Source organism: Streptomyces sp. NPDC003300 (genome assembly GCF_040610915.1).
In the GTDB taxonomy this organism is placed as follows: domain Bacteria; phylum Actinomycetota; class Actinomycetes; order Streptomycetales; family Streptomycetaceae; genus Actinacidiphila.
Map to the genome: position 1 here is coordinate 1 of NZ_JBEXNE010000037.1, position 57,671 is coordinate 57,671.

General features: G+C 72.6%; 50 protein-coding genes (1 of these 50 running past the window's edge). 43 read left to right on the forward strand and 7 right to left on the reverse strand.

Annotated elements, in window-relative coordinates; genetic code table 11:
- Window positions 1-342 precede the first annotated feature (342 nt).
- Together ABZX65_RS33260 and ABZX65_RS33265 are read left to right on the forward strand one after the other, a co-directional pair.
- Window positions 343-1,062: a gamma-glutamyl-gamma-aminobutyrate hydrolase family protein gene (locus tag ABZX65_RS33260; RefSeq protein ID WP_355348714.1), complete on the forward strand. Its 720-nt coding sequence runs from the start codon at window positions 343-345 to the stop codon at window positions 1,060-1,062.
- Window positions 1,063-1,071: 9 nt separating this feature from the next.
- On the forward strand, window positions 1,072-2,433 hold the full coding sequence (locus ABZX65_RS33265; RefSeq protein WP_355348717.1) for a replication-associated recombination protein A: 1,362 nt from the start codon (window positions 1,072-1,074) through the stop codon (window positions 2,431-2,433).
- A 12-nt stretch (window positions 2,434-2,445) separates the two neighbouring features.
- Here the strand turns inward: ABZX65_RS33265 and ABZX65_RS33270 are convergent, their stop codons facing one another.
- Complete coding sequence (locus ABZX65_RS33270; protein WP_355348848.1) at window positions 2,446-3,165, reverse strand: DUF2470 domain-containing protein; 720 nt, start codon at window positions 3,163-3,165, stop codon at window positions 2,446-2,448.
- Between the two features lie 133 nt (window positions 3,166-3,298).
- On the opposite strand from ABZX65_RS33270, the gene rpsD reads away from it, so the two are divergent.
- Window positions 3,299-3,913, forward strand: coding sequence for a 30S ribosomal protein S4 (gene rpsD / locus ABZX65_RS33275; RefSeq protein ID WP_188285197.1), 615 nt, complete (start codon window positions 3,299-3,301; stop codon window positions 3,911-3,913).
- 180 nt (window positions 3,914-4,093) lie between these two features.
- Here the strand turns inward: rpsD and ABZX65_RS33280 are convergent, their stop codons facing one another.
- Complete coding sequence (locus tag ABZX65_RS33280) at window positions 4,094-6,256, reverse strand: regulator (protein ID WP_355348721.1); 2,163 nt, start codon at window positions 6,254-6,256, stop codon at window positions 4,094-4,096.
- Between the two features lie 291 nt (window positions 6,257-6,547).
- Between ABZX65_RS33280 and ABZX65_RS33285 the strand changes: the two genes are divergently transcribed.
- From ABZX65_RS33285 to fusA, 16 genes are all read left to right on the forward strand, one after another.
- On the forward strand, window positions 6,548-7,027 hold the full coding sequence (locus tag ABZX65_RS33285; RefSeq protein WP_355348725.1) for a DUF948 domain-containing protein: 480 nt from the start codon (window positions 6,548-6,550) through the stop codon (window positions 7,025-7,027).
- Between the two features lie 6 nt (window positions 7,028-7,033).
- Window positions 7,034-7,339, forward strand: coding sequence for a DUF6167 family protein (locus tag ABZX65_RS33290; RefSeq protein ID WP_188285194.1), 306 nt, complete (start codon window positions 7,034-7,036; stop codon window positions 7,337-7,339).
- The gene (gene alaS, locus ABZX65_RS33295; protein ID WP_355348728.1) at window positions 7,339-10,008 is read left to right on the forward strand and encodes an alanine--tRNA ligase; all 2,670 of its coding nucleotides are present in this window, start codon (window positions 7,339-7,341) and stop codon (window positions 10,006-10,008) included. Before ABZX65_RS33290 ends, alaS begins: the two co-directional genes overlap by 1 nt.
- A 44-nt stretch (window positions 10,009-10,052) precedes the next feature.
- Window positions 10,053-10,517 carry a Holliday junction resolvase RuvX gene (gene ruvX / locus ABZX65_RS33300; protein ID WP_355348851.1) on the forward strand — a complete coding sequence of 155 codons (465 nt, stop codon included), beginning with the start codon at window positions 10,053-10,055 and terminating at the stop codon, window positions 10,515-10,517.
- A 102-nt stretch (window positions 10,518-10,619) separates the two neighbouring features.
- The gene (mltG, locus tag ABZX65_RS33305) at window positions 10,620-12,551 is read left to right on the forward strand and encodes an endolytic transglycosylase MltG (protein WP_355348731.1); all 1,932 of its coding nucleotides are present in this window, start codon (window positions 10,620-10,622) and stop codon (window positions 12,549-12,551) included.
- 18 nt (window positions 12,552-12,569) lie between these two features.
- A complete protein-coding gene (locus tag ABZX65_RS33310) occupies window positions 12,570-13,418 on the forward strand; it encodes a shikimate dehydrogenase (protein ID WP_355348734.1) in 849 nt (282 codons plus the stop codon).
- A gap of 136 nt (window positions 13,419-13,554) precedes the next feature.
- Window positions 13,555-14,739 (forward strand): chorismate synthase, encoded by a 1,185-nt coding sequence (gene aroC, locus ABZX65_RS33315; protein WP_355348737.1) that lies wholly within the window; start codon window positions 13,555-13,557, stop codon window positions 14,737-14,739.
- A complete protein-coding gene (locus ABZX65_RS33320) occupies window positions 14,736-15,251 on the forward strand; it encodes a shikimate kinase (RefSeq protein ID WP_355348740.1) in 516 nt (171 codons plus the stop codon). The genes aroC and ABZX65_RS33320 overlap by 4 nt, the downstream gene beginning before the upstream one ends.
- Complete coding sequence (gene aroB, locus ABZX65_RS33325; protein WP_355348743.1) at window positions 15,248-16,354, forward strand: 3-dehydroquinate synthase; 1,107 nt, start codon at window positions 15,248-15,250, stop codon at window positions 16,352-16,354. The genes ABZX65_RS33320 and aroB overlap by 4 nt, the downstream gene beginning before the upstream one ends.
- On the forward strand, window positions 16,351-16,791 hold the full coding sequence (gene aroQ / locus ABZX65_RS33330; RefSeq protein ID WP_355348746.1) for a type II 3-dehydroquinate dehydratase: 441 nt from the start codon (window positions 16,351-16,353) through the stop codon (window positions 16,789-16,791). The genes aroB and aroQ overlap by 4 nt, the downstream gene beginning before the upstream one ends.
- Before the next feature lie 129 nt (window positions 16,792-16,920).
- Window positions 16,921-17,625, forward strand: a complete 705-nt coding sequence (locus ABZX65_RS33335; RefSeq protein WP_188285186.1) for an AAA family ATPase — start codon at window positions 16,921-16,923, stop codon at window positions 17,623-17,625.
- Window positions 17,626-17,793: 168 nt separating this feature from the next.
- Complete coding sequence (locus ABZX65_RS33340; protein WP_355348750.1) at window positions 17,794-18,897, forward strand: M24 family metallopeptidase; 1,104 nt, start codon at window positions 17,794-17,796, stop codon at window positions 18,895-18,897.
- Between the two features lie 55 nt (window positions 18,898-18,952).
- A complete protein-coding gene (gene efp / locus ABZX65_RS33345) occupies window positions 18,953-19,519 on the forward strand; it encodes an elongation factor P (RefSeq protein WP_188285184.1) in 567 nt (188 codons plus the stop codon).
- Window positions 19,520-19,521: 2 nt separating this feature from the next.
- Window positions 19,522-19,947, forward strand: coding sequence for a transcription antitermination factor NusB (gene nusB, locus ABZX65_RS33350; RefSeq protein WP_355348754.1), 426 nt, complete (start codon window positions 19,522-19,524; stop codon window positions 19,945-19,947).
- Between the two features lie 108 nt (window positions 19,948-20,055).
- Window positions 20,056-21,519, forward strand: coding sequence for an aminotransferase class V-fold PLP-dependent enzyme (locus ABZX65_RS33355; protein ID WP_355348757.1), 1,464 nt, complete (start codon window positions 20,056-20,058; stop codon window positions 21,517-21,519).
- Window positions 21,520-21,989: 470 nt separating this feature from the next.
- The gene (fusA, locus tag ABZX65_RS33360) at window positions 21,990-24,050 is read left to right on the forward strand and encodes an elongation factor G (protein ID WP_355348760.1); all 2,061 of its coding nucleotides are present in this window, start codon (window positions 21,990-21,992) and stop codon (window positions 24,048-24,050) included.
- Window positions 24,051-24,348: 298 nt separating this feature from the next.
- Here the strand turns inward: fusA and bldD are convergent, their stop codons facing one another.
- Window positions 24,349-24,849 carry a transcriptional regulator BldD gene (gene bldD / locus ABZX65_RS33365; protein WP_033174517.1) on the reverse strand — a complete coding sequence of 167 codons (501 nt, stop codon included), beginning with the start codon at window positions 24,847-24,849 and terminating at the stop codon, window positions 24,349-24,351.
- 185 nt (window positions 24,850-25,034) lie between these two features.
- On the opposite strand from bldD, the gene pyrR reads away from it, so the two are divergent.
- The 14 genes from pyrR (at window position 25,035) to ABZX65_RS33435 (ending at window position 41,942) form a co-directional block, all read left to right on the forward strand.
- Window positions 25,035-25,700, forward strand: coding sequence for a bifunctional pyr operon transcriptional regulator/uracil phosphoribosyltransferase PyrR (gene pyrR / locus ABZX65_RS33370; RefSeq protein ID WP_355348764.1), 666 nt, complete (start codon window positions 25,035-25,037; stop codon window positions 25,698-25,700).
- 80 nt (window positions 25,701-25,780) lie between these two features.
- Window positions 25,781-26,791 (forward strand): aspartate carbamoyltransferase catalytic subunit, encoded by a 1,011-nt coding sequence (locus ABZX65_RS33375; RefSeq protein WP_355348767.1) that lies wholly within the window; start codon window positions 25,781-25,783, stop codon window positions 26,789-26,791.
- Between the two features lie 2 nt (window positions 26,792-26,793).
- Window positions 26,794-28,092 (forward strand): dihydroorotase, encoded by a 1,299-nt coding sequence (locus ABZX65_RS33380; protein ID WP_355348770.1) that lies wholly within the window; start codon window positions 26,794-26,796, stop codon window positions 28,090-28,092.
- Complete coding sequence (locus ABZX65_RS33385) at window positions 28,089-28,751, forward strand: hypothetical protein (RefSeq protein ID WP_355348773.1); 663 nt, start codon at window positions 28,089-28,091, stop codon at window positions 28,749-28,751. The genes ABZX65_RS33380 and ABZX65_RS33385 overlap by 4 nt, the downstream gene beginning before the upstream one ends.
- Window positions 28,748-29,881 carry a glutamine-hydrolyzing carbamoyl-phosphate synthase small subunit gene (carA, locus tag ABZX65_RS33390; protein WP_355348776.1) on the forward strand — a complete coding sequence of 378 codons (1,134 nt, stop codon included), beginning with the start codon at window positions 28,748-28,750 and terminating at the stop codon, window positions 29,879-29,881. Before ABZX65_RS33385 ends, carA begins: the two co-directional genes overlap by 4 nt.
- Window positions 29,874-33,191 carry a carbamoyl-phosphate synthase large subunit gene (gene carB, locus ABZX65_RS33395; protein WP_355348779.1) on the forward strand — a complete coding sequence of 1,106 codons (3,318 nt, stop codon included), beginning with the start codon at window positions 29,874-29,876 and terminating at the stop codon, window positions 33,189-33,191. The genes carA and carB overlap by 8 nt, the downstream gene beginning before the upstream one ends.
- 84 nt (window positions 33,192-33,275) lie before the next feature.
- Window positions 33,276-34,385 (forward strand): quinone-dependent dihydroorotate dehydrogenase, encoded by a 1,110-nt coding sequence (locus ABZX65_RS33400; protein ID WP_355348782.1) that lies wholly within the window; start codon window positions 33,276-33,278, stop codon window positions 34,383-34,385.
- Complete coding sequence (gene pyrF / locus ABZX65_RS33405) at window positions 34,382-35,242, forward strand: orotidine-5'-phosphate decarboxylase (protein ID WP_355348785.1); 861 nt, start codon at window positions 34,382-34,384, stop codon at window positions 35,240-35,242. Before ABZX65_RS33400 ends, pyrF begins: the two co-directional genes overlap by 4 nt.
- A 388-nt stretch (window positions 35,243-35,630) precedes the next feature.
- A complete protein-coding gene (locus ABZX65_RS33410) occupies window positions 35,631-35,954 on the forward strand; it encodes an integration host factor (protein WP_093712873.1) in 324 nt (107 codons plus the stop codon).
- Window positions 35,955-36,027: 73 nt separating this feature from the next.
- A complete protein-coding gene (gene gmk, locus ABZX65_RS33415; protein WP_355348790.1) occupies window positions 36,028-36,651 on the forward strand; it encodes a guanylate kinase in 624 nt (207 codons plus the stop codon).
- A gap of 49 nt (window positions 36,652-36,700) precedes the next feature.
- Window positions 36,701-36,973: a DNA-directed RNA polymerase subunit omega gene (gene rpoZ, locus ABZX65_RS33420; protein WP_033174507.1), complete on the forward strand. Its 273-nt coding sequence runs from the start codon at window positions 36,701-36,703 to the stop codon at window positions 36,971-36,973.
- Window positions 36,974-37,129: 156 nt separating this feature from the next.
- On the forward strand, window positions 37,130-38,356 hold the full coding sequence (gene coaBC / locus ABZX65_RS33425) for a bifunctional phosphopantothenoylcysteine decarboxylase/phosphopantothenate--cysteine ligase CoaBC (protein WP_355348794.1): 1,227 nt from the start codon (window positions 37,130-37,132) through the stop codon (window positions 38,354-38,356).
- A 145-nt stretch (window positions 38,357-38,501) separates the two neighbouring features.
- Window positions 38,502-39,719, forward strand: coding sequence for a methionine adenosyltransferase (gene metK / locus ABZX65_RS33430; protein WP_355348797.1), 1,218 nt, complete (start codon window positions 38,502-38,504; stop codon window positions 39,717-39,719).
- 84 nt (window positions 39,720-39,803) lie between these two features.
- On the forward strand, window positions 39,804-41,942 hold the full coding sequence (locus ABZX65_RS33435; protein ID WP_355348800.1) for a primosomal protein N': 2,139 nt from the start codon (window positions 39,804-39,806) through the stop codon (window positions 41,940-41,942).
- A 560-nt stretch (window positions 41,943-42,502) separates the two neighbouring features.
- Here the strand turns inward: ABZX65_RS33435 and ABZX65_RS33440 are convergent.
- Window positions 42,503-43,057, reverse strand: coding sequence for a hypothetical protein (locus ABZX65_RS33440; RefSeq protein WP_355348803.1), 555 nt, complete (start codon window positions 43,055-43,057; stop codon window positions 42,503-42,505).
- A gap of 280 nt (window positions 43,058-43,337) precedes the next feature.
- On the opposite strand from ABZX65_RS33440, the gene def reads away from it, so the two are divergent.
- The 5 genes from def (at window position 43,338) to ABZX65_RS33465 (ending at window position 48,191) form a co-directional block, all read left to right on the forward strand.
- On the forward strand, window positions 43,338-43,910 hold the full coding sequence (gene def, locus ABZX65_RS33445; RefSeq protein WP_355348806.1) for a peptide deformylase: 573 nt from the start codon (window positions 43,338-43,340) through the stop codon (window positions 43,908-43,910).
- 95 nt (window positions 43,911-44,005) lie between these two features.
- Window positions 44,006-44,938: a methionyl-tRNA formyltransferase gene (gene fmt / locus ABZX65_RS33450; RefSeq protein ID WP_355348809.1), complete on the forward strand. Its 933-nt coding sequence runs from the start codon at window positions 44,006-44,008 to the stop codon at window positions 44,936-44,938.
- 107 nt (window positions 44,939-45,045) lie between these two features.
- Window positions 45,046-46,491, forward strand: coding sequence for a transcription antitermination factor NusB (locus ABZX65_RS33455; protein WP_355348812.1), 1,446 nt, complete (start codon window positions 45,046-45,048; stop codon window positions 46,489-46,491).
- Between the two features lie 138 nt (window positions 46,492-46,629).
- On the forward strand, window positions 46,630-47,046 hold the full coding sequence (locus ABZX65_RS33460; RefSeq protein WP_355348815.1) for a YciI family protein: 417 nt from the start codon (window positions 46,630-46,632) through the stop codon (window positions 47,044-47,046).
- Window positions 47,046-48,191: a DUF6596 domain-containing protein gene (locus ABZX65_RS33465; protein ID WP_355348818.1), complete on the forward strand. Its 1,146-nt coding sequence runs from the start codon at window positions 47,046-47,048 to the stop codon at window positions 48,189-48,191. Before ABZX65_RS33460 ends, ABZX65_RS33465 begins: the two co-directional genes overlap by 1 nt.
- 26 nt (window positions 48,192-48,217) lie before the next feature.
- On the opposite strand, the gene ABZX65_RS33470 is transcribed toward ABZX65_RS33465, so the two are convergent.
- A complete protein-coding gene (locus ABZX65_RS33470) occupies window positions 48,218-50,368 on the reverse strand; it encodes an MMPL family transporter (protein WP_355348821.1) in 2,151 nt (716 codons plus the stop codon).
- Window positions 50,369-50,550: 182 nt separating this feature from the next.
- Between ABZX65_RS33470 and rpe the strand changes: the two genes are divergently transcribed.
- The 4 genes from rpe (at window position 50,551) to ABZX65_RS33490 (ending at window position 53,493) form a co-directional block, all read left to right on the forward strand.
- Window positions 50,551-51,225 (forward strand): ribulose-phosphate 3-epimerase, encoded by a 675-nt coding sequence (gene rpe, locus ABZX65_RS33475; RefSeq protein ID WP_355348824.1) that lies wholly within the window; start codon window positions 50,551-50,553, stop codon window positions 51,223-51,225.
- Between the two features lie 138 nt (window positions 51,226-51,363).
- Window positions 51,364-52,377: a sugar-binding domain-containing protein gene (locus ABZX65_RS33480; RefSeq protein ID WP_355348827.1), complete on the forward strand. Its 1,014-nt coding sequence runs from the start codon at window positions 51,364-51,366 to the stop codon at window positions 52,375-52,377.
- 313 nt (window positions 52,378-52,690) lie between these two features.
- Window positions 52,691-53,134: a ribonuclease domain-containing protein gene (locus ABZX65_RS33485; RefSeq protein WP_355348830.1), complete on the forward strand. Its 444-nt coding sequence runs from the start codon at window positions 52,691-52,693 to the stop codon at window positions 53,132-53,134.
- Entirely contained in the window at window positions 53,131-53,493 is a 363-nt protein-coding gene (locus ABZX65_RS33490) for a barstar family protein (RefSeq protein ID WP_355348833.1), read from the forward strand. Before ABZX65_RS33485 ends, ABZX65_RS33490 begins: the two co-directional genes overlap by 4 nt.
- A gap of 125 nt (window positions 53,494-53,618) precedes the next feature.
- Here ABZX65_RS33490 and ABZX65_RS33495 read toward each other — a convergent pair whose 3' ends face one another.
- Window positions 53,619-54,767: a lytic polysaccharide monooxygenase gene (locus ABZX65_RS33495; RefSeq protein ID WP_355348836.1), complete on the reverse strand. Its 1,149-nt coding sequence runs from the start codon at window positions 54,765-54,767 to the stop codon at window positions 53,619-53,621.
- Between the two features lie 278 nt (window positions 54,768-55,045).
- Between ABZX65_RS33495 and ABZX65_RS33500 the strand changes: the two genes are divergently transcribed.
- Window positions 55,046-56,257: a cellulose-binding domain-containing protein gene (locus ABZX65_RS33500; RefSeq protein WP_355348839.1), complete on the forward strand. Its 1,212-nt coding sequence runs from the start codon at window positions 55,046-55,048 to the stop codon at window positions 56,255-56,257.
- Window positions 56,258-56,351: 94 nt separating this feature from the next.
- On the opposite strand, the gene ABZX65_RS33505 is transcribed toward ABZX65_RS33500, so the two are convergent.
- Window positions 56,352-57,671: the end of a ricin-type beta-trefoil lectin domain protein gene (locus tag ABZX65_RS33505; RefSeq protein WP_355348842.1), read on the reverse strand. Its footprint extends 2,181 nt past the window's final position; the window shows 1,320 of its 3,501 coding nt (coding positions 2,182-3,501); its start codon lies beyond the right edge, outside the window; it ends in the stop codon at window positions 56,352-56,354.

Consider the following 57,671-nt stretch of genomic DNA (forward strand, 5'->3'; position numbering starts at 1 on the left):
CCAGTGAATGTCTCCACCCACAATGGCTCAGCCCGCAACACCCCACCCATACAGAAGGAATGCCCCATCACGGACGTTCTGCAACAACCTTTAGGGCGTGTCCGTAAAGTCTCGTCTGGCTGGCGGCGCCTGGCACGCACGCTCGCTGCGTTGTCGGGCTCATCCGAATAGGCCCACTATGAGGACGGCCCTACGCCTTGCGATCGCACGCACCAGACACCGCCAGCCCCGCCCTCCGGGCGGACGACGAGACTTTACGGACACGCCCTAGCACCGGGGCGGACGATCGCGCCGGTTAAGGTACGAGTCCGGACCATTGGCCGACGCGGGAGGACGGGGACGGTGCCGAGGACGCTGCTGGTGGGGGTCACCACCTATCTGGAGCGGGCGCGCTGGGGGCTGTGGGACACCTCCGCCGTCCTGCTGCCCGCCGTCTACCCGCGCCTGGTGCAGGCCGCGGGCGCCGTCGCCGTCCTGCTGCCGCCCGACGCGGCCGAGCGCGCACCGGCGGCCGTCGCGCGGATGGACGCGGTGATCGTGGCGGGCGGCCCCGACATCGCGCCCGAGCACTACGGCGCACCACGGCACCCGCGCACCGGGCCGCCCGCACCGGAGCGCGACGGCTGGGAGTCGGCCGTCCTGCGCGCCGCCCTGGACGCGGCCGTCCCCGTCCTCGGGATCTGCCGCGGCATGCAACTCATGAACGTGCTGTACGGCGGCACGCTCGTCCAGCACCTGCCGGACCGCGTCGGCCACGACGCCCACGCCCCCGCGCCCGGCGTCTTCGGCGAGCACCGCGTCACGCCCGTGCCCGGCACCCTGCTGGCCCGCGTACTGCCGGGCCCCCAGGACGTGCCCACCTACCACCACCAGGCCGTCGACCGCCTCGGCGACGGCCTCACCGCCGCCGCGCACTCCGACGACGGCACCGTCGAGGCCGTCGAGGCGCCCGGCGAACGCTTCGCCCTCGGCGTGCAGTGGCACCCCGAGAACGGCACCGACCCGCGCCTGGTCCACGCCCTGCTCGCCGCCGCCGACCGGGCTGTCACACCCAGCGCATAGGCTGCCGGAGTGGAGCCAGATCTGTTCACCGCAGCCGCAGAGGACCGTCACGAGCGGGATCCGGGCAGCAGCCCGCTCGCCGTACGGATGCGGCCCCGTACCCTCGACGAGGTCGTCGGCCAGCAGCACCTGCTGCGCCCCGGCTCCCCGCTGCGCCGCCTGGTGGCCGACGGCGGGGGACCGGCGGGCGCGTCCTCGGTGATCCTGTGGGGGCCGCCGGGCACCGGGAAGACCACGCTGGCGTACGTGGTCAGCAAGGCCACCGACAAGCGCTTCGTCGAACTCTCGGCGATCACCGCGGGCGTCAAGGAGGTCCGCGCGGTCATCGAGAGCGCCAAGCGCCAGGCGGGCGGGTACCAGCGCGAGACCGTGCTGTTCCTGGACGAGATCCACCGCTTCAGCAAGGCCCAGCAGGACTCCCTGCTGCCCGCCGTCGAGAACCGCTGGGTCACCCTGATCGCGGCCACCACGGAGAACCCGTACTTCTCGATCATCTCGCCGCTGCTGTCCCGCTCCCTGCTGCTCACCCTCGAACCGCTCACCGACGACGACCTCCGCGGTGTGCTGCGCCGCGCGGTGACCGACGAGCGCGGTCTGGGCGGCGCGGTGACGCTGCCGGACGACGCGGAGGAGCACCTGCTGCGGATCGCCGGCGGCGACGCGCGGCGCGCCCTGACCGCCCTGGAGGCGGGTGCGGGCTCCGCCCTGGACAAGGGCGAGGACACGCTCACCCTGGCCACCCTCGAAGAGTCCGTCGACCGGGCCGCCGTGCGCTACGACCGCGACGGCGACCAGCACTACGACGTGGCCAGCGCCCTCATCAAGTCCATCCGCGGCTCCGACGTGGACGCCGCCCTGCACTACCTCGCCCGCATGATCGACGCGGGCGAGGACCCGCGTTTCATCGCGCGGCGCCTGATGATCTCCGCCAGCGAGGACATCGGCCTCGCCGACCCCACCGCCCTGCCCACCGCCGTCGCCGCCGCCCAGGCCGTCGCCATGATCGGCTTCCCCGAGGCCGCGCTGACCCTCAGCCACGCCACCATCGCGCTGGCGCTCGCGCCGAAGTCCAACGCGGCCACCACCGCGATCGGCGCGGCGCTGGCGGACGTACGGGCGGGCAAGGCGGGACCCGTGCCCGCGCACCTGCGCGACGGCCACTACAAGGGCGCCGCCAAGCTCGGCCACGCCCAGGGGTACGTCTACCCGCACGACGTGCCCGGCGGCATCGCCGCGCAGCAGTACGCGCCGGACGAACTGCGCGACCGCCGCTACTACGAGCCGACCCGGCACGGCACGGAGGCCCGTTACGCGGACGTCCTGGACCGGGTCCGCGCCCGGCTCGCGGGCGAGGCCCCGGCCTCGGACTGACACACCCCCGGATCAGCAGTCGCGGGCCGCGTCGAAGAGGGCGTGCATCGAGCGGCGCAGCCCGTCGCGGTCGCGGACGGGTTCGGGGAAGTCGAAGCGGGCGTCGAAGACGCTGTTGTCGCCGGTGAAGCGCACGCGCAGCCCGAAGCGGTCGAGCGCCAGCGGCACGGCGCTCAGCGTCGGGCGCGAGCCCGCGAAGGCGCCGTCGCAGGACGCCTCGCGGCGGCCGACGAGGGCGCACAGCAGACCCACCTGGGCGCTGTGGGCGGCGGCGAGGTGCTGGAGCAGTTCGCTCTCGTACTCCGCGAGCGGGTCGGCGGCGGCGTCGGCGAACTCGTCGGGCTCGACCAGGGCGGCGCCCCACAGGTCGTCCAGTGAGATCTCGCCGGTCTCCAGGCGGAGCAGCGTCGTACCGGACTCCATCGCGCCGCCGGGGACGGGTGTCAGCCAGCCCGCGACCCAGGCCCTGCCGCGGATCCGGTGCGGCACCGCGACCGGCGCCACATCCGTGATCTCCAGCACAGCCTCGATCTCCTCGCCGCCCGCGGCCCGCACCACGCGCACGGCGGGGGATTCGTCGGGGAACAGCAGGAACACGTCGCCGGTGGGCCCCACGGAGCGGCGCACCGGGGTCATGACGTCGGATCCGGCCGTGGCCAGGCCGGGAATCGTCACGACGGCGGACGAGTTATTCTCGACGAGAGTTCGCGCGCGTTCGGCTGCCGAGGGCAGCCGGGGCGCTTCTTCCACTTCGGGACGCGGCTGACCATGTGCTGGTACGCCAGGCATGGGGTTCCCGGGTCGAAACATGCGTTCTCCTCAGCTAAGGTAAGCCTTACCTAATTTACACGGAGGTTCCACGCACGTGAATCAGTCGCGTCCCAAGGTCAAGAAGTCCCGGGCGCTGGGCATCGCGCTCACCCCCAAGGCGGTCAAGTACTTCGAGGCCCGCCCCTACCCGCCCGGTGAGCACGGTCGCGGTCGCAAGCAGAACAGCGACTACAAGACCCGGCTGCTGGAGAAGCAGCGGCTGCGCGCGCAGTACGACATCAGCGAGCGGCAGATGCAGCGCGCGTACGACCGCGCCAAGAAGGTCTCCGGCAAGCGGACCGGCGAGGCCCTGATCATCGAGCTGGAGCGGCGTCTGGACGCCCTCGTGCTCCGTGCCGGTCTGGCCCGGACGATCTACCAGTCCCGCCAGATGGTCGTGCACGGCCACATCGAGGTCAACGGCCGCAAGGTCGACAAGCCGTCCTTCCGGGTCAGCCCGGACGACGTCGTGACCGTCCGCGAGCGCTCCCGCGAGAAGACGCCGTTCATCGTCGCCCGCGAAGGCGGCTGGGCCGGTGAGGGCGAGGCCCCTCGCTACCTCCAGACCAACCTCCAGGCCCTCGCCTTCCGCCTGGACCGGGACCCCAACCGCAACGAGATCCCCGTCATCTGCGACGAGCAGCTCGTCGTCGAGTACTACGCCCGCTGACCCCCTCCGGGGAGGTCGCCGAGGTGGGGCGCCGCGCTCCGTACGGGAGGCGGTCGCCCCCCGGGGCGCGGTCAACCGGCCGGTGGCAAGCGGCCCCGGGGTAGGCGGTGACGTCGCCGCCGTCGTGGTCGGTCGTGTAGCGCGTCCTCCAGCCGCCGCTGGGAAGCACCCCCGTCCCCCTCACTCGGGGGCGACCACCTCCGCGGGGGCCGCGCTCCTGGCGGGGGCCTTCCGGGCGGGACGCTCGCGGGTGGCGGCGGCGGGCGACGGGCGGTGGAGGGCGCGGTGGACCGCCGCGTCCAGCCCGAACCGCTCGCCTTCGCTCAGGGCGGCGGCGTAGGCGTCGTCACCCAGCGCCGCCCGCACCCGCGCCTCGCACAGCACGTGCGGGGCGTTGAAGAAGCGGGAGCCGAACAGGCGCAGGCCGACCGAGGCCCACAGGCGCCCCGCGGCGCCCTGGAGGACCGCGGCCTCGTGCGGGGCGCCCTCGTCCTCGGTGATGAGGGCCAGCAGTTCCAGGGCGAGCACCGCGCCGACCAGGTCGCGGAAGGCGTGGTCGATGGCCAGCGCCTCCTCGGCCAGCCGCCGCGCCTCCGCGCGGTCGCCGCCGAGCCAGGCGGCGTAACCGAGGACGTAGAGCGCGTAGGCCAGCGTCCAGCGCTCCCCGTGATCGTGGCAGATGTCGCGGGCCTCCGCGGCGAGGGTCACCGCCTGGTCCAGGTCGCCCTGGAAGGCCACCGCCATCGCCAACTCGACCTGCGCCATGAGGACGTTGCTGTTGAGTTCGCCGATCCGGCGGTAGCGCAGCAGCGCGTCCCCGATGAACCGCTCGGCCCGCGGCATGTCGTCGGAGACCAGCGCGAGGCAGCCCAGCCGGTGGACCGCGTACGCCATCGCCGTACCGTTGTCGGCCGCCTCGGCCTCGCTGCGGCACTGCTGGAGCACGTCGAGCGCGGTGACCGAGTCGCCCTGGAGCAGCGTCACATAGCCGTACACCCACATCGCCTTGGCGCGCGCCTCCGAGCGCCCCGCGGCGAGGTCGAGGGCCCGCTCCAGCCAGTGCCTGCCCTCCGCGAGCCGCCCGCAGCCGACCCAGCAGAACCACAAGGTGCCCGCCAGATACTGGCCGACGGCCGGGTCCTCCGGCGGCCGGTCCGCGGCGCCGTCCAGGCTGAACTCCAACGCCAGCCGGAGATTGGGCAGTTCGGCCTCGACCCGCGCGGCCACCTCCGACTGCCGGGGGCTGAACCAGTCCAGCTCGCACCAGGTGGCCAGACCCAGGTACCAGTCGCGGTGCCGCCGCCGCATCCGTACGTCGTCGCCGAGCGCGGCCAGCCAGCCCGCGCCGTACTCGCGGACCGTGTCCAGCATCCGGTAGCGCACCAGACCGTCGGCGCCCTCCTCGCGGCTGAGCACCGACTGGTCGACCAGCGCGGACACCGTCTCCACGATGTCCTCCTCGGCCAGGTCGGGACCCGCGCACACGTACTCCACCGCGTCCAGGTCGAACCGTCCGGCGAAGACCGACAGCCGCGCCCACAGCAGCCGCTGGCCCGGCGTGCACAATTCGTGGCTCCAGCCGATCGCCGTACGCAGCGCGCGGTGCCGGGCGGGCGCGGTGGGGTCGCCGCCGGTCAGCAGCCGGAAGCGGTCGTCGAGCCGTTCGAGCACCTGCTCCACCGACAGCGCCCGCAGCCGGACCGCCGCCAGTTCGAGGGCGAGCGGAAGGCCGTCGAGCCGGGCGCACAGCTCCAGGACGGGACCGCTGTTGGCCGGTGTCACGGTGAAGCCCGGCAGCACGGCCGCGGCGCGCTCGGCGAACAGCCGCACGGCGTCGCTGCGGGCGTCCGGCGCGGGCAGCGGCGCCAACGGCAGCAGCCGCTCCCCGGTGATGCCCAGCGGCCTGCGGCCGGCCGCCAGCACCCGCAGCCCCGGCGCGCGGCGCAGCAACTCCGCGGCGAGGGAGGCCACTTCGGCGTGCACCCGGTCGTAGCCGTCGAAGACCAGCAGCAGCTCGCGGCCGGCCAGCCGCTCGGTCAGCACCGAACGCGTCGAGCGGGTGGTGTGGTCCGCCAGCCGCAGCGCCTCCGCGACCGCGTGGTCCAGCAGCGACGCGTCGCCGAGCCCGGACAGGTCGACCAGCCAGACGCCGCCGAGGAAACGGTCCTGCGCGTGCCTGGCGGCCCGCAGCGCCAGCCGCGTCTTGCCCACCCCGCCGACCCCGGTCACGGTGCTCAGCCGGGACTCCGCCGCCGGCGACAACAGCGCGTCGAGCGCCGCGAGTTCGGACGTCCTGCCGACGAAGCCGGTCAGCTCGGCGGGGAGGTTACCCACAGTCTCCATGGTGTACGGAGCGTACTTGACTGTGCGCGGACCGTACAATCCCGTCGCCGAGTAGTGGTATAACGCCCGCGCTTGCCCGGTTGTGGGACAGCCCCGGCGCGCGCGTAATGCGGTACGGACGCGCAGGCCCGGCGCGATAGGGTCGGAGGCCGATGTCGTGGTGAAAACCAGCCGCGGACCGCGGTCGTGAGAAGCGGCCGTGGAAGCGGTCGCGGGAAGCAGCCGTGAGAAGCGGCCGAAACAGCGCGGCGAAGTGTCCGTGAGATGCCGACGGTGAGGGAGCGGAGCAACGTGTCCGGTGCAGAGGTGGCTGGCCTCATCGTGGCGGTCTTCTGGGCGATCCTGGTGTCGTTCCTGGCCGTTGCGCTGGCCAGGCTCGCCCAGACGCTCAAGCGGACCAGCGAACTCGTGGCAGGCATCACCGAGCAGGCCGTACCGCTGCTCGGCGACGCCTCCGACGCGCTGCGCACCGCCCACAGCCAGCTCGACCGGGTCGACACCATCACCGCGGAGGTCGCCGAGGTGACGGCCAACGCCTCCGCGCTCTCCTCCACCGTCGCGTCGGCCTTCGGCGGACCCCTGGTGAAGGTCGCCGCCTTCAGCTACGGCGTACGGCGCGCGGTCGGCCTGCGGACCTCCGGCGGAGCGGGCGCGGGCGCGGCGGCCAACGGCGCGGCGGGCACCGACCGCTCCCGTGCCAGGACCGTCAAGGCAGGCAAGGTGCTCCCCGCCGCCCGGCGCGGCGGCCGTCGCAACCGCTCGAAGGACTGAGGCCACATGTTCCGCCGTATGTTCTGGTTCGTCACCGGCGCCGCCACCGGCGTCTGGGCCACCACCAAGGTCAACCGGGCGCTGCGCCGCCTCACGCCCGAGAGCCTCGCGGCGACCGCGGCCGACCGCGCGCTGGAGACCGGCGCGCGGCTGCGGGTGTTCGCCCAGGACGTACGGGCGGGCATGACGCAGCGCGAGAGCGAGCTCCAGGACGCGCTCGGCCTCACCGGCAGCGCCCCGCAATCCGAAATCCCGTCCGAACTCCCGGCACCGCGCCGGAGCATTGCGTACAACCGGAAGGACGAACACTGATGGAGTCGGCAGAAATCCGCCGCCGCTGGCTGCGCTTCTTCGAGGAGCGCGGGCACACCGTTGTCCCTTCGGCGTCGCTCATCGCGGACGACCCGACTCTGCTGCTGGTCCCGGCGGGCATGGTCCCGTTCAAGCCGTACTTCCTCGGTGAGGTCAAGCCGCCCTTCGACCGCGCCACCAGCGTGCAGAAGTGCGTCCGCACCCCGGACATCGAAGAGGTCGGCAAGACCACCAGGCACGGCACGTTCTTCCAGATGTGCGGCAACTTCTCCTTCGGCGACTACTTCAAGGAAGGCGCCATCAAGTACGCCTGGGAGCTGCTCACCGGCTCCCTGGAGGACGGTGGCTACGGCCTGGAGGCCGACCGGCTCTGGATCACCGTCTACCAGGAGGACGACGAGGCCGAGCAGATCTGGCGCGACGTCATCGGCGTCCCCGCCGAGCGCATCCAGCGCCTCGGCATGGGCCCCAACTTCTGGTCCATGGGCGTCCCCGGACCCTGCGGCCCCTGCTCCGAGATCAACTACGACCGCGGCCCCGAGTTCGGCGTCGAGGGCGGTCCCGCCGTCAACGACGAGCGGTACGTGGAGATCTGGAACCTGGTCTTCATGCAGTACGTGCGCGGCGCCGGTGAGGGCAAGGAGAGCTTCCCGATCCTCGGCGACCTGCCCAGCAAGAACATCGACACCGGCCTCGGCCTCGAACGCCTCGCGATGATCCTGCAGGGCGTGCAGAACATGTACGAGACCGACACCCTGCGCGTCGTCATGGACCGCGCCACCGAACTGACCGGCGTGCGCTACGGCCAGGCCCACGACACCGACGTGTCGCTGCGCGTGGTCGCCGACCACATCCGCACCTCCGTGATGCTGATCGGCGACGGCGTCACCCCCGGCAACGAGGGCCGCGGCTACGTCCTGCGCCGCATCATGCGCCGCGCCATCCGCAATATGCGGCTGATGGGCGCCACCGGACCGGTCGTCGCCGAACTGGCCGACGTCGTCATCAAGACCATGGGCGAGCAGTACCCGGAGCTGATCTCGGACCGCAAGCGGATCGAGACGGTCGCCATCGCCGAGGAGACCGCCTTCCTCAAGGCCCTCAGCGGCGGCACCAACATCCTCGACACCGCCATCACCGAGACCAAGTCGGCCGGCGGCAGCGTGCTCCCCGGCGACAAGGCGTTCCTGCTCCACGACACCTGGGGCTTCCCGATCGACCTCACCCTCGAAATGGCCTCGGAACAGGGCCTGTCGGTGGACGAGGAGGGCTTCCGCCGCCTGATGAAGGAGCAGCGGGACCGCGCCAAGGCCGACGCCCGCGCCAAGAAGACCGGCCACGCCGACCTGTCCGCCTACCGCGAGGTCGCCGACCGCTCCGGCAGCACCGAGTTCACCGGCTACACCCAGAACCACAACGAGGCCACCGTCGTCGGCCTGCTGGTCGACGGCGTCCCGTCGCCCGCCGCCACCGAGGGCGACGAGATCGAAGTGGTGCTCGACCGCACCCCGTTCTACGCCGAGGGCGGCGGCCAGCTCGCCGACACCGGCCGCATCCGCGCCGACAACGGCGCGGTGATCGAGATCCGCGACGTCCAGCAGCCGGTGCCCGGCGTCAGCGTGCACAAGGGCGTCGTCCAGGTCGGCGAGGTCACCGTCGGGGCCGGGGTGCTGGCCCAGATCGACCTCGTACGCCGCCGCGCCATCGCCCGCGCCCACAGCGCCACCCACCTGACCCACCAGGCGCTGCGCGACGCCCTCGGCCCGACGGCCGCCCAGGCCGGTTCCGAGAACGCCCCCGGCCGCTTCCGCTTCGACTTCGGCTCCCCGGCCGCCGTCCCCGGCACCGTCCTCACCGACGTCGAGCAGAAGATCAACGAGGTGCTCGCCCGCGAACTGGACGTCACCGCCGAGGTCCTGCCGATCGCCGAGGCCAAGAGGCAGGGCGCCATCGCCGAATTCGGCGAGAAGTACGGCGAGCGGGTCCGGGTCGTCACCATCGGCGACTTCTCCAAGGAGCTGTGCGGCGGCACCCATGTGCACAACACCGCGCAGCTCGGCCTGGTGAAGCTGCTCGGCGAGTCCTCGATCGGCTCCGGCGTGCGCCGGGTCGAAGCCCTGGTCGGCGTGGACGCCTACCACTTCCTCGCCCGCGAGCACACGGTCGTCGCCCAGCTCACCGAGCTGGTCAAGGGCCGCCCCGAGGAGCTGCCCGACAAGATCTCCGGGATGCTCGCCAAGCTCAAGGACGCCGAGAAGGAGATCGAGCGCTTCCGCGCGGAGAAGGTCCTCCAGGCCGCCGCCGGGCTCGCCGAGAGCGCCGCCGACATCAAGGGCGTCGCCCTGGTCGCCGGTACGGTCCCCGAGGGCACCGGCGCCGACGACCTGCGCAAGCTCGTCCTCGACGTCCGCCAGCGGATCGGCGGCGGACGCCCCGGCGTCGTCGCCCTCTTCACCGTCGCCAACGGCCGCCCGCTGACCGTCATCGCCACCAACGATGCCGCCCGCGAGCGCGGCATCAAGGCCGGCGAGCTGGTCCGCACCGCCGCCAAGACCCTCGGCGGCGGAGGCGGCGGCAAGGACGACGTGGCCCAGGGCGGCGGCCAGAACCCGGCCGCGGTCCAGGACGCCGTCGAGGCCGTCCAGCGCCTGGTGGGCGAGAAGGCGTGACGGACGGTTCGCCGGATCCGAGCCGCCCGGGGCGGGAAGGCGGCATGAGGAGGGGCCGGAGGATCGCGGTGGATGTCGGGGACGCCCGCATCGGGGTCGCCTCGTGCGACCCCGACGGAATCCTCGCCACGCCGGTCGAGACGGTGCCCGGCCGCGACGTGCCCGCGGCGCTGCGGCGGCTCGCCGCGATCGTGGCGGAGTACGAGCCGATCGAGGTCGTCGTCGGGCTGCCGCGCTCCCTCAACGGGGGCGAGGGCCCGGCGGCGGCCAAGGTCCGCGGCTTCGCCCAGCATGTGGCGAAAGTCATCTCGCCGGTTCCGGTGCGCCTGGTGGACGAACGCATGAGTACGGTCACGGCCACGCAAGGGCTCCGCGCCTCCGGAGTGAAGGCGAAAAAGGGACGCTCCGTAGTGGATCAGGCTGCCGCGGTCATTATTTTGCAAAGTGCGCTGGAGACCGAACGGGTGTCGGGTAAAGCTCCGGGCGAGAGCGTCGAAGTGGTCATCTGATCGCGATACGGTAACGTCTCGCGCGACACGGCGGCGCCCCTCGGGCGCCGCCCGTTTCACAGGGTCGGCAAGCCGGTTGCAGACCGCGTACCAAGGGGACCGATGACTGACTATGGCCGGGGCGCCGGCTCCGAACCGTGGCATCCCGAGGACCCGCTCTTCGGTGACGGCTACGACCAGGCGCAGCAGCCCTACCCGCCGCAGCAGCAGGTGCAGTACCCGCAGGCGGAGTACGACCTCTACGCCACCGGTCAGCACCAGCAGCAGTACCCGCAGCAGCAGGGCGGCCAGCAGTACCCCCAGACCCCGCAGCAGTACGAGCAGCAGGGGTACCCGCAGCAGCAGCCGCAGCACCCGCAGGGGCAGTACCAGCCTCAGCAGCACCCCCAGCAGCACCCTCAACAGCAGCAGTACCCGCAGGCGCAGTACGACGGCTACGACACCGGCTCCCACTCGGTCGGCGGATACGGCCACCAGGACCCGTATGGCGGGCACCAGCCGCAGGATCCGTACGCGGGCGGCCCGCAGCCCGACTTCTACGGGCAGAACGGCTACCCGCCGCCGCAGCAGCCCCAGTACCGGCAGCAGCCGCAGGCGCCGTTCCAGGGCCAGGGGCCCGGGCAGGGGCCGGGCGGTCCGGGACAGGGCGGTCCGAATCAGGGCGCTCCGGGGCAGGGCCAGCCGCAGGCGCCGCTGCACGGCCAGGGCCAGCCACAGGGCCAGGGCCCGGCGCAGGGCACGCAAGGCGTCCAGGGGGCGCAGGACGGTCACCCGCAGGAACCGGGCGCGCGCCCGCTGCGGACGGCTCCGGGCAACACCGGCGACTGGGACGCGGGGGAGGACGACGACCCGCGCGAGCACGCCTTCTTCTCCGGCCGTGACGACGACGATGACGACGCCCCCGCGACCACCAGCACGAGCGGCGGCGGCAGGCGCGCGGGCAAGTCGGCCCCCGCCAAGGGCGGCAAGAAGCGCCGCAGCGGCTGCGCGTGCCTGGTCGTCCTGGTCGTCCTGGGCGGCGGCCTCGGCGGCGTCGGTTACTTCGGCTACAACTTCTACCAGGACCGCTTCGGCCCGGCCCCCGACTACTCGGGCAACGGGGCGGGCGAGGTCCAGGTCGAGATCCCCAAGGGCTCGACGATCACCACCATGGGCAACATCCTCAAGTCCGACGGTGTGGTCAAGAGCGTCGACGCCTTCACCGCCGCGGCCCGCAAGAACCCCAAGGGCCAGTTCATCCAGGCGGGCGTCTACGTCCTCAACAAGCAGATGTCGGCGGCCTCGGCCGTCACGATGATGCTCGACCCCAAGTCCCAGAACGCGATGATCATCGCCGAGGGCATGCGCGACGCGCAGATCTACGACGCCATCGACAAGCGTCTCGGCCTCTCCGCGGGCAGCACGAAGAAGGTCGCGCACGACCAGGCCAAGAACCTCGGACTGCCGGACTGGGCGGACACCAGCTCCAAGGTGAAGGACCCGCTGGAAGGTTTCCTCTTCCCGTCCCGCTACGGCGTCGCCAAGGGCATGAAGCCCGAAGCGCTGCTGCGCGAGATGGTCGGCGAGGCGAAGAAGCAGTACGCCCAGTTCGACATGGTCGCCGAGGCGAAGAAGCAGAATCTCAGCTCGCCGCTGCAACTGCTCACCGTCGCCAGCCTGGTGCAGGCCGAGGGCAAGACCGACGACGACTTCCGCAAGATGGCCAAGGTCGTCTACAACCGGATGGTCCCCACCAACAAGGAGACTTTCGGACTGCTCCAGTTCGACTCGACGTACAACTACATCAAGAACACCAGCGCCACGAACATCAGCCTCGCCAAGATCAAGTCCCTGGACGACCCGTACAACACGTACAAGTACAAGGGCCTGCCCCCGGGGCCGATCGGCAACCCGGGCGTCGACGCGCTGAAGGCGGCGATGAACCCCGACAGCGGGAACTGGTACTACTTCATCTCGCTGGACGGCAAGACGACCAAGTTCACCTCGACGCACGCCGAGTTCCAGAAGCTCTACGACCAGTACAACAGCCAGTAGGACCGGGGCACTTCTTCCGTGGACACGACCGGACACCCGGGCACCCGCCGTGCGGCGGTGCTCGGGTCACCCATCGCGCACTCGCTCTCCCCGGTGCTGCACCGGGCCGCGTTCGAGGCGATGGGCCTCGCCGACGCGTGGCGCTACGACCGCTTCGAGGTCGACGAGGCCGCGCTGCCCGGCTTCATCGGCGGCCTCGACCCCGCCGTCTGGCGCGGTCTGTCGCTGACGATGCCGCTCAAGCGGGCCGTGATCCCGCTGCTGGACGAGATCACCGAGACGGCCGCGTCCGTGGAGGCCGTCAACACGGTCGTGCTCGGCCCCGACGGCCGCCGCAGGGGCGACAACACCGATATCCCCGGCATGCTCGCCGCCCTGCGGGAGCGCGGCATCACCTCCGCGCCGTCCGCGGCGGTCCTCGGCGCCGGGGCCACCGCCTCCTCCGCGCTGGCCGCGCTCGCGCGGCTCGGCACGGCCGAGGTCACCGCGTACGTGCGCGGCCCGGCGCGCGCCGCCGAGATGCGGCAGTGGGGCGACCGCCTCGGTGTCGCCGTGCGCGTCGCCGACTGGGCCGACGCCGCCAAGGCCCTCGACGAGCCGCTGGTCATCGCCACCACCCCGGCCGGCGCCGCCGACCACCTCGCCGCCGCCGTCCCGCCCGCCCCCGGCGCCCTCTTCGACGTCCTCTACGCCCCCTGGCCCACCCCGCTGGCCGCCGCCTGGTCCCGCCGCGACGCCCCGGTCGTCGGCGGCCTCGACCTCCTGGTCCACCAGGCCGTCCTCCAGATCGAGCAGTACACCGGCCACGCCCCCGCCCCCCTCGCGGCCATGCGCGCGGCGGGCGAGGCCGCGCTGCCGCGGGGGTGACGGTTCCGGCCGGTCGCTGTCCGCACGGTGGACCGTGTCGGGGCACGGCACGTCGGCGTGGGAGGATCGGGGGACAGGACGGCACGCCGTTGCTCGGGGGCGGCCGGACCGGGACGCGCACATCGAGGGAGCACCGTTGAGCAGGTTGCGCTGGCTGACCGCGGGGGAGTCGCACGGACCCGCACTCGTCGCGACGTTGGAGGGGCTGCCGTCCGGGGTGCCGGTCACCACGGAGTTGGTGGCGGACGCGCTGGCGCGGCGGCGGCTGGGATACGGGCGCGGGGCGCGGATGAAGTTCGAGCGCGACGAGGTGACCTTCCTGGGCGGCGTACGGCACGGCCTCACCATGGGCAGCCCGGTGGCCGTGATGGTGGGCAACACCGAGTGGCCCAAGTGGGAACAGGTCATGTCGGCCGACCCGGTGGACCCGGAGATCCTGGCGGGCCTGGCGCGCAACGCGCCGCTGACCCGGCCGCGACCCGGCCACGCGGACCTGGCGGGAATGCAGAAGTACGACCTGGACGAGGCACGGCCGGTGCTGGAGCGGGCCAGCGCGCGGGAGACCGCGGCGCGGGTGGCGCTGGGCGCGGTCGCGCGGTCCTACCTGAAGGAGACCGCGGGCATCGAGATCGTCTCGCACGTGGTGGAACTGGCCGGGGCGAAGGCGCCCTACGGCGTGGTGCCGGTGCCCGGCGACGAGGAGCGGCTTGACGCGGACCCGGTGCGCTGCCTGGACGCGGACGCGAGCAAGGCGATGGTCGCGGAGATCGACCAGGCCCACAAGGACGGCGACACGCTCGGCGGCGTCGTGGAAGTGCTGGCGTACGGAGTGCCGGTCGGCCTCGGTTCGCACGTGCACTGGGACCGCAGGCTCGACGCACGGCTGGCCGCCGCGCTGATGGGCATCCAGGCGATCAAGGGCGTCGAGGTCGGCGACGGCTTCGACCTGGCCCGGGTGCCCGGCTCCAAGGCGCACGACGAGATCGTGCCGGGCCCCGACGGCGTCCGGCGCGCCTCCGGCAGGTCCGGCGGCACCGAGGGCGGCATGAGCACCGGAGAGGTGCTGCGGGTCCGCGCCGCGATGAAGCCGATCGCCACCGTGCCCCGCGCGCTCGCCACCATCGACGTCACCACCGGCGAGGTCGCCCAGGCCCACCACCAGCGCTCCGACGTGTGCGCGGTGCCCGCGGCGGGCATCGTCGCCGAGGCGATGGTCGCCCTGGTGCTGGCCGACGCGGTCGCCGAGAAGTTCGGCGGCGACTCGGTCGTACAGACCCGGCGCAGCGTCCGCGGCTTCCTCGACAACCTGGCGATCAAGTGACCGGCCCGGCGATCGTCCTCGTCGGCCCGCCCGGAGCGGGCAAGACCACCGTCGGCCGCGCGCTCGCCGACCGGCTGGGCACCACGTACCGCGACACCGACGCCGATGTGGAGGCCGTCGCGGGCAAGCCGATCCCCGAGATCTTCATCGACGACGGCGAGCCGCGTTTCCGCGAGCTGGAGCGCGCCGCGGTCCGCACCGCCGTCGCCGAGCACGAGGGAGTGCTGTCGCTGGGCGGCGGCGCCGTCATGGACGGCCCCACCCGCGACCTGCTGGCCGGTCTGCCGGTGGTCTTCCTCGACGTCGGCCTGCACCAGGCCGTCCGCCGCGTCGGCCTGGACGCGCCGCGCCCGCTGCTCGCGGTCAACCCGCGCCAGCAGTGGCGCGAGCTGATGGACGTACGCCGCCCGCTGTACACGGAGATCGCCCGCGCCGTGGTCAGCACCGACGACCGCACCCCCGAGGACGTGGCCGAGGCCGTCCTCGACGCACTCCAACTGAAGGACGCATGAGCGAGAACGACGCGGTGGCGCCCCCCACCCGTATCCAGGTCGGTGCCACGGCGGGCACCGAGGCGTACGAGGTGCTGGTCGGTCACCAGCTCCTCGGCGAACTGCCGGGACTGATCGGGCCCAAGGCGCGCCGGGTGGCCGTCCTGCACCCCGAGGCGCTGGCCGGGACCGGCGAGGCGATCCGTGAGGACCTCGCGGAGCAGGGCTTCGAGGCCATCGCCATCCAGCTCCCGAACGCCGAGGAGGCCAAGACCGCCGAGGTCGCCGCCTACTGCTGGAAGGCGCTCGGCCAGACCGGCTTCACCCGCACCGACGTGATCGTCGGCGTCGGCGGCGGCGCCACCACCGACCTGGCCGGTTTCGTGGCCGCGACCTGGCTGCGCGGAGTGCGCTGGATCGCCGTGCCCACCACCGTGCTCGGCATGGTCGACGCTGCCGTCGGCGGCAAGACCGGCATCAACACCGCGGAGGGCAAGAATCTCGTCGGCGCCTTCCACCCGCCCGCCGGAGTCCTCTGCGACCTCGCCGCGCTCGCCTCGCTGCCGGTCAACGACTACGTCAGCGGCCTCGCCGAGATCATCAAGGCCGGGTTCATCGCCGACCCCGGCATCCTCGACCTGATCGAGTCCGACCCGGCCGCCGCCCGCGGCCCGGAGGGCCCGCACACCGGCGAGCTGATCGAACGCGCCATCCGGGTCAAGGCCGAGGTCGTCTCCGCCGACCTCAAGGAGTCCGGCCTCCGCGAGATCCTCAACTACGGCCACACGCTGGCGCACGCGATCGAGAAGAACGAGCGCTACAACTGGCGGCACGGCGCCGCCGTCTCCGTCGGCATGGTCTTCGCCGCCGAACTCGGCCGCCTGGCCGGGCGGTTGGACGACGCGACCGCCGACCGGCACCGCGCCGTACTGGAGTCCGTCGGACTGCCGCTGACCTACCGCGGCGACCAGTGGCCGAAGCTGGTGGAGACCATGAAGGTCGACAAGAAGTCCCGCGGCGACATGCTGCGCTTCATCGTCCTCGACGGACTCGCCAAGCCGACCGTGCTGGAGGGCCCCGACCCGGCCGTCCTGCTCGCCGCCTACGGGGAGGTCTCCGCGTGACCACCCGCGTCCTGGTGCTCAACGGCCCCAACCTCGGGCGCCTCGGCTCCCGCGAGCCCGACGTCTACGGCGCGACCTCGTACGCCGGTCTGGTCGAGGAGTGCACCAAGCTCGGCGCCGAGCTGGGCTTCGACGTCGAGGTCCGCGAGACCAACGACGAGGCGGAGCTGATCGGCTGGCTGCACGAGGCGGCCGACGGCCGGATTCCCGTCGTCCTCAACCCCGGCGCCTTCACGCACTACTCCTACGCGATGCGCGACGCCGCCGCGCAGCGGACCGCGCCGCTGATCGAGGTGCACATCTCCAACCCGTACGCGCGCGAGGCGTTCCGGCACAACTCCGTCGTGGCCGCCGTCGCCTCCGGTACGGTCGCCGGATTCGGCATCGGCTCGTACCGGCTGGCGCTGCGCGCCCTCGCGGAGGACGGCGGCTCCTAGCGGGGCACCCTGGAGGAGCGCGGCTCGTTCACACAACGGCCGTCAGGGGCTGTACCGTTCCGTGTCGAACGGGTTCGTTACCAGCCGGTTCAAGAAGCTGGTCCTCCGTACGGGATGGAGTGGGGCGAGATGCAGCACGCTGTGGGGGCGCCGCAGCCCGGTGGCCCCACCCCGCCCCAGGGGACGGGCGTCAGTACGGGGCACTTCCCGTTGTCGTCGCCCGCGCCCGTGCAGGTCCCGGCGCCGCACGGCAACGGCTCGCTGTCCGGCGCCTCGCACGGCCCGATAGCCGTGCTGCTGATCGGCGCGGCGGGGGCGGGCAAGACGACGATCGCGCGGCACTGGGCCGACCACCGCGGCGCGCCGACCGCGCACATCAGCCTGGACGACGTACGCGAATGGGTGCGGGCCGGTTTCGCCGACCCGCAGGCGGGGTGGAACGAGCACTCCGAGGCGCAGTACCGGCTGGCCCGCCGCACCTGCGGCTTCGCCGCCCGTAATTTCCTGGCCAACGGCGTCTCCTGCATCATCGACGACGCCGTCTTCCCCGACCGCCCCGCCGTCGGCCTCGGCGGCTGGAAGCGGCACGTCGGGCCCGGCCTGCTCCCCGTCGTCCTGCTCCCGGGACTGGACGTCGTCCTGACCCGCAACGCGGAGCGCACCGGCAACCGCCGCCTGTCGGACGAGGAAGTCGCCCGGATCCACGGCCGTATGGCGGGCTGGTACGGCTCGGGCCTGCCCATCATCGACAACTCCCAGCTCGACGTGGTCTCCGCCGCCGCCGCCCTCGACCGCGTCGTGGCCCGCAGCGCCCAGGGCCCGCCCATCTGGTAGCCCGCCCGCACGATCCGGCGGCGGCGGGCGAGCGGCCCGCGTACGGGCTCACGCGGCAGGCGAGCCTTCGGCGGCACGGGCACGGGCGCGGGCGGCGGCCGACGGCCCGGCGCCACGGGTGGACGCGCTCAGGAAGCCGGGCCGCCGACGCGCCCATACGCTCGCCACATGTCCGAGGTGCACGCAGCACGCAGAGCACGGCTGCGCGACCGGTGCGCGGCGAACGGCGCGTCCGCCGCGCTGGTGACCCGTCCCGCGAACATCCGCTACCTGACCGGCTGCGCGCCGCAGGGCGCGGCGCTGCTGATCGGCCCGGACGACGACGCGCTGGTGCACCTCACACCGCCGCAGGACGACCGCGATGAACCGCTGCCCGGCGACCTGCGCGCGGTGGTGCTGGCGACGCCGGACGGCGACGCGGCGGTGGCCGCCGCCGACCTGGCCCGCGAGCACCGCGCCGACTCCCTGGCCGTCGAGGAGCACCACCTGACGGTGACCCGGCACCGGGCGATCAGCTCGGTCGTCGGCGCGCTCCCGCTGTCCGACCTCGGCGGCGCCGTCGAACAGCTCCGGCTGGTCAAGGACGAGCACGAGATCGCCAACCTCAGGATCGCCGCGGAGATCGCCGACCAGGCCCTCGGCGAGCTGCTGGAGTCGATCCTGGTCGGCCGCACCGAACGGCACCTCGCCCTGGAGCTGGAGCGCCGCCTGGTCGACCACGGCGCCGAGGGCCCCGCCTTCCGCACCTCCGTCGGCACCGGGCCGAACTCCGGCGCGCCCCGGCACGTGCCGACCGACCGCCGCGTCGAGGAGGGCGACTTCCTGACCGTCCGGCTCGGCGCCCGCTACCGCGGCTACCGCTGCGAAGTCGGCCGTACGTTCGTCATCGGCACCGCTCCCGCAGCCTGGCAGATCGACCTCTACGAGCTGGTGTTCGCCGCCCAGCGGGCCGGCCGCGAGGCGCTCGCACCCGGTGTGGCCTGCCGAGACGTCGACCACGCGACCCGGAGCCCGCTCACCGCCGCCGGCCACGCGGAGGGTCTGGCACAGTGGTCGGGACACGGCGTGGGTCTGGAAATCGACGAGGACCCTCGGCTGTCACCTGCGGCCATGGGTAAACTGGACGCTTGCGTGCCGGTCACCGTCGAACCGGGGGTCCACCTTCCGGGCCGCGGCGGTGTCCGCATCGACGACACACTCGTCGTACGTCCACTGGCGGACGGCGGGCCCGAGCTACTCACCATCACGACCAAGGAACTGCTCGCCCTGTGACGGGCGCGTGCCCTCCTCGGTCCCCGAAGCAGCACTTTCAGGAGATTCCGCAACCGTGGCCACCACGAACGACCTCAAGAACGGCCTCGTGCTCAAGCTCGACAGCGGCCAGCTCTGGACCGTAGTCGAGTTCCAGCACGTCAAGCCCGGCAAGGGCCCCGCCTTCGTGCGCACCAAGCTGAAGCACGTGCTCTCCGGGAAGGTCGTCGACAAGACCTTCAACGCGGGCGTGAAGGTCGAGACCGCCAACGTCGACAAGCGCGGCATGCAGTTCTCCTACAAGGACGGCACCGACTTCGTCTTCATGGACACCGAGACCTACGACCAGATCATCATCGCGCCCGAGACGGTCGGCGACGCCGCCAACTACCTCCTCGAGGGCTTCGAGGCGGTCGTGGCGATGTACGAGGGCTCCGCGCTCTACGTCGAGCTGCCCGCCTCCGTCGAGCTGGTCATCGAGTACACCGAGCCCGGCGTCCAGGGCGACCGCTCCACCGGCGGCTCCAAGCCCGCCCGCCTGGAGACCGGTTACGAGATCGGCGTCCCGCTCTTCATCACCACGGGTGAGAAGGTCAAGGTCGACACCCGTACGGGCGACTACCTCGGCCGGGTGAACAGCTAACCGTGGCTGCCCGGAACAAGGCCCGCAAGCGGGCCTTCCAGATCCTCTTCGAGGCGGAACAGCGGGGCGTCGACCCCAAGACCGCCATGGCGGACTGGATCCGGCTCGCCAGGACCGACGACCGGCAGCCGCCGGTCACCGAGTACACGATGCAGCTCGTCGAGGGCTGTGAGGCGCACGCCGAGCGGATCGACGAACTGCTGTCCAGCTACTCCGTCGGCTGGTCGCTCGACCGGATGCCGGTCGTGGACCGCAATGTGCTGAGGCTCGGCACGTACGAGCTGCTCTGGGAGGACGACGTCCCGGACGCGGTCGTGCTGGACGAGGCGGTGCAGCTCGCCAAGGAGTTCTCCACCGACGAGTCACCGGCCTTCGTCAACGGGCTGCTGGCCCGGCTGATGGAACTGAAGCCGACGCTCAAGCGGTAGGAACCGCGCCCGAGCGCCCGGCCCGTCCTTCCGGGCCCGAAGCAGAAGTTGAACAATATTCTGCTTCGGGCCTGGTGTGTGTCCTGGCGCTGGCCTAGATTCCCGCGCATGGACGAAACGGACGACCGGACCGACGACGCGATCCTGAAGCACCTCGCCGGACTGCGCGCCGCCGACCTGCCCGTGCACGGCGGACGGACGATGGCGTACGTCTACGACGCGGGACTCGACGGGCTCGACGATCTGGCGGCGAGCGCCCAGGCCGCCTTCGCGGGCGTCAACGGCCTCGACATGACCGCCTTCCCCAGCGTGGTCGCGCTGGAGAACGACGTCGTGGGGCGGGCGGCGGCCGTGCTCGGCGGCGGCCCGCGGACGGCGGGCACCTTCACCAGCGGCGGCACCGAGAGCTGCCTGCTGGCCGTCCTCACCGCCCGCGAGCACGCCCGCAGGACGCGCGGCGTCACCGCCCCCGAGATCGTGCTCCCCGTCACCGCGCACGCCGCCTTCCACAAGGCCGCGGCGCTCTTCGGACTCACCGTCGTGAGCGTCCCGGTGGACCCGGAGACCTTCCGGGTGCGGGCCGGGGACATGACAGCCGCCATCGGCCCCCGTACCGCCCTCGTCGTCGTCTCCGCGCCCTCCTACGCGCACGGCGTGCTCGACCCGGTCGCCGAGGTGGCGCGGGCGGCGGCCGAACGCGGCACGCTGTGCCACGTGGACGCCTGCATCGGCGGCTGGTACCTGGCGCACCGGCGGCTGGCCGACGGCATCGCGCCGCCGCCCGCCTTCGACCTCGCGGTGCCCGGCGTCACCTCGCTCTCGGTCGACCTGCACAAGTACGGCTACACGCCCAAGGGCGCCTCCGTGCTGCTCTTCCCGGACGCGGAACTGCGCAGGCACGGCTGGTTCGCGCACGCCTCCTGGCCGGGCTACCCGGTCGTCAACGCGACCTTGCAGGGCACCAAGTCCGCCGGGCCGCTCGCCGCCGCCTGGGCGGTGCTGCGCAGGGTCGGCACCGACGGGTACACCGACCTGTCCCGCCGCGTGCACGCGGCGACCGTACGGCTGGTCGAGGGGATCGGCCGGATCGAGGGGCTGCGGGTGCTCGGCGCCCCCGAGGCGTCGCTGGTGGCCGTCGCCTCCGCCGACCCGGCGCTCGACCCGTTCGTGGTCGCGGACGAGATGCGGCTGCTCGGCTGGTACCTCCAGCCGCAGCCCGCCTTCGGCGGCTCACCGTCCAATGTGCACCTCACGGTCACCGCCGCCGTCGCCGACCCGGACCGGATCGACGAACTCCTCGCCCACCTGGCCGACGCCGTGACCAGGGCACGCGCGTACGGCCCGACCGCCGTCGACCCCGGACTCGTGGAGTTGGCCGCCGCGCTCGACCCGGACACCCTCGGCCCCGACGAGGTGGCACTCGCCCTCCAGCTCGCGGGCGTCGGCCCCGGCGGCACGCTGCCCGACCGCATGGCCCCCGTCCTCGCCGTCCTCCAGGCCCTGCCCCCGCGCCTCACCGAGCGCCTGCTGCCCGAGGTCATCTCCCGGATGTACGCGAGCGCCCCGGCCTGACGCCGCCCGCCACCGAGCCCGCCCCGCCGCACCGGAAAAACCCGGTGCGGCGACCGGAGCCGCCTCCCTACACTCGGCACGCGTCCACGCGCCGCCACCATCGGACGGCGCGTGCCATGACGAGTGAACGGACCAGTGAGGGGAGCCCGGCCGTGCGTCACCGCAGCGCAGTCGTCGTTCCCCCGACCCGGCACCGGGTGATTCTGGTGTCTCGGTCCGCCCGGTGCCCGCTGCGCGGCCGGCACCGTGGCCCCGTGACGCCCGCCTGACCCCGTCGGGCCCCCGACCGATCCGCTCGACCCCGCCTCCCCGCCGCCCTGCCTGCCAGGCCCGCCGCCGTACCCGTACGCCCGGGCGCGGCTCGGCGCTACGGCCGCGCGGCTTCACGGCTCTCCGGACGGGGCCACATCGGTCGTACGTCACGACAATCGCGCCGCCACCTCACCGGATCATCCGAAAGGTCACAGGCCGTGCGCAGCAACCCGAACCGTCCGTCCGTACCGGCACTCGCCGACGTCAGGAACCTGGGCATCCTCGCCCACGTGGACGCGGGCAAGACCACCGTCACCGAACGGTTCCTCTACCTCACCGGCGCCACCCACAAGCGCGGCGAGGTCCACGACGGGACGACCGTCACCGACTTCGACTCCCAGGAGCGCGACCGCGGCATCACCATCTTCGCCGCCGCGGTGAGCTGCGAGTGGGACGGGCACTGGTTCAACCTGATCGACACCCCGGGGCACGTCGACTTCGCCGACGAGGTGGAGCGCTCGCTGCGGGTGCTCGACGGCGCCATCGCCGTGTTCGACGCCGTAGCGGGCGTCGAGCCGCAGAGCGAGTCGGTGTGGCGGCAGGCGGACCGGCACGGCGTGCCGCGGATCGTCTTCGTCAACAAGCTGGACCGCGCGGGCGCCGATCTGGACCGGGCGGTCGACTCCATCCGACGGCGGCTGCACACCGTCCCGCTGGTCGTCCAGCTCCCGATCGGCCGGGAGGACGGCTTCACGGGCGTCGTCGACCTGCTGCGGATGCGCGCCCTGGTCTGGACGGACGGCGGCGGCCCGCGCGAAGGCGCGGTGCCCGACGAGCTGAAGCAGGAGGCGGACCGGCGGCGACGGCTGCTGGAGGAGACGGTGGCGGAGCTGCACCCGGCCGCGCTGGAGGAATTCTGCGCGCGCTCGGCGCTGTCGGAGCCGACCCTGACGGCGGCCCTGCGCGACCTCACCCGCGGCGGAGAGGGCGTCGTGGTCCTCTGCGGCTCGGCTTACCGCGACCGCGGCATCGAACCGCTGCTGGACGCGGTGGCGGCCTATCTGCCGTCGCCGCTGGACGTGCCCCCGGTCCGGGGCACGCTCGACGGCGAAACGCGCGAACGCGCGGCCGACCCGGCGGAACCCTTCGCCGGGCTGGTGTTCAAGGTCAACTCGACCGCCACCGGGCGGCTGACCTGCCTGCGGGTCTACGCGGGAGCGATCAGGAAGGGAGACACGGTGCTGGACGCGGGCACCGGGCGCGGCGAGCGGATCGGCCGCATCCTGCGGCTGCACGCCGACCGGCAGACCGAGCTGGAACAGGCGGTCGCCGGGGACATCGTCGCGGTGGTCGGGCCGAAGGCCGCCCGCGCGGGCACCACGCTGTGCGCGCCGGGCGCCCCGCTGGTGCTCGAACCCCCGGTGGCGGCCGACCCGGTCGTCTCCGTCGCGGTCGAGGCCGCCCGCAACACCGACACCGAACGGCTGGTGTCGGCGCTCGCACGGCTGGTCGAGGAGGACCCGTCGCTCGCTGTCAGGACCGATCCCGAGACCGGCCAGATGGTGCTCGCGGGCATGGGCGAACTGCACCTGGAGGTCGCGGTGGAGAAGATCCGCCGCGCCCACGGCCTGGAGGTCGGCGTCGGCCGCCCGCAGGTCGCCTACCGGGAGACGGTCGTCCGCGGGGTGACGGGCCATGTCCACCGGCATGTCAAACAGGACGGCGGGGCGGGGCAGTTCGCCCATGTCGTCATCGATGTGGCGCCGCTCGGCGCCGAGGAGGGGGAGGAGGAGTTCGTGTTCACCTCGACGGTGACCGGTGGCCGGGTGCCGCGCGAGTACGTTCGCGCGGTCAAGGACGGCTGCCGTGACGCTCTCGCGCAGGGGCCGCTGGGCGGTCACCCCGTGACGGGGGTGCGCGTCACGCTGACGGACGGGGCGACCCATGCGAAGGACTCCTCGGAGCTGGCTTTCCGCACGGCGGGCCGTTTCGCGCTCCGCGAGGCGCTGCGGGCCTCCGCGATGGTGCTGCTGGAACCGGTGACCGAGGTGACGGTCACCGTGCCCGAGAGCGCCGTGGGCGCCGTCCTCGGCGACCTGGCCGCGCGCCGCGGCCGGGTGACCGCCTCCGGCGTGGTGGCCATGGGCTCCACGGTCCTCACGGCGACCGTCCCCCTGGCCGAGCTGTTCGGTTACGCCACCGGGCTGCGGAGCCGCACGCATGGTCGTGGCACCTTCAGCACCTGCCCCGCGGGCTACCTCCCGGCCCCGTCGCGGTGACCAGGACCCCGGGGGTGCCGCTTGCGGTGTCGTCCCGAGTGCGGCGCCGCGTCGGCTGAGTGCGCGGTTCCCCGCGCCCCCCGGGGACGCTGTTCCCCGCGCCCGCGGGGAGTCGTCCGCTGCCCGGAAGACCGGAGGGCGGACCCGTCAGGGGTGCGGGGAACAGCGCGACAAGCCGCGGCGGACCGCGCCTCTCGGGGCGGGTGGCCCGGAACGCGGAGCCGCCCGGTGCGGGCCCCGGGAAGGGGTCCGCACCGGGCGGCGGGACGTTTCTGCACTATTCGGGCGAGCCGGGCGCCTAGCCCTCTTCGTGCTGGACCGCGCGCCGCGCGTCGGCGTCGAGGACGCCCCAGCCGATGAGCTGCTCGGTGAGTACGGACGGCGACTGGTCGTAGATCACGGCCAGGGTGCGGAGGTCGTCCTGGCGGATCGACAGCACCTTGCCGTTGTAGTCGCCGCGCTGGCTCTGGATCGTGGCGGCGTACCGCTGGAGAGGCCCGGCCTTCTCCGGCGGGACCTGGGACAGGCGCTCCAGGTCGAGGACGAGCTTCGGGGGCGGCTCGGCCGCCCCGCCGGGGGTCGTACCCGGCAGCAACTCCTGGACCGGAACTCCGTAGAAGTCCGCAAGCTCGGCGAGTCGCTGCACGGTCACGGCACGGTCGCCGCGCTCGTACGAGCCCACGACCACTGCCTTCCAGCGGCCCTGGGACTTCTCCTCGACGCCGTGCAGGGACAGGCCCTGCTGCGTGCGGATGGCCCGGAGCTTTGCTCCGAGCTGCTTGGCGTAATCGCTGGACATATGGCTCCCCGGACGGAAACTCGGTGACTCACTGTGAGGTTACGCAGCGTAATCCGTGCTCGTCAAGCCGGAAAGGGCCGATCGGTCGCTGACCTGGGCGCTCTGCGCCACCTGATACCGTTGCCGCGTACCCCTGACGTCCTTTAATGCCCGTCCCGTGAGGCGGGGAAGGAGGTCCCCGACCCATGGTCGAAGACCGCAGTACCCCGGAAGACCGCGATACCGCCGAGTGGAACCCCGCGCCCGCCCGTCCGGTGCTCGAAGCACCCGACATCGCGCGCGTCCTCACCCGTATCGCCCACGAGATCGTGGAACGCGCCAAGGGCGCGGACGACGTGGTGCTCCTCGGCATCCCGACCCGCGGCGTCTACCTGGCGCAGCGCCTGGCGGCCAAGCTCGCCGAGATCACCGGCCGCACGACGGCCGTCGGCTCCCTCGACATCACCATGTACCGCGACGACCTGCGGCTGCACCCGGCGCGCGCGCTGGCCCGCACCGAGATCCCGGCCACCGGGATCGACGGCAGGCTCGTCGTCCTCGTCGACGACGTGCTCTTCTCCGGCCGCACCATCCGCGCCGCCCTCGACGCGCTCAACGACATCGGCCGCCCCCGCGCCGTACAGCTCGCGGTCCTGGTCGACCGCGGCCACCGCGAACTGCCGATCAGGGCCGACTACGTCGGCAAGAACCTGCCCACCTCGCTGCGCGAGACCGTCAAGGTCCAGCTCACCGAGGAGGACGGCCGCGACACCGTCCTGCTCGGCCAGAAGGACGACAAGGACCGCGACCGGCGCGACCGCCGTGACCGGGACGACGCGGCGCCGCGCGAGGGCCTCCCGGCGGACGACTAGCGCACCCAGGACAGGACCCCCGCCGGGGTCCTGTGCTTCCGCGCGCCCTGACCCGCCCCAGCACCCCCGGAGTGACCCGTATGAAGCGCCACCTGATCTCGGCCGCCGACCTCAGCCGCGACGACGCCCTCCTCGTACTCGACACCGCCGAGGAAATGGCCCGCGTCGCCGACCGGCCCATCAAGAAACTGCCCACCCTGCGCGGCCGTACCGTCGTCAACCTCTTCTTCGAGGACTCGACGCGGACCCGCATCTCCTTCGAGGCCGCCGCCAAGCGGCTCTCCGCCGACGTCATCAACTTCTCCGCCAAGGGCTCCTCGGTCTCCAAGGGCGAATCCCTCAAGGACACCGCGCTGACCCTGGAGGCGATGGGCGCCGACGCCGTCGTCATCCGGCACGGCTCGTCCGGCGCGCCGCACCGCCTGGCCACCTCCGGCTGGATCAACGGCTCGGTGGTCAACGCGGGCGACGGCACCCACGAACACCCCACGCAGGCACTGCTGGACGCCTTCACCATGCGCCGCCACCTGTCCGGCGTCGGCCGCGACCTGGAGGGCCGCCGCGTCACCATCGTCGGCGACATCCTGCACAGCCGGGTCGCCCGCTCCAACGTGCTGCTGCTCAACACCCTCGGCGCGCGCGTCACCTTGGTCGCCCCGCCGACCCTGCTGCCGATCGGCGTCGAGCAGTGGCCGTGCGAGGTCAGCTACGACCTCGACGCGGTGCTCGCCAAGACCGACGCGCTGATGATGCTGCGCGTGCAGAGCGAGCGGATGAACGCCGCCTTCTTCCCCACAGAGCGCGAGTACACCCGGCGTTACGGCGTGGACGGACTGCGGATGGCGGTGCTGCCCGAGCACGCCATCGTCATGCACCCGGGGCCGATGAACCGCGGCATGGAGATCACCGCCGAGGTCGCCGACTCGCCGCGCTGCACCGTCGTGGAACAGGTCGCCAACGGCGTCAGCACCCGGATGGCCGTGCTGTACCTGCTGCTCGGCGGCTCGGAACCGGCCATCGCCACCACCGCGCCCGTCCCCGAGACCGCACCCGCGACGACCGGCCCCGCCCGTACCGAGGAGAGCAAGTAACCATGAGCAAGATCCTGATCCGTGGCGCGAAGGTACTGGGCGGCGAGCCGCAGGACGTCCTGATCGACGGCGAGACCATCGCCGCTATCGGCGCGGGCCTGTCCGGCGACGGGACCGAGGACGCCACCGTGGTCGACGGCGAGGGCCGGATGGTCCTGCTGCCCGGCCTGGTCGACCTCCACACCCACCTGCGCGAGCCGGGCCGCGAGGACTCCGAGACCGTGCTGACCGGCACCAGGGCCGCCGCGATCGGCGGCTACACCGCCGTGCACGCCATGGCCAACACCTTCCCCGTCGCCGACACCGCGGGCGTCGTCGAGCAGGTCTGGCGGCTCGGCAAGGAGTCCGGCTACTGCGACGTGCAGCCGGTCGGCGCCGTCACCGTCGGCCTGGAGGGCAAGCAGCTCGCCGAACTGGGCGCCATGGCCGACTCGGCCGCCCGGGTACGGGTCTTCTCCGACGACGGCAAGTGCGTGGACGACGCGGTGATCATGCGCCGCGCGCTGGAGTACGTGAAGGCGTTCGACGGCGTCGTCGCCCAGCACGCGCAGGAGCCCCGGCTCACCGAGGGCGCCCAGATGAACGAGGGCACCGTCTCCGGCGAACTGGGCCTGACCGGCTGGCCCGCCGTCGCCGAGGAGTCGATCATCGCCCGCGACATCCTGCTCGCCGCGCACGTCGGCTCCCGCGTGCACATCTGCCACCTGTCCACCGCGGGCTCCGTCGAACTCGTCCGCTGGGCCAAGTCCAAGGGCTGGGACGTCACCGCCGAGGTCACCCCCCACCACCTGCTGCTCACCGACGAGCTGGTGCGTACGTACAACCCGGTCTACAAGGTCAACCCGCCGCTGCGCACCGAGGCGGACGTGCTCGCGCTGCGCGAGGCACTGGCCGACGGCACCATCGACTGTGTGGCCACCGACCACGCACCGCACCCGCACGAGGACAAGGACTGCGAGTGGGCCGCCGCCGCCATGGGCATGGTGGGCCTGGAGACCGCGCTGTCCGTCGTGCAGCACACCATGGTCGACACCGGACTGCTGGACTGGGCGGGCGTCGCCGACCGCATGTCGGCCAGGCCCGCCGTCATCGGACGGCTCGCGGGCCACGGACGGCCGCTCGCCGAGGGCGAGCCCGCCAACCTCGTCCTGGTCGATCCCGCATACCGTGGGGTGGTCAATCCCGCGGGCTTCGCCTCCCGCAGTCGCAACACCCCCTACGAGGGACGCGAACTGCCGGGCCGGGTGCACGCCACCTTCCTGCGGGGCCAGGCGACGGTCATGGACGGGAAGCTCACGTGACACCTCTGACACTGCTGGCGGCCGGTACGGCGCGGGCCGCGGACAAGCACTCGGCGAAGGTCACCGACTGGACCGACCGGATCGGCTGGATCGTCGGCCTCGCCCTGTTCGTCGGCCTGCTGTACTGGCTGATGCGCCAGGGCTGGCAGTGGCGCCGCACCCTCCAGGGCGGCCTGCCCGCACTCCCGCAGGCCCCCGAGGAGACCGGCGAACCGCTCCTGGAATTCGACGGCCGCTACCACGGCAGCACCACCGCGGGGCAGTGGCTGGACCGGATCGTCGCCCACGGCCTCGGCGTACGCAGCAAAGTGACGCTCACCCTCACCGAGGAGGGCCTGGACGCCGACCGCGTCGGCGCCCCCGGCTTCTTCGTCCCCGCCGCCGCCCTGCGCGGCGCCCGCCTCGACAAGGGCATCGCGGGCAAGGTCCTCACCGAAGGCGGCCTGCTGGTCGTCACCTGGGAGCACGGCGGCACCCTCATCGACTCCGGCTTCCGCGCCGACCACGCCGCGCAGCACCCGGCCTGGGTCGCGGAGATCAACCGCGTCAGCGGCGGCGAGGACGCCCCCGGCCGACGGGCGGCGGACGTCGCCTTCGCGGACCACACACCGGGCGTCGGCCCGGCCGAACAACAGGCAAAGAAGGAAGGCGCACAATGACGACCTCCGTCCGGGCGGCCACCGCACCCGCCGTACTCGTCCTGGAGGACGGCCGCACCTTCCGCGGCCGTGCCTACGGGGCGGTGGGGGAGACCTTCGGCGAGGCCGTCTTCTCCACCGGTATGACCGGCTACCAGGAAACGCTCACCGACCCCTCGTACCACCGCCAGGTCGTCGTCATGACCGCCCCGCACGTCGGCAACACCGGCGTCAACGACGAGGACGCCGAGTCGTCCCGCATCTGGGTGTCCGGCTACGTCGTACGCGACCCCGCCCGCACCCCGTCCAACTGGCGCTCGCGGCGCTCGCTCGACGAGGAGCTGACCACCCAGGGCGTGGTCGGCATCAGCGGCATCGACACCCGCGCCCTCACCCGCCACCTGCGCGAACGCGGCGCCATGCGGGTCGGCATCTTCTCCGGCGAGGCACTGGCCGACGACGGCACGCTGCTCGCCAGGGTCCGGCAGGCCCCCGAGATGACCGGCGCCGACCTGTCCGCCGAGGTCGCCACCCGGCAGACCTACGTCGTCCCGGCGATCGGGGAGAAGCGCTTCACCGTCGCCGCCCTCGACCTCGGCATCAAGGGCATGACCCCGCACCGGATGGCCGAGCGCGGCATCGAGGTGCACGTCCTGCCCGCGAACGCGAGTGTCGAGGACGTCTACGCGGTCGCGCCCGACGGCGTCTTCCTGTCCAACGGCCCCGGCGACCCGGCCACCGCCGACCTCACCGTCATCCAGGCCGTCCTGGAGCGCGGGACCCCGCTGTTCGGCATCTGCTTCGGCAACCAGCTCCTCGGCCGGGCGCTCGGCTTCGGCACGTACAAGCTCAAGTACGGCCACCGCGGCATCAACCAGCCGGTGCAGGACCGCGGCACCGGCAAGGTCGAGGTCACCGCGCACAACCACGGCTTCGCCGTGGACGCGCCGCGCGACCGGGTCAGCGACACCCCGTACGGCCGCGCCGAGGTCAGCCATGTCTGCCTCAACGACGACGTGGTGGAGGGTCTGCGGCTGCTCGACCGGCCCGCCTTCAGCGTCCAGTACCACCCGGAGGCGGCGGCGGGACCGCACGACGCCGCCTACCTGTTCGACCGCTTCGTTTCCCTGATGGAGGGCCAGCGTGCCTAAGCGCACCGATATCCAGTCCGTCCTGGTCATCGGCTCCGGCCCGATCGTCATCGGCCAGGCCGCCGAGTTCGACTACTCAGGCACCCAGGCGTGCCGGGTCCTCAAGTCCGAGGGCCTGCGGGTCATCCTCGTCAACTCCAACCCCGCCACGATCATGACCGACCCGGAGATCGCCGACGCCACGTACGTCGAGCCGATCACCCCGGAATTCGTCGAGAAGATCATCGCCAAGGAGCGCCCCGACGCGCTGCTGCCCACCCTCGGCGGCCAGACCGCGCTCAACACCGCGATCTCGCTGCACGACAACGGCGTCCTCACCAAGTACGGCGTCGAGCTGATCGGCGCCAACGTCGAGGCGATCAACAAGGGCGAGGACCGCGACCTGTTCAAGGGCGTCGTCGAGGCCGTCAAGGCGAAGATCGGCTACGGCGACTCCGCCCGCTCGGTGATCTGCCACACCATGGACGACGTGCTCGCGGGCGTCGACACCCTCGGCGGCTACCCCGTCGTCGTCCGCCCCTCCTTCACCATGGGCGGCGCGGGCTCCGGCTTCGCGCACGACGAGGACGAACTGCGCCGCATCGCAGGGCAGGGCCTGACCCTCTCGCCGACCACCGAGGTGCTCCTGGAGGAGTCCATCCTCGGCTGGAAGGAGTACGAGCTGGAGCTGATGCGCGACAAGCACGACAACGTCGTGGTCGTCTGCTCCATCGAGAACTTCGACCCGATGGGCGTGCACACCGGCGACTCCATCACCGTCGCGCCCGCGATGACCCTCACCGACCGCGAGTACCAGATCCTGCGGGACATCGGCATCGCCGTCATCCGCGAGGTCGGCGTCGACACCGGCGGCTGCAACATCCAGTTCGCGGTCAACCCCGAGGACGGCCGGGTCATCGTCATCGAGATGAACCCGCGCGTCTCCCGCTCCTCCGCGCTCGCCTCCAAGGCCACCGGCTTCCCGATCGCGAAGATCGCCGCCCGCCTGGCCGTCGGCTACACGCTCGACGAGATCCCCAACGACATCACCGAGAAGACCCCCGCGTCCTTCGAACCGACGCTGGACTACGTCGTCGTCAAGGTGCCGCGCTTCGCCTTCGAGAAGTTCCCGGCCGCCGACGCCACCCTCACCACCACCATGAAGTCGGTCGGCGAGGCCATGGCCATCGGCCGCAACTTCACCGAGGCGCTCAACAAGGCGCTGCGCTCGCTGGAGAAGAAGGGCTCGCAGTTCGACTTCGTGACCCCGGTCTCCGCCGCGGACAAGGAAGCGCTGCTGGCCACCGCCGCCGTCCCCACCGACGGCCGGATCAACACCGTCATGACCGCGATCCGCGCCGGGGCCACCCCGGAAGAGGTCTTCGACGCCACGAAGATCGACCCCTGGTTCGTGGACCAGCTCTTCCTGATCCACGAGTACGCCGTCGAACTGGCCGCGGCCGACCGCCTCGACCCCGAACTGCTCGCCGACGCCAAGCGGCACGGCTTCTCCGACGCCCAGATCGCCGGCATCCGCTCGCTGCGCGAGGACGTCGTCCGCGAGGTCAGGCACGCGCTCGGCATCCGCCCGGTCTACAAGACCGTCGACACCTGCGCCGCCGAATTCGCCGCCGACACCCCGTACTTCTACTCGTCCTACGACGAGGAGAGCGAGGTCGCGCCGCGCGAGAAGGCCGCCGTGATCATCCTCGGCTCCGGGCCCAACCGGATCGGCCAGGGCATCGAGTTCGACTACTCCTGCGTCCACGCCTCCTTCGCGCTGCACGACGCCGGGTACGAGACCGTGATGGTCAACTGCAACCCGGAGACCGTCTCCACCGACTACGACACCTCCGACCGGCTCTACTTCGAGCCGCTCACCCTGGAGGACGTCCTGGAGATCGTGCACGCCGAAACGCTCGCGGGCCCGGTCGCCGGTGTCATCGTGCAGCTCGGCGGCCAGACCCCGCTCGGCCTGGCGCAGGCCCTCAAGGACAACGGGGTGCCGGTCGTCGGCACCTCGCCCGAGGCGATCCACCTCGCCGAGGACCGCGGCGCCTTCGGCCGCGTGCTGGCCGCCGCCGGACTGCCCGCGCCCAAGCACGGCACCGCCGTCACCTTCGACGGCGCCAAGGCCATCGCCGACGAGATCGGCTACCCGGTGCTCGTCCGCCCCTCGTACGTGCTCGGCGGGCGCGGCATGGAGATCGTCTACGACGAGACCCGGCTCGCCTCCTACATCGCCGAGTCCACCGAGATCAGCCCCGACCGCCCCGTGCTCGTCGACCGCTTCCTCGACGACGCCATCGAGATCGACGTGGACGCGCTCTACGACGGCCACGAGCTGTACCTCGGCGGCGTCATGGAGCACATCGAGGAAGCCGGCATCCACTCCGGCGACTCCGCGTGCGCCCTGCCGCCGATCACGCTCGGCGGCCACGACATCAAGCGGCTGCGCGCCTCCACCGAGGCCATCGCCGCCGGAGTCGGCGTACGCGGCCTGATCAACATCCAGTTCGCGCTCGCCGGGGACATCCTCTACGTACTGGAGGCCAACCCGCGCGCCTCCCGTACCGTCCCCTTCACCTCCAAGGCGACCGCGGTGCCGCTGGCCAAGGCCGCCGCGCGGATCTCGCTCGGCGCCACCGTCGCGGAACTGCGCGCCGAGGGCCTGCTGCCGACGACGGGCGACGGCGGCACCCTGCCGCTGGACGCGCCGATCTCCGTCAAGGAAGCGGTGCTGCCCTGGTCGCGGTTCCGCGACATGCAGGGCCGGGGCGTCGACACCATCCTCGGCCCGGAGATGCGCTCCACCGGCGAGGTCATGGGCATCGACGCGGTCTTCGGCACCGCGTACGCCAAGTCGCAGGCCGGGGCGTACGGCGCGCTGCCCACCAAGGGCCGCGCCTTCATCTCGGTCGCCAACCGCGACAAGCGCGCGCTGATCTTCCCGGCCCGCGCGCTGATCGAGCACGGCTTCGAACTGCTGGCCACCTCGGGCACCGCGGAAGTCCTGCGGCGCAACGGCATCGAGGCGCGGGTCGTGCGCAAGCAGAGCGAGGGCGTGGGGCCCGAGGGCGAGCCGACCGTGGTCACCCTCATCCACGAGGGCGAGGTCGACCTCATCGTCAACACCCCCTTCGGCACCGGCGGACGCCTCGACGGCTACGACATCCGCACCGCCGCCGTCGCCCGCGGCATCCCCTGCCTGACCACGGTCCAGGCGCTCGCCGCGGCCGTCCAGGGCATCGACGCCTTGACGCGCGGCGACATCGGGGTGCGCTCCTTGCAGGAGCACGCGCGGCATCTGATCGCGGCGCGCGAGGGGTGAGCTGCGGCCCGGCGCCCGCTGTGCGCGCAGTTCCCCGCGCCCCTTCCGGGGCGCATCCCCCTCCGAGGAGATGACCGCTACACGATGTACCACCTCTTCTTCCGGCTCTTCTTCCGGCGCATGGACGCCGAGAGCGCCCATCACCTGGCCTTCCGGTGGATCCGGCTGGTGGCGCGGATCCCCGTCCTGCGCACCTTCGTCGCGGCGGCGCTCGCGCCGCGCTACGCGTCGCTGCGTACCGAGGCCCTGGGCCTGCGGATGCACGGCCCGTTCGGGCTGGCGGCCGGGTTCGACAAGAACGCGGTCGCCATCGACGCGATGGCCATGCTCGGCTTCGACCACGTCGAGATCGGCACGGTCACCGCGCAGGGCCAGTCCGGCAATCCGCGGCCCCGGCTGTTCCGGCTGGTCGCCGACAGCGCGCTGATCAACCGGATGGGCTTCAACAACGACGGGTCCGCCGCCGTCGCGGACCGGCTCGCCGCCCGGCGACCGGTCTTCCGTACCACCGTCGGCGTCAACATCGGCAAGACCAAGACGGTCCCGGAGGAGGCGGCGGCGGGCGACTACGTGACGTCCACCGAGCGGCTGGCCGCGCACGCCGACTACCTGGTGGTCAACGTGTCCTCGCCGAACACGCCGGGACTGCGCAATCTCCAGGCGACCGCCGCCCTGCGCCCGCTGCTGGCGGCGGTACGCGAGGCCGCCGACCGTACGGTGACCGACCGCCGCGTGCCGCTGCTGGTCAAGATCGCGCCCGACCTGGCGGACGAGGACGTGGACGCCGTCGCCGACCTCGCCGTGGAACTGGGCCTCGACGGCATCATCGCCACCAACACCACCATCGCCAGGGACGGCCTCGGCCTGGCGTCCGACCCCCGGCTGACCGCGGAGACCGGCGGGCTGTCCGGCGCGCCGCTGGGCGACCGCTCCCTGGAGGTGCTGCGCAGGCTGTACGCGCGGGTCGGCGACCGGATCACGCTGGTCGGCGTCGGCGGCATCCGCGACGCGGAGGACGCCTGGCAGCGGATTCTCGCGGGCGCCACCCTGGTGCAGGGCTACAGCGCCTTCATCTACCAGGGCCCCTTCTGGATGCGCGCGGTCCACAAGGGCCTGGCCGCCCGCCTGGCCACCAGCCCGTACGCCACGCTCGCCGACGCCGTCGGCGCCGACACACGGAAGGTGCCGGTATGACCCCGACCCCGCCGCAGGTGGAACTCGAACCCTTCGGCGCGCGGCTGCGCCGGGCCATGGACACCCGCGGACAGCTCTGCGTCGGCATCGACCCGCACGCCGCGCTGCTCACCGCGTGGGGTCTCAACGACGACGTGGCCGGTCTCGAACGCTTCACGATGACCGTGGTCGAGGCGCTGGCCGACCGTACGGCGGTCCTCAAACCGCAGTCGGCGTTCTTCGAGCGCTTCGGCTCGCGCGGTATCGCCGTACTGGAGCGGGCGGTCGCCGAGGCGCGGGCCGCGGGCGTCCTGGTGCTGATGGACGCCAAGCGCGGCGACATCGGCTCGACGATGGCCGCGTACGCCGCCACGTATCTGGACAAGGACTCGCCGCTGTTCTCCGACGCGGTCACGGTCAGCCCCTATCTCGGCTTCGAGTCGCTGCGGCCCGCGCTGGACGCGGCGCGGATCTCGGGGTCCGGGGTCTTCGTCCTCGCCCTGACCTCCAACCCGGAGGGCGCGGAGGTGCAGCGGGCGACGGCGGCGGGCGGCGCGTCCGTCGCGCAGGTGATGCTCGACCACATGGCGGCCGAGAACGCGGGTGTGACGCCGCTGGGTTCGGTCGGCGCGGTGGTCGGCGCGACGCTGTCGGAGGCGGGCGCGGATCTCGACATCAACGGGCCGCTGCTGGCGCCCGGCATCGGGGCGCAGGGCGCCACGCCCGCGGGACTGCCGGCGCTGTTCGGCTCCGCGGTGGCCAATGTGGTGCCCAGCGTCAGCCGGGACGTGCTGCGGCACGGACCCGACGCGGCGGGACTGCGCGAGGCGGCGGCGCGCTTCACCGACGAGGTGCGCGCGGCGGTCTCGGGCGGGTAGCCGTACCGGTCGGGGGTAGGCGGCCCAACGACGGTGCGCGGCAGGGGAGTCCGGGTCCTCCGGGGCCCGGACGGACCCCAAAACGTTGCCCCGGTCGCGCCCCTGATGGGGCCGGTCGCGCGCTGTTTAAACGTCAAAAAGAAGGTTCAGATTCAACCACCGAACGAATTGACGCAGAAACCTGTTCCGCTTTGCCCCAAATATCCCGCTGGATCGAGTCTGACCAGGACTTTTCGTCTGTTCTCGCTGACTTGAGCCGTTCGGACCGCTAGTCTCCGACAGGAGCGGCGACGTTCACTCGCGTCGCTTCTCGCCCCGTAAACGCGGGGGGAGTGTGCTCCACCACACGGTCCATATCCGATTGCTCTACATCCGAGGTGACGTAGGCGTGGCTCTTCCGCCCCTTACCCCTGAACAGCGCGCTGCCGCGCTCGAAAAGGCCGCCGCGGCTCGCCGGGAGCGCGCCGAGGTCAAGAACCGGCTCAAGCACTCCGGCGCCTCTCTGCACGAGGTCATCAAGCAGGGCCAGGAGAACGACGTCATCGGCAAGATGAAGGTCTCCGCTCTCCTGGAGTCCCTGCCCGGCGTCGGCAAGGTGCGCGCCAAGCAGATCATGGAGCGGCTCGGGATCTCCGAGAGCCGGCGCGTCCGTGGTCTGGGCTCGAACCAGATCGCGTCCCTGGAGCGCGAGTTCGGCGGCGCCTCCGCCTGACGGTCCGCGTGCCCCCGGCAAGCTTTGCCCCGCCGCGGCACCAGCACCTCCGGGAACCAGGGATAATCGCTCCATGAGTTCTACAGTCTCCCGGGGGGCGGCCCGCCCCCTCGCTTCGCAGGGGGCCACTCCGGCCCCCCCGGACAGACACCCGCGACTGACCGTGCTCTCCGGCCCCTCAGGGGTCGGCAAGAGCACGGTCGTCGCCCACCTGCGCACGGTGCACCCCGACGTCTGGCTGTCGGTCTCCGCCACCACGCGCAAGCCGCGCCCCGGCGAGCAGCACGGTGTCCAGTACTACTTCGTGGACGACGACGAGTTCGACAAGCTCGTCGCCAACGGCGAACTGCTGGAGTGGGCCGAATTCGCCGGGAACCGCTACGGCACGCCCCGCGCGGCCGTGCTCGACAAGCTCGGCGCGGGCGAGCCCGTGCTGCTGGAGATCGACCTCCAGGGCGCCCGGCTGGTCCGCGAGTCGATGCCCGAGGCGCGCCTGGTCTTCCTCGCGCCGCCGAGCTGGGAGGAACTGGTCCGCCGCCTCACCGGGCGCGGCACCGAATCGCCCGAGGTGATCGAGGAACGGCTGAGCGCGGCCAAGGTCGAACTGGCCGCCGAGGCCGAGTTCGACGTGACCCTTGTCAACACCTCGGTCGAGGCTGTAGCGCGTGAGCTGCTAGCCTTGATGCAGATTGACTGAGCTGACTCAGTCTTTTCCGTTTTCCATCAGTAGTAGGGGTAGGTAGAGCGTGTCCTCTTCCATCACCACGCCCGAGGGCATCATCAATCCTCCGATTGACGAGCTGCTCGAAGCCACCGATTCGAAGTACAGCCTGGTGATCTACGCCGCCAAGCGCGCGCGCCAGATCAACGCGTACTACTCCCAGCTCGGTGAGGGCCTGCTGGAGTACGTCGGCCCGCTCGTGGACACCCACGTGCACGAGAAGCCGCTCTCCATCGCGCTGCGCGAGATCAACGCGGGTCTGCTGACCTCCGAAGCGGTCGAGGCACCCGCGCACTGACGCCAGCACACATCCACACGCGTTTCAGCACGGGCCCGGCGGAGCGACCGCCGGGCCCGTGGTGTGTCATGGGACGTGTCAGGTGACCCGCGCGGAACGGGTCGCGGGACAGGTCGCAGGACGGTTCGGACGACGGATCTCGGGTCGGGAGACACGATGGCGAAACCACAGGTCGTGCTGGGTGTGAGCGGCGGCATCGCCGCCTACAAGGCGTGCGAGCTGCTGCGGCGGCTCACCGAGTCGGGGCACGGCGTGCGGGTGGTGCCCACCGAGTCCGCGCTGCACTTCGTCGGCGAGGCCACCTGGTCGGCGCTGTCCGGCAACCCGGTCTCCACCCGCGTCTGGGACGACGTCCACGAGGTCCCGCACGTACGGATCGGCCAGCACGCCGACCTCGTCGTGGTCGCCCCCGCCACCGCCGACCTGCTCGCCAAGGCCGCCCACGGCCTCGCCGACGACCTGCTCACCAACACCCTGCTGACCGCCCGCTGCCCGGTGGTCTTCGCCCCCGCGATGCACACCGAGATGTGGGAGCACCCGGCCACCCGGGAGAACGTCGCCACCCTGCGGCGCCGGGGCTGCGTCGTCATCGAACCCGCCGTCGGCAGGCTGACCGGCGTCGACACCGGCAAGGGACGGCTGCCCGACCCCGCCGAGATCTACGAGGTCTGCCGCCGCGTGCTGCGCCGGGGACCCGCCGAGCGGGACCTGGCCGGACGCCATGTGGTGATCAGCGCGGGCGGTACCCGCGAACCCCTCGACCCGGTCCGCTACCTCGGCAACCGCTCCTCCGGCAAGCAGGGCTACGCGCTGGCCCGTACCGCCGTGGCGCGCGGCGCCCGGGTCACCCTCCTCGCGGCCAACACCGGGCTCCCCGACCCGGCCGGCGCCGACGTCGTCACCGTCGGCACCGCGGAACAGCTCAGGGAAGCGGTGCTCAAGGCCGCCGCCGACGCCGACGTGGTGGTGATGGCCGCCGCCGTCGCGGACTTCCGCCCCGCGCGGTACGCGGCGGGCAAGATCAAGAAGAAGGACGACCAGGAGCCCGCGCCGATCACCCTGGTCCGCAACGCCGACATCCTCGCCGAGATCTCCGCGCACCGCGCCCGGCCGGGACAGCTCGTCGTCGGCTTCGCCGCCGAGACCGACGACGTCCTCGTCAACGGACGCGCCAAGCTCACCCGAAAGGGTTGTGATCTGCTCGTCGTCAACGAAGTGGGTGACGGCAAGGCGTTCGGCACCGAGGAGAACGAGGCTGTGGTACTGGGCGCCGACGGCAGCGAGACCCCCGTACCGTACGGGCCCAAGGAGGATCTCGCGGACCGGGTGTGGGATCTTGTCGGCGCGAGATTGCCGGAAAGCGACACTCGGGTGGACGCGTGATGACGCGTTCCGCCACGAATCCAAAGGTCGAGATGCCGTGTCACGTCCGCGGCGGCGGACTATAAGCTTGCAGTGGAGTGCCGGGCGCAGCCCTGCGCACTCCGCCCAGATTCAGCCAGCAGCCGCTGCAACCCCAGGGAGCGATGTGTCCCGCCGCCTGTTCACCTCGGAGTCCGTCACCGAGGGACACCCAGACAAGATCGCTGACCAGATCAGCGACACCATCCTCGACGCCCTCCTCAAGGCCGACCCGCACTCCCGGGTCGCCGTCGAGACGCTGATCACCACCGGTCAGGTGCATATCGCGGGCGAGGTCACGACCACCGCCTACGCCGATATCGCCACCCTGGTGCGCAACAAGATCCTGGAGATCGGCTACGACTCCTCCAAGAAGGGCTTCGACGGCGCCTCCTGCGGCGTCTCGGTGTCCATCGGCGCGCAGTCCCCTGACATCGCACAGGGTGTCGACACCGCGTACGAGAAGCGCGTCGCGGGTTCCGCCGCGACCGACGACGACCTGAACAAGCAGGGCGCGGGCGACCAGGGCCTGATGTTCGGCTACGCGTCCGACGAGACGCCCGAGCTGATGCCGCTGCCGATCACGCTCGCCCACCGCCTGTCCAGGCGGCTGACCGAGGTCCGCAAGAACGGCCAGATCCCGTACCTGCGCCCGGACGGCAAGACCCAGGTCACCATCGAGTACGACGGCGACAAGGCCGTCCGCCTCGACACCGTCGTGGTCTCCTCGCAGCACGCCTCCGACATCGACCTGGAGTCGCTGCTCGCGCCCGACATCCGGGAATTCGTCGTCGAGGTCGAGCTGAAGGCCCTGCTCGACGACGGCATCAAGCTCGACACCGACGGCTACAAGCTGCTGGTCAACCCCACCGGCCGCTTCGAGATCGGCGGCCCCATGGGTGACGCCGGGCTCACCGGCCGCAAGATCATCATCGACACCTACGGCGGCATGGCCCGCCACGGCGGCGGCGCCTTCTCGGGCAAGGACCCGTCCAAGGTCGACCGCTCCGCCGCCTACGCCATGCGCTGGGTCGCCAAGAACGTCGTCGCCGCCGGGCTCGCCGCGCGCTGCGAGGTCCAGGTCGCCTACGCCATCGGCAAGGCCGAGCCCGTCGGTCTCTTCGTCGAGACCTTCGGCACCGCGAGCGTCGACGTCGAGAAGATCGAGCAGGCCATCAGCCAGGTCTTCGACCTGCGGCCCGCCGCGATCATCCGCGACCTCGACCTGCTCCGCCCGATCTACGCCCAGACCGCCGCCTACGGCCACTTCGGCCGCGAGCTGGAGGACTTCACCTGGGAGCGGACGGACCGCGTCGACGCCCTGCGCGCGGCCGCCGGGCTCTAAGTCCGTACGGCGCCCCCGCCCCGGTATGGGGGCGCCGTCTCGCGGCGGCGCGAGTGTGTCCGAGGGGTCTGTAAGAATCGCAAGGTGAGCAGCGAGAACGGTCAGGACGCCGAGCCCCCCGCAGGGGAGCAGCTCGCGCTCATTCGGGAGACCGTCAAGAAGGCGAAGGAGCCCAAGGCCAAGCCGCGCACATGGCGCGGGGCGGCCCTCGCCGAAGGGCTGCCGGTGGCACGGGTGCTGGTCGACAAGGGGCTGCTGCACCTGGACCAGTTCTTCGACTACGCGGTGCCGGCGGCCATGGACGAGGAGGCCAGACCCGGCGTACGGGTCAGGGTCCGCTTCGGGGCGCGCGTGGTGAAGGGCAGGAGAGAAGGCGGCTCGCTGCACGACGGCTTCATCGTCGAACGGCGGGCCGAGAGCGACTTCCGCGGCCCCCTCGCCCCGCTCGCGCAGGTGCTGTCGACCGAGCAGGTGCTGACCCCGCCGCTGCTGAAGCTGTGCCGCCAGGTCGCTGACCGGTACGCCGGAGCGCTCGCCGACGTCGTCCAGCTCGCCGTACCGCCCAGGATGGCCCGCGCCGAGCGCGACCCGTCACCGGGACCGCTGCCGGACCCGGCGGCGCCGGAGCCGGGGAGCTGGCAGCGGTACGCGACGGGCCCCGCGTACCTCCAGGCGCTGGCCCGCGGCGACACGCCCCGCGCGGTCTGGCTCGCGCTGCCCGGACCGCACTGGCCGCGCGAACTGGCGGTGGCCGTCGCCACCACCCTCGCCTCTGGCCGCGGCGCCCTGGCCGTACTGCCCGACGGCCGGTCCGCCGCCCGGGTCGACGCGGCGCTGACCGAACTGCTCGGCGAGGGCCGCCACGTCCTGCTCACCGCCGACGCGGGCCCCGAGGAGCGGTACCGGCGGTGGCTGGCCGTCAGCCGCGGCACGGTACGGGCCGTCGTCGGCACCCGCGCCGCGATGTTCGCGCCCGTCACCGACCTCGGCCTCGTCGCGCTCTGGGACGACGGCGACTCCAGCCACGCCGAGCCGCACGCCCCGCAGCCGCACGCCCGTGACGTCCTGCTGCTGCGCGCCGCCGAGGAACGGACCGCGTTCCTGCTCGGCGGCCTCACCAGCACCGTCGAGGCGGCCCAGCTCGTGGACAGCGGCTGGGCGCTGCCGCTGGCGGCCGGCCGGGACGAGGTACGGGCGGCGGCGCCGCTGATCCGCACGGTCGGCGACGGCGACCAGGCCAGGGACGAGGCCGCGCGCGCCGCCCGGCTGCCGTCGATCGCCTGGCAGGTCACGCGGGAGGCGCTGGCGCGCGGCCCGGTCCTCGTCCAGGTGCCGCGCCGCGGCTACGTACCCCGGCTCGCCTGCGACAACTGCCGCGAACCCGCCCGGTGCACCGCCTGCGCCGGGCCGCTCGAAGTCCGCGAGCAGGGCGGCACCCCGCACTGCGGCTGGTGCGGGCGGCCCGCCGCCGACTGGCACTGTCCCGAATGCGGCGGCTTCCGGCTGCGCGCCCAGATCGTGGGCGCGCGGCGCACGGCCGAGGAACTGGGGCGCGCCTTCCCCAAAGTGCCGGTACGCACCTCGGGGCGCGACACCGTCCTCGCCTCGGTCGGCGCGGCCCCCGCGCTGGTCATCGCCACCCCCGGCGCCGAACCCGTCGCCGACACCGGCTACGCGGCGGCCCTGCTGCTCGACGGCTGGGCGCTGCTGAACCGGCCCGACCTGCGCGCCGGGGAGGAGGCGCTCCGGCGCTGGGCGCACGCCGCCGCCCTCGTACGGCCCGCGGGCGAGGGCGGCACCGTCGTCATCCTCGGCGAGCCGACCCTGCGGCCCGTCCAGGCCCTCGTCCGCTGGGACCCCGCCGGGCACGCCCTGCGCGAGCTGGCCGAACGCGCCGAGCTGCGCTTTCCGCCGGTCTCCCGGATGGCCTCGGTCGTCGGGCCCCCGGCCGCCGTGGTCGACCTCCTCGACACCTTGCGGCTCCCGCCGGGTACCGACCAGCTCGGGCCCGTGCCCCTGCCCGTCCCCACGTCCGGCCCCGGCCGCACCCGCCGCCACGGAGAGCCGCCGCCCGGCGAGCAGTGGGAACGGCTTCTGCTCCGCGTGCCCCCCGGCACCGGCTCCGCCCTCGCCGCCGCCCTCAAAGAGGCCCAGATCGCTCGCGCCACCCGTGGCGCCTCCGACCCGGTCCACGTCCGCATGGACCCCCCCAACATCGGCTGACCAGCTCCGCCGGGGGTTCCCCACGTTCCCGGTGACCCGGTTGACCGCCCCGAACGGCCCCTGTCCCGCGACGGGCTCGTCGTACCTCGTCGCGCAGGTTCCCCGCGCCCCTGGAGGGGGCTGTACCTGTCGTCTGCGCACGACGGCTCGTCGTGGCTTGTCGCGCAGGTTCCCCGCGCCCCTGGAGGGGGCTGTACCTGTCGTCTGCGCACGACGGCTCGTCGTGGCTTGTCGCGCAGTTCCCCGCGCCCCTGACGGGGCTCTCGGCCGCGTGGAGTGAGCGCACGTGGTCGTGCACGTGGTGGTGGCGCCGGTCTTTTGAGGGGCGCGGGGAACTGCGCGACGAGCCACGACGGACCGTCGTGGGAAGCGGACCGTGTGTCCCAGGGCCCTGGGGGGAGGGTGGGGGAAGGCACGGCAAGCCGCGACGGGCCCTCGTGGGGGAAAAGGGGGCAAGCCCCCTCCCGGAAGCGCGCCGCAGGCGCGCGGTGCCCGACCTGTCGGCGTGGCGGGCGGCGGCGGGACTACGGCGCGGAGGAGGGAGGGGGGAGGGGACGGCGTCAGCCGTTGCGCGGCCCGGGGAAGGACGTGACGGCGTCCTCACGGTCGTCGCGTGGCTCACGCGCTTCCAGTGCCCCCAGCGGAAGCGGGCCCGGCGGAAGCGCCCCCGGCATGGAACGGGCGGCGGGGACGGAGGCGAGGGGCGCGGGGCTGCCGGTCACCACCCCGTGCCCGGAGGCGGCCTGCTCGTCGGGTCCGGGAGGTGCGCTGCGGCGCCCGCCGTACCGGCGGTGCACCGCCTGTTTGGTCACGCCGAGCGCGGAGCCGACGGCGTCCCAGGAGAACCCCAGGGAGCGGTCGAACTCCACGGCCGCGGTGACCAGGGTCTCCACGCTGTCGCGCAGCTCCTGAGCGAGCCGGACGGTCGGGGCGGGCGCGCGGCCGTACACGACGAATCCGGCGGTGGGGCCGCTGCGGCGCGGCCGGTAGACGTTGCCCAACTGGGCGGTCAGGGTCCGCAGCGCGTCCACTTGGCGGCGGACCCTTTCGATGTCCCGCACCAGCAGGTGCAGGCTGGCCCGTGCCTGGGCGTCAGGGGTTGCGTGGTCGGGCATCAACAAGCCTCTCCAACCGGCGGTTACTTAAGGAATGGGCCGTGTGCATTGACCCGAATTCGGGCAAACTCTCTTGACCAACGCGCCAGCCGCCCATGGAGTCACGCAGCAAGGGGCGCAGCCCACCCCTCGGGGGGCGCGCGGCCGGGCGCGCACCCCCGCCACGGCGGGCCGAACGCGCCTCTAGAATTGACCCCTGCCCCGTCCCCGGGGCGGTCAGGACGGCCGGCACCCGGCGTCCGGAGCCGCCGCCGTACGCCCGTTCCAGGAGACCGCCGCCGTGTCCGTCAAGCCCATCCGCCTCTTCGGTGACCCGGTGCTGCGCATGACGGCGCAGCCGGTCACGACCTTCGACAAGGAACTGCGCACGCTCGTACAGGACTTGACCGACACCATGCGGGACGCGCCGGGCGCGGGCCTGGCCGCGCCGCAACTGGGCGTCTCCCTGCGGGTGTTCACCTACTTCGTCGAGGGCGAGCTGGGCCACCTGATCAACCCGGAGCTGACGCTCAGCGAGGACGAGCAGGACGGTCCCGAGGGCTGCCTGTCGCTGCCTGGCCTGACGTACGACTGCAAGCGCGCGTACGGCGTCGTCGCCAAGGGCCGCAACATGTACGGCGACCCGGTCACGATCGAGGGCACGCAGCGGCTCGCCCGCTGCATCCAGCACGAGACGGACCACCTGGACGGGGTCATCTTCATCGACCGGCTCGACACCGAGCAGCGCAAGGCCGCGCTCAAGGCGATCCGCGAGGCGACCGAGGGCCCGGACGGCATCTGGCGGGTGCCGGGCGAGAACGGCGTGCCGCAGGTGAAGATCTCGCCGCACGACACCTTCGGGCGCGGGCAGTGACGCCCGCCCCCTGACGGCGGCGAGCCGTCACGCCGTCGCGCCGTCAGGCCGAAAAGCCCGCCCGTGAACCACCATCGAGAGGCACACCCCGCACGATGAGGCTCGTCTTCGCCGGCACCCCCGAGGTCGCCGTACCCGCACTGGACGCACTGCTGGCCTCCGACCGGCACGAGGTCGTCGCCGTCGTGACCCGGCCCGACGCGACGGCCGGGCGCGGCCGCAAGCTGCTGGCCAGCCCCGTCGCCGAGCGGGCCGCCGAGGCCGGCGTCGAAATCCTCAAGCCCGCGCGCCCCCGCGACGAGGACTTCCTCGCACGGCTGCGGGAGATCGCCCCCGACGCCTGCCCGGTCGTCGCCTACGGCGCGCTGCTGCCCAAGGCCGCGCTCGACATCCCCGCGCACGGCTGGATCAATCTGCACTTCTCGCTGCTGCCCGCCTGGCGCGGCGCCGCGCCCGTGCAGCACGCGGTCATGGCAGGTGACGAGGTCACCGGCGCGTCCACCTTCCTCATCGAGCAGGGGCTCGACTCCGGGCCCGTCTACGGCGTCCTCACCGAGGAGATCGGCCCGACCGACACCAGCGGCGACCTGCTCACCCGGCTCGGCCGCAGCGGCGCCGGGCTGCTCGTCGCCACCATGGACGGCATCGAGGACGGCCGCCTCGTCGCCCGGCCCCAGCCCGCCGACGGGGTCACCCTCGCGCCCAAGATCACCGTCGAGGACGCCGCCGTCGACTGGACGGCGCCCGCGCTCCGCGTCGACCGCCTCATCCGGGGGTGCACCCCCGCGCCCGGCGCCTGGACCCTGACCTCCGGCGAACGCCTCAAGCTCGGGCCCGTCCGGCCCCAGCCCGACCGCGTCGACCTCGCCCCCGGCGAGCTGAGTGTCGCCAAGAACGCCGTGTACGTCGGGACGGGGAGCCACGCCGTACTCCTCGGAGAGGTGCAGCCGCAGGGCAAGAAGCGGATGGCCGCCGCCGACTGGGCCCGGGGCGCCCGCATCCCGTCCGGCTCCCGCCTCGGGGCCTAGGGCGGACCGGCCCTAGGGCCTGTCCGCAGGGCAGAAGTACGCCCCGCGCCGCAGGCGCTTAGGGTGGACGGCGACCGACCTTCGTAAAAATCGGAGCACCTTCACACGTGAACGACCAGCCGCGCCGCCGCCCGCAGGGCAAGCCGTACCGCCGACCCCAGCATGACCCCGTCAGAATCCTGGCGTTCGAGGCGCTGCGGGCGGTGGGGGAGCGGGACGCGTACGCGAATCTGGTGCTGCCGGGCCTGCTCAAGGCGGCGGAGGCGGAGGCGGTGAAGAAGGGCCGGGAGTTCGACCGGCGGGACGCGGCGCTGGCGACGGAGCTGGTGTACGGGACGCTGCGGCGGCAGGGAACGTACGACACGGTGATCGCGGCCTGCGTGGACCGGCCCTTGCGCGAGGTGGACCCGCCGGTGCTCGACGTGCTGGCGCTGGGCACCCACCAGCTGCTCGGGACGCGTATCCCGACGCACGCGGCGGTCTCGGCGAGCGTCGAGCTGGCCCGGGTGGTGCTCGGCGACGGCCGGGCGAAGTTCGTGAACGCGGTGCTGCGGAAGGTCTCCGCGCACGACCTGGACGAGTGGCTCGAACTGGTCGCGCCGCCGTACGACGAGGACCCCGAGGACCACCTGGCCGTCGTGCACTCGCATCCGCGCTGGGTCGTCTCGGCGCTGTGGGACGCGCTCGGCGGCGGCCGGGCCGGGATCGAGGACCTGCTGGCGGCGGACAACGAGCGGCCCGAGGTGACGCTGGTCGCGCGCCCCGGCCGGTCGACCGCGCGCGAGCTGATGGAGTCGCTGCCGCCGGACACGACGGAGCCCGGCCGCTGGTCGCCGTACGCGGTACGGCTGGCCGAGGGCGGTGACCCGGCGGCCGTGGACGCGGTCCGCGAGGGCCGGGCCGGCGTGCAGGACGAGGGCAGCCAACTCGTCGCCGCCGCGCTGGCCGCCGTCCCGCTCGACGGCCGGGACGCCCGCTGGCTCGACGCCTGCGCGGGCCCCGGCGGCAAGGCCGCGCTCCTCGCGGCCCTCGCGGCCCAGCGCGGCGCGGAACTCGTCGCCGCCGAGAAGCAGCCCCACCGCGCCCGCCTCGTGGCCCGCTCCCTGGCGGGCAACCCCGGCCCGTACCAGGTCGTGGTCGCCGACGGCACCCGCCCCGCCTGGGCCGAGGGCTCCTTCGACCGCGTCCTGGTCGACGTGCCCTGCACCGGCCTCGGCGCGCTCCGCCGCCGACCCGAGGCGCGCTGGCGACGGCGCGCCGAAGACGTACCCACCTTCGGCCCCCTCCAGCGCGGCCTGCTCACCGAGGCCCTGCACGCCGTGCGCGTCGGCGGCGTCGTCGGCTACGCGACCTGCTCCCCGCACCTGGCGGAGACCCGCGCCGTCGTGGACGACATCCTCCGCGACGACCGCGCCCCGGCCGCCGAGCGCATCGACGTACGCCCACTGCTGCCCGGTGTCCCCGCCCTCGGCGACGGCCCCGACATCCAGCTCTGGCCGCACCTGCACGGCACGGACGCGATGTACCTCGCCCTCCTGCGCCGTACGGCCTGACCCGCCGGGAGCCGGTCGCCCGCGTTCAGCCGCGCGGGCGAAAAACATCCGGCGGCGATGTCGAGAACCCGCGCACGGCTCCGTCCCCGAGGTGAAGCGCGACCACAATGGGCCGCATCCGCACCGAGGAGAAGCACCATGGCGAAGTATCTGCTGCTCAAGCACTACCGGGGCGCCCCGGCGCCGGTGAACGACGTACCCATGGCGCAGTGGACGCCCGAGGAGATCTCGGCGCACGTGACGTACATGAACGACTTCGCGACCCGCCTCGAGGAGACCGGCGAGTACGTCGACAGCCAAGCGCTCGCCCCCGAGGGGACCTTCGTGCGGTACGACGGGGAGGGCCGTCCGCCGGTCACCGACGGGCCGTTCGCCGAGACCAAGGACGTCATCGCCGGGTGGATGGTGATCGACGTCGACAGCTACGAGCGGGCCCTCGAACTGGCAGGGGAGCTGTCGGCCGCGCCCGGCGCCGGGGGGAAGCCGATCCACGAATGGCTGGAGCTGCGTCCGTTCCTCGGCGCCCACCCCACCGTCACGGGGTGCCCCCACTGATGGACGAGGCTCTGATCAGGAGCCTCACCCCGGCAGTGCTCGCGATCCTCGTCCGGCGCGGAGCCGACTTCGCGGCGGCCGAGGACGCGGTGCAGGACGCACTGGTCGAAGCGGTACGCGTCTGGCCCGACGATCCGCCGCGTGACCCGAAGGGCTGGCTGGTGACGGTGGCCTGGCGGCGGTTCCTCGACGCGACGCGGGCGGACACGGCCCGGCGCAGGCGTGAGGACCGGGTGGACGAGGAACCGGCGAGCGGGCCCGCCTCCGGCGCGGACGACACCCTCCAGCTCTACTTCCTGTGCGCGCACCCGTCGCTGACCGCGTCGTCGGCGGTCGCGCTCACCCTGCGGGCCGTCGGCGGCCTGACCACCCGGCAGATCGCCCAGGCGTATCTGGTGCCCGAGGCGACGATGGCACAGCGCGTCAGCCGGGCCAAACGCACCGTCTCCGGCGTGCGGTTCGACCGGCCGGGCGACGTCGCCACGGTGCTGCGGGTCCTGTACCTGGTCTTCAACGAGGGCTACTCCGGCGATGTCGACCTGTCCGCCGAGGCCGTCCGGCTCACCCGGCAGCTCGCGGCCGTGATCGACCACCCCGAGGTGGCGGGGCTGCTCGCCCTCATGCTGCTGCACCACGCCCGCCGGGCCGCCAGGACCGCGCCCGACGGCAGCCTCGTACCGCTCGCCGAGCAGGACCGCGGACGGTGGGACACCGGGGCGATCGCCGAGGGCGTCGAGATCCTTCAGGCGGCGCTGGCCCGCGACCGGCTGGGCGAGTTCCAGGCCCAGGCCGCCATCGCGGCGCTCCACGCGGACGCGCCGACGGCCGAGGAGACCGACTGGGCGCAGATCGTCGAGTGGTACGACGAACTGGCGGCCCTGACCGACAGCCCGGTCGTCCGCCTCAACCGGGCGGTGGCAATCGGCGAGGCGGACGGCCCCCGCGCCGGTCTCGCGGCGCTCGCCGCCCTCGACGACACGCTGCCCCGCTACACGGCGGTGGCCGCGTATCTCCACGAGCGCGACGGCGACCTGGCGACGGCGGCCCGGCTCTACGCGCAGGCGGCCCCGAAGGCGCCGAACCTCGCCGAGCGCGACCACCTGACCCGGCAGGCGGCCCGGCTCAACACCCGCCGCGAGCGCTGACGCGCCCATGATCCGCCGGACAGGCCCTAACGGCTGTCCGCTGGCTGCTCCCGGTCCTCCTCGCGCGCCTGCGCCGGGTCGGCACGGGGCGAGTCGAGCCTGCTCGGCCACCACACCCGGTGGCCCAGGTCGAGGGTGATCGCGGAGACCAGCACCGAGCGGACGACGAAGGTGTCGAGCAGGACGCCGAAGGCGACCGCGAAGCCGATCTCGGCGAAGCCGACCACCGGGAGCGTGCCGAGCACCGCGAAGGTGCCCGCGAGGACGAGCCCGGCCGAGGTGATCACCCCGCCGGTGGCGGCGAGACCGGTACGGACGCCGTCGCGGGTGCCGCGCCGGACGGTCTCCTCCCGGATGCGGGTCATGAGGAAGATGTTGTAGTCGATGCCCAGCGCCACCAGGAACACGAAGACGAACAGCGGGAACGCCGTGTCCTCGCCCGCGTATCCGAACACGTGCCGGAAGACCAGCGAGCTGACGCCGAGGGCGGCGCCGAAGGACAGCACCACCGTGGCCATCAGCACCAGCGGCGCCACCAGGGCCCGCAGCAGCAGCGCCAGGATCAGCAGGACGACCAGCAGAATCAGCGGGATCAGCAGCTTGTTGTCGCGGCTCGCCGCCTGATTCGTGTCCTTCTGCACCGCCGTCCCGCCGCCGACCAGGGCGTCCGCGCCGGGGACGCGGTGCAGGGTGTCGCGGGCCAGCCGTACGGTCCGCTGGGCGGCCCCGCTGTCCGCGCGGTCGGCGAGAGTGGCCTCCAGGTAGACCCGGCCGTCCCTCTGCGCGGCCACGCCCGGCGGGGTGCCGACCGAGCCGGGCACGACGCCCTGCACCGAGGCCAGCGCCGTACGCACCTCGTCGGCGGCGCCCGCCCGCGCGATCACCACCAGCGGCTGGCCGCCACCGGCCGGGAAGTAGCGGGACTGCACCTTCTGGCCGACCACGGAGTCCGGGGTGTCGGTGAAGCTGTCCGCGCTGGACAGGCCGGTCGCCTTCAGCGAGAAGAGTCCCAGGCCGAGCGCGCCGAGCACGACCACCGTCGTGATCCACACCGACCGCGGCCGGTGGCCGACCGCCGTGCCGATCCGCGACCACACACCGGCCTCGGTCGGCTCCGCGCTGCCCACGTGCGGGATCGCGGGCCAGAACACCCAGCGGCCGAAGATCACCAGCAGGGCGGGGAAGAGCGTGAGCATCGCCAGCAGGGCCACCGCGACACCGATCGCGGCGACGGGGCCGAGCCCGGAGGTCGAGTTCATGTCGGCGGCCAGCAGGCACAGCATGCTCAGCGCCACCGTGGCCGCGCTCGCGATGATCGCGGGGCCCGCCCGGTGCAGGGCGAGCGCCATCGCCTCGTGCCGGTCCTCATGATCGCGCAGCTCTTCGCGGTAGCGGGCGACGAGCAGCAGCGCGTAGTCCGTACCCGCGCCGAACACCAGGACGGTGAGGATGCCCGCGCTCTGGGCGTTGACCACCAGACCTGCGTGCTCGGCGAGGAGGTAGATCACCGCCTCCGACGTGAACAGCGCGCCGATCACGGACAGCACCGGCACGAAGAGCAGGCTCAGGCTGCGGTAGGTGATCAGCAGGATCACGACGACGACGGCGAGGGCCGCGTACAGCAGGGTGCCCTCGATCCCGGCGAAGGCGTCGGCGGAGTCCGCGGAGAAGCCGCCGGGGCCCGTGATGTGCGTCCGGAGCCCGTCGTCGCCCTGCCCGACGGTGGACCTGAGCTGCTCGACCGCGTCCGCGATGGTGCTCCAGCCGCTCGGGTCGATGGTGATCGGCACGATGAGCAGCGCGGCGCGCGGCGCGGTCCGCCGGTCGAGCTGCGGTCCGACCGTACGGCTGCCGACGATGCCGTGCGCGGTCAGCGACTTGACCGAGGCGGCGTCCGCGCCGACCTTCGCCACATCCGCGTCGGTCAGGCCGCCGGGCCGGGAGTACACGACGACCGCGGGCGCGCTCTCCGGCACGAACTGCTTCTGGAGCTCCAGCACTCGGGTGGACTCCGCCTTGCTCGGCAGCCAGCTCGCCGAGTCGTTCTTCTGCGCGTCGGTGAGTTTCTGGGCCAGCGGCGAGACCACCACCAGCACGACGATCCACAGGCCGAGCACGACCCACTTGCTCCGCCGCCCGCAGACGACGTGCGCTATCCGTCCCGCTCCGCCCGCCATGAGTGCCCCCCGGGCCCGCTCGTGGTGTCGTCCCCCCGCCGTCCGACGCGACGCCCTGGGAGCGCCGGACCGTGCCGGAGAGTGATCGGCACCAGCATGGCACTGGCGTTCGTGCCGTGTCCGAGGGTTGGCGGGACCGGTGGGTGGGAACACACGTCCTCCGGATCTGGTTTGCTGGACCCATGAGCGTGCAGATCAACCCCAGCATTCTTTCCGCCGACTTCGCGCGGCTCGCCGAGGAGGCGAAGGCGGTCGAGGGCGCCGACTGGCTCCATGTCGACGTGATGGACAGCCACTTCGTGCCGAACCTCACGCTGGGGGTGCCGGTCGTGGAGTCCCTGAGCAGGGCGACGGAGACGCCGCTCGACTGCCACCTGATGATCGAGGACCCGGACCGCTGGGCGCCCGCGTACGTGGAGGCCGGCGCGGGCTCGGTGACCTTCCACGTGGAGGCGGCGGCGGCCCCGGTCCGGCTCGCCAGGGAGATCCGGGCGAAGGGCGCGCGGGCGTCGATGGCGCTCAAGCCCGCCACCCCGGTCGAGCCCTACGAGGACCTGCTGCCGGAACTCGACATGCTGCTGATCATGACGGTCGAGCCGGGCTTCGGCGGCCAGGCGTTCCTCGACATCATGCTGCCGAAGATCCGCCGCACCAGGGCGCTGATCGACCGCTACGGCCTCGACATGTGGCTCCAGGTCGACGGCGGCGTCTCGGCCGAGACCATCGAGCGGTGCGCCGAGGCGGGCGCCGACGTCTTCGTCGCGGGCTCCGCGGTGTACGGCACGGACGACCCCGCCGCCGCGGTCCGCGCGCTGCGCGAGCAGGCCGCCGCGAAGGCCGCGGAAGTGCCCCGGTGACGGGGGCGCCTACCGGGGGTTACCACGGGCGGAAGCGTCTTCGCTACGCGCCCGTAACACGGCACGATCTGCGAGGATGAGCGCGGAGCGGATCACATGGGGCAACGCGGATCAGATAGGCGACTGGGGAGAACCGACGTGAGCACAGGCCGCACACAGGTGCGCATGGGCCCCGGCGAGATGGTCCAGGCGGCGGCGATGGCACGTCGCTTCTACCTGGAGGGCAAGTCCAAAATCCAGATCGCCGAGGAGTTCGGGGTCAGCCGCTTCAAGGTGGCCAGGGTCCTGGAGACCGCCCTCGAACGCGACCTGGTGAGAATCGAGATCCGCGTCCCCGCCGAGCTGGACGCCGAGCGCTCCGACGCCCTGCGCGCCCACTACGGCCTGCGGCACGCCGTCGTCGTCGAGACCCCGCCCGACCAGGCGGACGCGCCCGACCCGGAGAATCTGGGCGCCGTCGCCGCCGACCTGCTCGGCGAGCTGGTGGACGACGGCGATGTACTGGGCCTGGCCTGGGGCCGCTCCATCATCACCATGGCCAACGCGCTGGACCGGCTCGCGCCCTGCACCGTCGTCCAGCTCACCGGCGTCTACGACGTCGGCACCACCGAGCGCGGCTCCGTCGAGGCGGTACGCACCGCCGCCGCCGTCTCCGGCGGCGAGGCGCATCCGCTGTACGCGCCGATGGTGCTCGCCGACCCCGCCACCGCCAGCGCCCTGCGCGCCCAGAGCGGCATCGCCGCCGCCATGGGCTACTTCGACAAGGTCACCGTCGCCGTGGTCTCCGTCGGTTCCTGGGAAGCGGGCATCTCCACCGTCCACGACGCCCTCACCGACGAGGAGCGCGAGCACTACGCGGGCCTCGGCGTCGCCGCCGAGATGTCCTCCCACCTCTTCGACGCCCAGGGCCGCAGGGTCGGCCGCGACCTCGGCGAGCGCTGCATCACCATCGACGCCGACCGGCTCCGCCGGATCCCCGAAGTGCTCGCCATCGCGGGCGGTCGCCGCAAAGCCGCCGCCATCGACGCGGTGCTGCGCTCCGGCCTCGTCACCAGCCTGGTCACCGACACCGCCGCCGCCGACCACCTCCTGCACTCCACCGCCCCCGCCCCCCGCCCCGCCCTCGACCGCGCCGACCCCGACGGCCCCTGACCCCTCATACTTCGACCGCACGGGACGGCCACCAGCCCGCCGAACGACCGGAGGGGACGGGCCGGGGTGCCCCCGCAGGAGTGCGTTGACAGCCGGGTGCCGAATTCCGTGTGACCAGGTGTGACGCATTCCGAGGAGCTGCCCCGGCCCGGCACCGACCCACGGACAGCCGGCGCGGGCGACCGGCCCCGACCCGACGGCAACCGGCACGGCCAACCGGCACCGACCCACGGCCACCCGCGAGGCCCCCGGCTTGACCCGTGCGGAGTGCCGTTCCGCGCTGGAAGTGATCAAGTGTGGCAGCATCGGCGGCATGCTGCTGCGGTCCGTTCCACGCGCGGTCGCCCCCGTGCTCGCCACCTGCCTGCTCGCTCTGTTCGGAGTCCTCCTCGGCGGCTGCGCGACCCCCACCGTCGTCCCGGCCGCCCACAGCTCCGGGCGGGCCGCCCACGCCTCGTCCACCCCCGCCTGGGCCGACGGCCACCACGTCGTGCACCCCGCCGACCTGCCCCCCGAGGCCCGCACCACGCTGGCGCTGATCGACCGCGGCGGACCGTACCCGTACAGCAGGGACGGCATCGTCTTCGGCAACTACGAGAAGGAACTGCCCGCCCGGACGCGCGGCTACTACCACGAGTACACGGTGCCGACCCCGGACGCCCCGGACCGCGGCGCGCGGCGGATCGTGACCGGCCGCAACGGCGAGATCTTCTACACCTCCGACCACTACCAGAGCTTCGAGGCGGTGCTGCGATGACGGCCACCACACCGCCGGGCGACACCCTCGTACTGGATCTGACCGGGGTCGTCGACCGCCAGTCGTTCATGGACCGCTGCACCGAGCGGCTGCACCTGCCGGACTGGTTCGGCCGCAACTGGGACGCGCTCGCGGACTGCCTCACCGACCTGTCGTGGTGGCCGGTCGGCTCCGACGGGCGGCGGCTGCGGATCGAGGGCTGGCAGGAGTACGCGGCGGCCAAGCCGCGCGAGTGGCGGATCGTGAAGGACATCCTGCGGGACGCGGAGACCTTCTGGCGCGACACCGACACCGAGCTGACCGTGGCCTTGGAGGAAGACACGAACGGGGACGCCGAAGAGAGGGACGCTCGTCCGTAGGCGCACGATGCGTTCGCACGCGAATATGAAGTACGTGAACCGGTCGCCGTTCGGGGACGGCCGCCCCGCGCCCGTCGCCCCGCACGGCAGGAGGCCGTACGGGGCGCGTCGGCCGCGTCAGCGCGCTAGGAGAACGTGCAAGTGATCGAGCCGATGGGCGTGTTGTTGCCGGTCGAGTTGGCCGTGAATCCGAACGTCGTGGAAGCGCCGTCCGGTGGGATCGTGCCGTTGTAGGCGGCGTTGGTGACGCTGATGCTGCCTCCGCTGACTGACTGGACTCCGTTCCACAGACTGGTGATCTGCGTTCCGGTGCCGAGCGTCCAGTTCACCTTCCAGTGACTCGACGGCGAGGCGCCGTGGTTCATCACGGTGACCTGCCCCTGGAACCCACCGCTCCAGGAGTTGGAGACCGCGTACATCGCCATGCAGGAGCCGGGGTCGGTCCCGCCTGTGCTGCCGCCGGTCGTGGTGCCGCTTGTGGTGCCGCTTGTAGTGCCGGTGGTCGTGCCGGTCGTGGTGCCAGTGGTCGTGCCGCTCGTGGTCGAACCGCCGTTGTGGATGCCACTGACCTCGCCGTGACCGCCGTCGAACGCGATGTCGGAGCAGGAGAAGAAGTTCTCATTGCTGTCCGAGCGGACCCACTGGATGAAGACCATCGCGTCACCCGTGCGGTTCGAGGGCAGCGTCAGGTCCCAGTAGTAGTGGCCGCCGTCGGTTCCCGGCGACCCCACCGCGGGCGGGTTGGTGGTGCTTCCGATCGACTCCAGGTCGGCCCAGGCCAGGGGAGTGGTCGGGGACCAGCCCTGCTTGGTCACATAGACACGGAAGGTGCCCGGGTGCGCGGCCCAGTTGCTGTACTGCAACTGGATCGTGGAGCCCGACGTGAGGTGCGTTCTCGGCCAGTCGGCGCGGGCCGCGTTGTAGGCCGAGAAGTCGTACGGCGACTTGTTGCCGGCGCTGCACAGCGTTCCGTCCGGGACGTAACCCTCGCCGCGACCGCCCGCGTTGGAGTCGAGTACCGCGAACCAGTTGTACAGCGACGTCGTTCCGCTCTGGGCGACCGCCGCGGCGCAGGCCGGGTTGGTCGGCGTGAGGGCGCCGGTGGGGGTCAGGGCGTCCTCGTAGCACAGGTAGGTGCGCGAGCCCGGCATCATCGCCACGCCGTGCGCCTGCGCGGAGCCCTGGCTGAGCAGGACCGCGCCGAAAGCCGAGAGCAAAAGGGCGAAGACACCGAATAACGACAGTTGCCAGCTTCTTTTTCGCTTCAAGATCATGACCTTTCCGGGAGCTTTCCCGGGGCCGCGGCGCACCGCGGCCGGGCCACCGGGACAGCGTGGGGGGAGGGAACGGGTCTGCGAGTGGGAGCGCTCCCATTTGTGAAGCTAACAGTGGATCAAGAATTCGTAAACACCTGCGGACGAGACCGGCCCGAGTCGCGCCGTGCTTGGGTCGGGCCGCATCCGTTGACAGTGTGCAGCCAGGGCGCTGTGATGGATGGGAGCGCTCCCATATGTTGTGCTCCCCCCACGCAAGCACCCCGAAAGAGGCACCTATGCCCGCTCGCACTCTCCGGTTACCACCCAGGTTGTGGACGGCGGTCGCCGCCGCCATAGCGCTGGCCGTCTCGCTCCTGATCTCGGTGCCGACCAGCGGATTCGGCGCGTCGGCGTCCGGATGCCGGGCCGAGTACACGCTCAATGAATGGCCCGGTGGCTACACCGCGCAGGTGCACGTCACCAACCTCGGCGCGGCGCTGAGCGGTTGGCGGCTGACGTGGACGTATGCCGGTGATCAGAGGATCACTTCGGCCTGGAACGCGACCGTCACCCAGAACGGACACTCCGTCACCGCCGTCAACGCGTCCTACAACGGGGTCGTGGCAGCAGGAGGCACGGTCGACTTCGGCGTGCAGGGAACTGCTGGGTCCGCGGGCGCGCAACCGGCTGACTTCGCCCTCAACGACCTGCCCTGTGGAGGTGCCAGCACCACCCCGCCGACCACGCCCCCGCCGACCACGCCCCCGACCACCCCGCCGACGACGCCCCCGACCACGCCGCCGCCCACTTCGCCCCCCGCGGGATGCGACTCCGCGACGATATGCACGGGCTTTGAGGACCAGAGCGGTGCCGGTCCCGCCGGGGACTGGCGTTTCACCGCGCCCGACTGCCAAGGCACGGGGACGGCCGCCATCGACACGACAGTCGCGCACAGCGGCTCGAAGTCCCTGCGGGTGGACGGGAAGGCGGGCTACTGCAACCACGCCTTCGTCGCCTCCACCGCTGATCTGTCGTCGGTCGGCCCGGTGGTCTACATCCGGATGTGGGTGCGGCACACCACGGCGCTCCCGACCTCGCACGTCGCCTTCGTCTCCATGCCGGACTCCTCGCAGGGCGGCCGGGCGCTGCGGATCGGCGGCCAGAACGGCGCCCTGCAGTGGAACCGGGAGAGTGACGACGCCACCCTCCCGGCGCAGAGTCCGGCCGGGGTCTCGCTGAGCAGTCCGCTGCCGACCCTCACCTGGCAGTGTCTGCGCTTCGCGGTCGACACCACGGCGCCGAAGCTCGACACCTGGCTCAATGACACGCAGATACCCGGATTGCACGCCGACGGCGTGCCGACCCAGGACATCGACCAGCAGTGGCTCTCGCGCACCACGCCGCCCAGGCCGACCGCCCTGCGACTCGGCTGGGAGAGCTACGCCACGGGTGACGACACCTTGTGGTTCGACGACGTGGCCGTCGGTTCCGCGCCGCTCGGCTGCTGACGAGAGCGTCGCGGAGGTCCGTCGCGGACACGGTCGGGCAGCCGGTCTGACCGTGTCCGCGACGGGGTGGGTCACAGCGGACGGGACGTGCCGGTCAGCCGAGGCGGAAGCGCTGTGCCGCCGTCCCGTTGCAGTCCCACAACTGCACGGGATCCCCGGCCTGCTGGCCGTTGTCCTTGTCGTCGAGGCAGCGGCCCGACTGCGGATTGAACAAGGTGCCGTCGGCCCGGCTCTCCCACACCTGGGCGCCCGTGCCGTTGCAGTCCCACAGTTGGGTCCGTGTGCCGTTGCCGGTGTTGCCGCCCACCGCGTCGAGGCACTTGCCGAAGGTCCGCAGCGTGCGGTCGCCGGGCGCGGACCAGCGCTGCGCGTCGGAGCCGTTGCAGCCGGACAACTGCACGGGCGTGGCGGAGGCCGGATCGGCGTTGGTCACGTCCACGCACAGGGCAGCGGGGCCGGAGACCGCACCGGGCGGCAGCTTCCACGACTGCGCGGTCACACCGGCGCAGTCGTAGAGCTGGAGCTGTACGGCGCCGGGTGTGGTGTTGCCGTCCGGCACGTCGAGGCAGCGTCCCGAGGCCGGGTTGAGCAGGCTGCCGTCGGAGCGGTGCGTCCAGGTCTGCGAGGCGGCACCCGAGCAGCCCGCGACGCTCACCGGCGTACGGTTCGCCGTCCCGCCGCCCGTGGCCGTCAGGCACTTGCCGAGGACCCGGACGGTACTGTCGGCCTGGTACGCGACCTGCTGGGCCGCGCTGTGGTTGCAGCCCCACAGCTGCACGGCCGTCCCGTCGTCGGCCACCCCGCCGCGCACGTCGAGGCACAGGCCGCCCGCGCCGATCACCTCGCCGGACGCCGGGTTCGCGGACGCGCTGCCGGACAGCGTCACGGTGTGCGAGGAGCCGAGCGGGAGCGCGCCCGTCGTCACCGTCACCGTCCTGCGGTTGACGTTCCACGACCACGCGGTCTCCGGGACCTGCACCCCGTCGACCGAAACGTCGGTCGGCGCCTGCGAGTTGGACAGCCGCAGGGTGTAGGCCCGGGAGGTCGGCGCGCCGCTGAAGGAACCGGTCTGCGCGCCGATCGTCAGTGTCCGAGCCGTCTCACTCCACGACAGGGGCGCCTCGGTCGCCTGGCCGCTGCGATAGCCCGTACCCTCGCCGGCGTCGGAGTAGACCGAGAAGGCCCCGTCGGCACCCGCGGCGACATTCACCGTCACCTGCGTCAACGGCCGCTGCCCCTGGTTGTCGACGTAGTCGGTGCGGGTGGGGAGGATGCCGCCGGCCTTGATCAGCACCGGCATCCGGGACAGCGGACCGGTGATGGTGACGGTGGCGGGCCCGGTGTAGGTACGGCCGGTGAAGTAGTCCGTCCAGCTCCCCGGCGGCACCCACACCGACGCGGAGCCGTTGCCGCT

Excerpts from the sequence above, each read along its gene's own strand:
- fmt (WP_355348809.1), top strand. The coding sequence starts at position 44,006 with ATGAGGCTCGTCTTCGCCGGCACCCCCGAGGTCGCCGTACCCGCACTG.
- alaS (WP_355348728.1), top strand. The coding sequence starts at position 7,339 with ATGGAGTCGGCAGAAATCCGCCGCCGCTGGCTGCGCTTCTTCGAGGAG.
- pyrF (WP_355348785.1), top strand. The coding sequence starts at position 34,382 with ATGACCCCGACCCCGCCGCAGGTGGAACTCGAACCCTTCGGCGCGCGG.
- ABZX65_RS33400 (WP_355348782.1), top strand. The coding sequence starts at position 33,276 with ATGTACCACCTCTTCTTCCGGCTCTTCTTCCGGCGCATGGACGCCGAG.
- ABZX65_RS33440 (WP_355348803.1), bottom strand. The coding sequence starts at position 43,057 with ATGCCCGACCACGCAACCCCTGACGCCCAGGCACGGGCCAGCCTGCAC.
- ABZX65_RS33290 (WP_188285194.1), top strand. The coding sequence starts at position 7,034 with ATGTTCCGCCGTATGTTCTGGTTCGTCACCGGCGCCGCCACCGGCGTC.
- bldD (WP_033174517.1), bottom strand. The coding sequence starts at position 24,849 with ATGTCCAGCGATTACGCCAAGCAGCTCGGAGCAAAGCTCCGGGCCATC.
- ABZX65_RS33485 (WP_355348830.1), top strand. The coding sequence starts at position 52,691 with ATGCTGCTGCGGTCCGTTCCACGCGCGGTCGCCCCCGTGCTCGCCACC.
- pyrR (WP_355348764.1), top strand. The coding sequence starts at position 25,035 with ATGGTCGAAGACCGCAGTACCCCGGAAGACCGCGATACCGCCGAGTGG.
- ABZX65_RS33460 (WP_355348815.1), top strand. The coding sequence starts at position 46,630 with ATGGCGAAGTATCTGCTGCTCAAGCACTACCGGGGCGCCCCGGCGCCG.
- ABZX65_RS33340 (WP_355348750.1), top strand. The coding sequence starts at position 17,794 with ATGTCCGAGGTGCACGCAGCACGCAGAGCACGGCTGCGCGACCGGTGC.
- rpe (WP_355348824.1), top strand. The coding sequence starts at position 50,551 with ATGAGCGTGCAGATCAACCCCAGCATTCTTTCCGCCGACTTCGCGCGG.
- coaBC (WP_355348794.1), top strand. The coding sequence starts at position 37,130 with ATGGCGAAACCACAGGTCGTGCTGGGTGTGAGCGGCGGCATCGCCGCC.
- carA (WP_355348776.1), top strand. The coding sequence starts at position 28,748 with ATGACGACCTCCGTCCGGGCGGCCACCGCACCCGCCGTACTCGTCCTG.
- ABZX65_RS33490 (WP_355348833.1), top strand. The coding sequence starts at position 53,131 with ATGACGGCCACCACACCGCCGGGCGACACCCTCGTACTGGATCTGACC.
- ABZX65_RS33335 (WP_188285186.1), top strand. The coding sequence starts at position 16,921 with ATGCAGCACGCTGTGGGGGCGCCGCAGCCCGGTGGCCCCACCCCGCCC.
- aroB (WP_355348743.1), top strand. The coding sequence starts at position 15,248 with ATGAGCGAGAACGACGCGGTGGCGCCCCCCACCCGTATCCAGGTCGGT.
- ABZX65_RS33500 (WP_355348839.1), top strand. The coding sequence starts at position 55,046 with ATGCCCGCTCGCACTCTCCGGTTACCACCCAGGTTGTGGACGGCGGTC.
- ABZX65_RS33465 (WP_355348818.1), top strand. The coding sequence starts at position 47,046 with ATGGACGAGGCTCTGATCAGGAGCCTCACCCCGGCAGTGCTCGCGATC.
- ABZX65_RS33380 (WP_355348770.1), top strand. The coding sequence starts at position 26,794 with ATGAGCAAGATCCTGATCCGTGGCGCGAAGGTACTGGGCGGCGAGCCG.
- ABZX65_RS33495 (WP_355348836.1), bottom strand. The coding sequence starts at position 54,767 with ATGATCTTGAAGCGAAAAAGAAGCTGGCAACTGTCGTTATTCGGTGTC.
- ruvX (WP_355348851.1), top strand. The coding sequence starts at position 10,053 with ATGAGGAGGGGCCGGAGGATCGCGGTGGATGTCGGGGACGCCCGCATC.
- ABZX65_RS33470 (WP_355348821.1), bottom strand. The coding sequence starts at position 50,368 with ATGGCGGGCGGAGCGGGACGGATAGCGCACGTCGTCTGCGGGCGGCGG.
- mltG (WP_355348731.1), top strand. The coding sequence starts at position 10,620 with ATGACTGACTATGGCCGGGGCGCCGGCTCCGAACCGTGGCATCCCGAG.
- ABZX65_RS33355 (WP_355348757.1), top strand. The coding sequence starts at position 20,056 with ATGGACGAAACGGACGACCGGACCGACGACGCGATCCTGAAGCACCTC.
- ABZX65_RS33280 (WP_355348721.1), bottom strand. The coding sequence starts at position 6,256 with ATGGAGACTGTGGGTAACCTCCCCGCCGAGCTGACCGGCTTCGTCGGC.
- gmk (WP_355348790.1), top strand. The coding sequence starts at position 36,028 with ATGAGTTCTACAGTCTCCCGGGGGGCGGCCCGCCCCCTCGCTTCGCAG.
- ABZX65_RS33375 (WP_355348767.1), top strand. The coding sequence starts at position 25,781 with ATGAAGCGCCACCTGATCTCGGCCGCCGACCTCAGCCGCGACGACGCC.